50 protein-coding genes are annotated in these 54,888 nt (G+C 65.4%); 28 read left to right on the top strand and 22 right to left on the bottom strand.

Features of this window, described 5'->3' with window-relative positions:
* Nucleotides 1–462 precede the first annotated feature (462 nt).
* Nucleotides 463–1,452, top strand: coding sequence for a fumarylacetoacetate hydrolase family protein (locus tag ACQKDV_RS02800; protein ID WP_427782275.1), 990 nt, complete (start codon nt 463–465; stop codon nt 1,450–1,452).
* A 14-nt stretch (nt 1,453–1,466) separates the two neighbouring features.
* Entirely contained in the window at nt 1,467–2,135 is a 669-nt protein-coding gene (gene maiA, locus ACQKDV_RS02795) for a maleylacetoacetate isomerase (protein WP_427782274.1), read from the top strand.
* A gap of 46 nt (nt 2,136–2,181) precedes the next feature.
* Here the strand turns inward: maiA and ACQKDV_RS02790 are convergent, their stop codons facing one another.
* From ACQKDV_RS02790 to ACQKDV_RS02780, 3 genes are all read right to left on the bottom strand, one after another.
* Nucleotides 2,182–3,642, bottom strand: a complete 1,461-nt coding sequence (locus ACQKDV_RS02790) for a UdgX family uracil-DNA binding protein (protein WP_427782273.1) — start codon at nt 3,640–3,642, stop codon at nt 2,182–2,184.
* Nucleotides 3,623–4,906 (bottom strand): putative DNA modification/repair radical SAM protein, encoded by a 1,284-nt coding sequence (locus ACQKDV_RS02785; RefSeq protein ID WP_427782272.1) that lies wholly within the window; start codon nt 4,904–4,906, stop codon nt 3,623–3,625. The genes ACQKDV_RS02790 and ACQKDV_RS02785 overlap by 20 nt, the downstream gene beginning before the upstream one ends.
* A 130-nt stretch (nt 4,907–5,036) precedes the next feature.
* Nucleotides 5,037–6,167 (bottom strand): PilT/PilU family type 4a pilus ATPase, encoded by a 1,131-nt coding sequence (locus ACQKDV_RS02780; RefSeq protein ID WP_427782271.1) that lies wholly within the window; start codon nt 6,165–6,167, stop codon nt 5,037–5,039.
* Nucleotides 6,168–6,288: 121 nt separating this feature from the next.
* Between ACQKDV_RS02780 and ACQKDV_RS02775 the strand changes: the two genes are divergently transcribed.
* The 15 genes from ACQKDV_RS02775 (at nt 6,289) to ACQKDV_RS02705 (ending at nt 23,842) form a co-directional block, all read left to right on the top strand.
* Nucleotides 6,289–6,654, top strand: coding sequence for a DUF4398 domain-containing protein (locus tag ACQKDV_RS02775; protein ID WP_427782270.1), 366 nt, complete (start codon nt 6,289–6,291; stop codon nt 6,652–6,654).
* Nucleotides 6,651–7,535 (top strand): hypothetical protein, encoded by an 885-nt coding sequence (locus ACQKDV_RS02770; protein WP_427782269.1) that lies wholly within the window; start codon nt 6,651–6,653, stop codon nt 7,533–7,535. The genes ACQKDV_RS02775 and ACQKDV_RS02770 overlap by 4 nt, the downstream gene beginning before the upstream one ends.
* A gap of 324 nt (nt 7,536–7,859) precedes the next feature.
* Nucleotides 7,860–8,096, top strand: coding sequence for a YdcH family protein (locus ACQKDV_RS02765; protein ID WP_079220527.1), 237 nt, complete (start codon nt 7,860–7,862; stop codon nt 8,094–8,096).
* 375 nt (nt 8,097–8,471) lie between these two features.
* Nucleotides 8,472–9,842, top strand: a complete 1,371-nt coding sequence (locus ACQKDV_RS02760) for a pyridoxal-phosphate dependent enzyme (RefSeq protein ID WP_427782268.1) — start codon at nt 8,472–8,474, stop codon at nt 9,840–9,842.
* Between the two features lie 123 nt (nt 9,843–9,965).
* Nucleotides 9,966–11,150 carry a cystathionine gamma-synthase gene (locus ACQKDV_RS02755; RefSeq protein WP_427782267.1) on the top strand — a complete coding sequence of 395 codons (1,185 nt, stop codon included), beginning with the start codon at nt 9,966–9,968 and terminating at the stop codon, nt 11,148–11,150.
* A 23-nt stretch (nt 11,151–11,173) separates the two neighbouring features.
* The gene (locus tag ACQKDV_RS02750; protein WP_427782266.1) at nt 11,174–11,929 is read left to right on the top strand and encodes an ABC transporter permease; all 756 of its coding nucleotides are present in this window, start codon (nt 11,174–11,176) and stop codon (nt 11,927–11,929) included.
* A 7-nt stretch (nt 11,930–11,936) separates the two neighbouring features.
* Nucleotides 11,937–13,364, top strand: a complete 1,428-nt coding sequence (locus ACQKDV_RS02745) for an ABC transporter ATP-binding protein (protein WP_427782265.1) — start codon at nt 11,937–11,939, stop codon at nt 13,362–13,364.
* Entirely contained in the window at nt 13,364–15,169 is a 1,806-nt protein-coding gene (locus tag ACQKDV_RS02740) for a class I SAM-dependent methyltransferase (RefSeq protein WP_427782264.1), read from the top strand. Before ACQKDV_RS02745 ends, ACQKDV_RS02740 begins: the two co-directional genes overlap by 1 nt.
* Nucleotides 15,170–15,177: 8 nt before the next feature.
* On the top strand, nt 15,178–17,757 hold the full coding sequence (locus tag ACQKDV_RS02735; RefSeq protein WP_427782263.1) for a hypothetical protein: 2,580 nt from the start codon (nt 15,178–15,180) through the stop codon (nt 17,755–17,757).
* A complete protein-coding gene (locus ACQKDV_RS02730; protein ID WP_427782262.1) occupies nt 17,747–18,478 on the top strand; it encodes a glycosyltransferase family 2 protein in 732 nt (243 codons plus the stop codon). The genes ACQKDV_RS02735 and ACQKDV_RS02730 overlap by 11 nt, the downstream gene beginning before the upstream one ends.
* Nucleotides 18,478–19,920 carry a glycosyltransferase gene (locus tag ACQKDV_RS02725; protein ID WP_427782261.1) on the top strand — a complete coding sequence of 481 codons (1,443 nt, stop codon included), beginning with the start codon at nt 18,478–18,480 and terminating at the stop codon, nt 19,918–19,920. Before ACQKDV_RS02730 ends, ACQKDV_RS02725 begins: the two co-directional genes overlap by 1 nt.
* On the top strand, nt 19,917–20,624 hold the full coding sequence (locus ACQKDV_RS02720) for an NAD-dependent epimerase/dehydratase family protein (protein ID WP_427782260.1): 708 nt from the start codon (nt 19,917–19,919) through the stop codon (nt 20,622–20,624). The genes ACQKDV_RS02725 and ACQKDV_RS02720 overlap by 4 nt, the downstream gene beginning before the upstream one ends.
* A gap of 145 nt (nt 20,625–20,769) precedes the next feature.
* Nucleotides 20,770–21,525: a glycosyltransferase gene (locus tag ACQKDV_RS02715; protein ID WP_427782259.1), complete on the top strand. Its 756-nt coding sequence runs from the start codon at nt 20,770–20,772 to the stop codon at nt 21,523–21,525.
* Between the two features lie 139 nt (nt 21,526–21,664).
* The gene (locus ACQKDV_RS02710) at nt 21,665–23,011 is read left to right on the top strand and encodes a glycosyltransferase (protein ID WP_427782258.1); all 1,347 of its coding nucleotides are present in this window, start codon (nt 21,665–21,667) and stop codon (nt 23,009–23,011) included.
* Nucleotides 23,012–23,296: 285 nt separating this feature from the next.
* Nucleotides 23,297–23,842 carry a hypothetical protein gene (locus ACQKDV_RS02705; protein WP_427782257.1) on the top strand — a complete coding sequence of 182 codons (546 nt, stop codon included), beginning with the start codon at nt 23,297–23,299 and terminating at the stop codon, nt 23,840–23,842.
* A gap of 93 nt (nt 23,843–23,935) precedes the next feature.
* On the opposite strand, the gene ACQKDV_RS02700 is transcribed toward ACQKDV_RS02705, so the two are convergent.
* From ACQKDV_RS02700 to ACQKDV_RS02670, 7 genes are read right to left on the bottom strand one after another with little or no spacing between them, the layout of a single operon-like run.
* Nucleotides 23,936–25,432, bottom strand: coding sequence for a hypothetical protein (locus ACQKDV_RS02700; RefSeq protein WP_427782256.1), 1,497 nt, complete (start codon nt 25,430–25,432; stop codon nt 23,936–23,938).
* Nucleotides 25,429–26,565: a dTDP-4-amino-4,6-dideoxygalactose transaminase gene (gene rffA, locus ACQKDV_RS02695; protein ID WP_427782255.1), complete on the bottom strand. Its 1,137-nt coding sequence runs from the start codon at nt 26,563–26,565 to the stop codon at nt 25,429–25,431. The genes ACQKDV_RS02700 and rffA overlap by 4 nt, the downstream gene beginning before the upstream one ends.
* Nucleotides 26,566–26,602: 37 nt before the next feature.
* The gene (locus tag ACQKDV_RS02690; RefSeq protein ID WP_427782254.1) at nt 26,603–26,977 is read right to left on the bottom strand and encodes an EamA family transporter; all 375 of its coding nucleotides are present in this window, start codon (nt 26,975–26,977) and stop codon (nt 26,603–26,605) included.
* Nucleotides 26,974–27,747, bottom strand: coding sequence for a GNAT family N-acetyltransferase (locus ACQKDV_RS02685; RefSeq protein WP_427782253.1), 774 nt, complete (start codon nt 27,745–27,747; stop codon nt 26,974–26,976). The genes ACQKDV_RS02690 and ACQKDV_RS02685 overlap by 4 nt, the downstream gene beginning before the upstream one ends.
* Entirely contained in the window at nt 27,738–28,694 is a 957-nt protein-coding gene (locus ACQKDV_RS02680; protein ID WP_427782252.1) for a glycosyltransferase family 2 protein, read from the bottom strand. The genes ACQKDV_RS02685 and ACQKDV_RS02680 overlap by 10 nt, the downstream gene beginning before the upstream one ends.
* A 39-nt stretch (nt 28,695–28,733) precedes the next feature.
* Nucleotides 28,734–29,672, bottom strand: a complete 939-nt coding sequence (locus ACQKDV_RS02675; RefSeq protein WP_427782251.1) for an electron transfer flavoprotein subunit alpha/FixB family protein — start codon at nt 29,670–29,672, stop codon at nt 28,734–28,736.
* On the bottom strand, nt 29,672–30,418 hold the full coding sequence (locus ACQKDV_RS02670; RefSeq protein ID WP_427782250.1) for an electron transfer flavoprotein subunit beta/FixA family protein: 747 nt from the start codon (nt 30,416–30,418) through the stop codon (nt 29,672–29,674). Before ACQKDV_RS02670 ends, ACQKDV_RS02675 begins: the two co-directional genes overlap by 1 nt.
* A gap of 284 nt (nt 30,419–30,702) precedes the next feature.
* On the opposite strand from ACQKDV_RS02670, the gene rfbB reads away from it, so the two are divergent.
* Genes rfbB through rfbD form a run of 4 tightly spaced genes read left to right on the top strand, consistent with a single transcriptional unit; the run spans nt 30,703 to nt 34,110 of the window.
* Nucleotides 30,703–31,758: a dTDP-glucose 4,6-dehydratase gene (rfbB, locus tag ACQKDV_RS02665; RefSeq protein ID WP_427782249.1), complete on the top strand. Its 1,056-nt coding sequence runs from the start codon at nt 30,703–30,705 to the stop codon at nt 31,756–31,758.
* A gap of 14 nt (nt 31,759–31,772) precedes the next feature.
* Nucleotides 31,773–32,660 carry a glucose-1-phosphate thymidylyltransferase RfbA gene (gene rfbA / locus ACQKDV_RS02660; protein WP_427782248.1) on the top strand — a complete coding sequence of 296 codons (888 nt, stop codon included), beginning with the start codon at nt 31,773–31,775 and terminating at the stop codon, nt 32,658–32,660.
* Nucleotides 32,657–33,214 (top strand): dTDP-4-dehydrorhamnose 3,5-epimerase, encoded by a 558-nt coding sequence (gene rfbC, locus ACQKDV_RS02655; protein ID WP_427782247.1) that lies wholly within the window; start codon nt 32,657–32,659, stop codon nt 33,212–33,214. Before rfbA ends, rfbC begins: the two co-directional genes overlap by 4 nt.
* Entirely contained in the window at nt 33,211–34,110 is a 900-nt protein-coding gene (gene rfbD / locus ACQKDV_RS02650) for a dTDP-4-dehydrorhamnose reductase (RefSeq protein ID WP_427782246.1), read from the top strand. The genes rfbC and rfbD overlap by 4 nt, the downstream gene beginning before the upstream one ends.
* Nucleotides 34,111–34,257: 147 nt before the next feature.
* On the opposite strand, the gene ACQKDV_RS02645 is transcribed toward rfbD, so the two are convergent.
* The 3 genes from ACQKDV_RS02645 to ACQKDV_RS02635 form a co-directional block, all read right to left on the bottom strand.
* Nucleotides 34,258–35,661 (bottom strand): mannose-1-phosphate guanylyltransferase/mannose-6-phosphate isomerase, encoded by a 1,404-nt coding sequence (locus tag ACQKDV_RS02645; RefSeq protein WP_427782245.1) that lies wholly within the window; start codon nt 35,659–35,661, stop codon nt 34,258–34,260.
* Nucleotides 35,662–35,673: 12 nt separating this feature from the next.
* Nucleotides 35,674–37,020: a phosphomannomutase gene (locus ACQKDV_RS02640; protein WP_427782244.1), complete on the bottom strand. Its 1,347-nt coding sequence runs from the start codon at nt 37,018–37,020 to the stop codon at nt 35,674–35,676.
* 95 nt (nt 37,021–37,115) lie between these two features.
* On the bottom strand, nt 37,116–40,442 hold the full coding sequence (locus ACQKDV_RS02635) for an SNF2-related protein (protein WP_427782243.1): 3,327 nt from the start codon (nt 40,440–40,442) through the stop codon (nt 37,116–37,118).
* 147 nt (nt 40,443–40,589) lie between these two features.
* Here ACQKDV_RS02635 and ACQKDV_RS02630 point away from each other — a divergent pair, with 147 nt between their 5' ends.
* The 3 genes from ACQKDV_RS02630 to ACQKDV_RS02620 are packed head-to-tail and all read left to right on the top strand — an operon-like array spanning nt 40,590 to nt 42,593.
* Nucleotides 40,590–41,321, top strand: a complete 732-nt coding sequence (locus tag ACQKDV_RS02630; protein WP_427782242.1) for a CoA transferase subunit A — start codon at nt 40,590–40,592, stop codon at nt 41,319–41,321.
* Nucleotide 41,322: 1 nt separating this feature from the next.
* A complete protein-coding gene (locus ACQKDV_RS02625; protein ID WP_427782241.1) occupies nt 41,323–41,955 on the top strand; it encodes a CoA transferase subunit B in 633 nt (210 codons plus the stop codon).
* A 50-nt stretch (nt 41,956–42,005) separates the two neighbouring features.
* The gene (locus ACQKDV_RS02620; protein WP_427782240.1) at nt 42,006–42,593 is read left to right on the top strand and encodes an alpha-ketoglutarate-dependent dioxygenase AlkB family protein; all 588 of its coding nucleotides are present in this window, start codon (nt 42,006–42,008) and stop codon (nt 42,591–42,593) included.
* 17 nt (nt 42,594–42,610) lie between these two features.
* Here the strand turns inward: ACQKDV_RS02620 and ACQKDV_RS02615 are convergent, their stop codons facing one another.
* The 5 genes from ACQKDV_RS02615 to ACQKDV_RS02595 form a co-directional block, all read right to left on the bottom strand.
* Nucleotides 42,611–43,573 carry a glycosyltransferase family 2 protein gene (locus ACQKDV_RS02615; protein WP_427782239.1) on the bottom strand — a complete coding sequence of 321 codons (963 nt, stop codon included), beginning with the start codon at nt 43,571–43,573 and terminating at the stop codon, nt 42,611–42,613.
* A gap of 82 nt (nt 43,574–43,655) precedes the next feature.
* Nucleotides 43,656–44,297: an ABC-type transport auxiliary lipoprotein family protein gene (locus tag ACQKDV_RS02610; RefSeq protein ID WP_427782238.1), complete on the bottom strand. Its 642-nt coding sequence runs from the start codon at nt 44,295–44,297 to the stop codon at nt 43,656–43,658.
* Nucleotides 44,294–45,220: an MlaD family protein gene (locus ACQKDV_RS02605; RefSeq protein ID WP_427782237.1), complete on the bottom strand. Its 927-nt coding sequence runs from the start codon at nt 45,218–45,220 to the stop codon at nt 44,294–44,296. The genes ACQKDV_RS02610 and ACQKDV_RS02605 overlap by 4 nt, the downstream gene beginning before the upstream one ends.
* A 3-nt stretch (nt 45,221–45,223) precedes the next feature.
* Complete coding sequence (locus ACQKDV_RS02600) at nt 45,224–46,051, bottom strand: ABC transporter ATP-binding protein (protein WP_427782236.1); 828 nt, start codon at nt 46,049–46,051, stop codon at nt 45,224–45,226.
* Between the two features lies 1 nt (nt 46,052).
* The gene (locus ACQKDV_RS02595; protein WP_427782235.1) at nt 46,053–47,174 is read right to left on the bottom strand and encodes an MlaE family ABC transporter permease; all 1,122 of its coding nucleotides are present in this window, start codon (nt 47,172–47,174) and stop codon (nt 46,053–46,055) included.
* 92 nt (nt 47,175–47,266) lie between these two features.
* On the opposite strand from ACQKDV_RS02595, the gene ACQKDV_RS02590 reads away from it, so the two are divergent.
* Nucleotides 47,267–48,526: a threonine/serine ThrE exporter family protein gene (locus ACQKDV_RS02590; protein WP_427782234.1), complete on the top strand. Its 1,260-nt coding sequence runs from the start codon at nt 47,267–47,269 to the stop codon at nt 48,524–48,526.
* Nucleotides 48,527–48,619: 93 nt separating this feature from the next.
* On the opposite strand, the gene ACQKDV_RS02585 is transcribed toward ACQKDV_RS02590, so the two are convergent.
* From ACQKDV_RS02585 to ACQKDV_RS02575, 3 genes are all read right to left on the bottom strand, one after another.
* Nucleotides 48,620–49,006, bottom strand: a complete 387-nt coding sequence (locus ACQKDV_RS02585) for an H-NS family nucleoid-associated regulatory protein (protein ID WP_427782233.1) — start codon at nt 49,004–49,006, stop codon at nt 48,620–48,622.
* Nucleotides 49,007–49,229: 223 nt separating this feature from the next.
* Nucleotides 49,230–50,921, bottom strand: coding sequence for a proline--tRNA ligase (locus ACQKDV_RS02580; RefSeq protein ID WP_427782232.1), 1,692 nt, complete (start codon nt 50,919–50,921; stop codon nt 49,230–49,232).
* A gap of 560 nt (nt 50,922–51,481) precedes the next feature.
* Nucleotides 51,482–51,859 (bottom strand): DUF4124 domain-containing protein, encoded by a 378-nt coding sequence (locus ACQKDV_RS02575; RefSeq protein ID WP_427782231.1) that lies wholly within the window; start codon nt 51,857–51,859, stop codon nt 51,482–51,484.
* Nucleotides 51,860–51,939: 80 nt separating this feature from the next.
* Here ACQKDV_RS02575 and pssA point away from each other — a divergent pair, with 80 nt between their 5' ends.
* The 3 genes from pssA to rimI are packed head-to-tail and all read left to right on the top strand — an operon-like array spanning nt 51,940 to nt 53,713.
* Nucleotides 51,940–52,716, top strand: a complete 777-nt coding sequence (pssA, locus tag ACQKDV_RS02570) for a CDP-diacylglycerol--serine O-phosphatidyltransferase (protein ID WP_427782230.1) — start codon at nt 51,940–51,942, stop codon at nt 52,714–52,716.
* Nucleotides 52,713–53,219, top strand: coding sequence for a hypothetical protein (locus ACQKDV_RS02565; RefSeq protein WP_427782229.1), 507 nt, complete (start codon nt 52,713–52,715; stop codon nt 53,217–53,219). The genes pssA and ACQKDV_RS02565 overlap by 4 nt, the downstream gene beginning before the upstream one ends.
* The gene (gene rimI, locus ACQKDV_RS02560) at nt 53,216–53,713 is read left to right on the top strand and encodes a ribosomal protein S18-alanine N-acetyltransferase (protein ID WP_427782228.1); all 498 of its coding nucleotides are present in this window, start codon (nt 53,216–53,218) and stop codon (nt 53,711–53,713) included. Before ACQKDV_RS02565 ends, rimI begins: the two co-directional genes overlap by 4 nt.
* A 135-nt stretch (nt 53,714–53,848) precedes the next feature.
* On the opposite strand, the gene ACQKDV_RS02555 is transcribed toward rimI, so the two are convergent.
* A partial coding sequence (locus ACQKDV_RS02555; protein WP_427782227.1) for a class I tRNA ligase family protein occupies nt 53,849–54,888 on the bottom strand: 1,040 nt, incomplete at its 5' end.

Genomic DNA, 54,888 nt, shown 5'->3' with positions numbered 1-54,888 from the left:
TCACGCCCCTGCCACCGGACCCACCCCGCCTTCGACAGTTTCCCGCGGCTGTGGGTGCCAGCTGGTGTTGGTGGGTGCCGACCGTTGGTCGGCACGGGGTCTGACCCCAGATTCATGTCGATATCCGATAGATGTGCCGACCAACGGTCGGCACCCACCAACAGCCACCGACCAACTGTCGAAGGCGGGGCACTGTGGGTTTGCGGGGTGTGAGCGGCATGGATGCCGCGACCAAGGCTACATGGACGTACTTGCGCCGTCCCCGCAAATCCACAGTGCCCCGCCATCCCACGGAATGCCGCTCTGGCTTTTGAAGTTGAAGTTGCCTTGAGCAGGTGCAGGGCGCAGCCCTGCCGAACCCCCCACTACGGTAGGGTGGCCCGATGCCGCGCTGCAGCTTGGCTACATCGCGCATTTGATTACACTTGAAACTTGTTTGCCCACGACTCCGGACACCCACCCATGAAGCTTGGTTCTTTGAAGGAAGGCGGCCGCGACGGCACCCTCATCGTCGTCTCGCGTGACCTGCGCCACGGCGTCCGCGCCACCGGCATTGCCGCCACCCTGCAGCAGGCCCTGGAAGACTGGAGCCACATCGCCCCGCGCCTGAACGCGCTGTATGAATCGTTGAACGCCGGCGACGCCGATGGCGTGTTCGACCTCGACCCGCAGGCCTTGGCCGCGCCGATGCCGCGCGCCTATGAATTCGTCGATGGCAGCGCCTACCTGCCGCACGTCGAGCGCGTGCGCCGCGCCCGTGGTGCCGAGGTGCCGGAAAGCTTCTACACCGACCCGCTGATGTACCAGGCCACCAGCGCCGGCTTCCATGGCCCGCGCGATGCGGTCAAGGTGGTCAGTGAGGCGTACGGCATCGACCTGGAAGCCGAGATCGTGGTCATAACCGACGACGTGCCGATGGCCGCCACCCCGGAACAGGCCGCCGGCCACATCCAGCTGGTCGGCCTGGTCAACGATGTGTCGCTGCGCAACCTGATTCCCGGCGAACTGGCCAAGGGCTTCGGCTTCCTGCAGTCCAAGCCGCGCTCGGCGCTGTCGCCGGTGTTCGTCACCCCCGATGAGCTGGGCGCGGCCTGGCAGGACAGCAAGGTGCACCTGCCGCTGCTGACCCACATCAACGGGCAGTGGTTCGGCGCGCCGGAAGCGGGCGTGGACATGCAGTTCAACTTCGCCCAGCTGGTCGCCCATGCGGCCAGGACCCGTCCGTTGGGCGCAGGCACCATCGTCGGCTCGGGCACCATCGCCAACGAGGACACCAGCAAGGGCGCCTCCTGCTTCGCTGAACAGCGCACCGTGGAAACCCTGCGCGACGGCAAGCCCAGCACACCGTTCATGTCCTTTGGCGACGTGGTGCGCATCGAGATGCTCGACGCCGCAGGCAACAGCATCTTCGGTGCGATCGAGCAGCGCATCGAACAGGCGGCCCAGCCCTGAGCATGGAGGCGGCGATGGAGATCCGGGTCGACGACGGCCTCGTGCTGTACACCTACTGGCGATCCAGCGCCGCCTACCGCGTACGCATCGGGCTGGAGCTGAAGGGCCTGGTCTGGGAGGGGTGGCCGGTGCACCTGGTACGCGATGGCGGCGAGCAGCATGCCGAAGCCTATGCCGCGCTCAACCCGCAGCAGCTGGTTCCCACCCTGCTGCATGAAGGGCATGCGTTCACCCAGTCGTTGGCAATCCTCGAATACCTCGATGAGCGCTTCCCGCAGGTACCGTTGCTGCCGGTCGATGCGGTCGGTCGTGCGCGGGTACGGGCGCTGGCCCAGCTGGTGGCCTGCGACATCCACCCGATCAACAACCTGCGGGTGATGCAGTACCTCGAACGCAGCCTGCAGGTACCGGCCGATGCACGCACCCAGTGGACCCTGCACTGGATGGCCGAAGGCTTTGCGGCCATGGAGTCGATGCTCGCCGGCAGCGCCGACACCGGCAGCTTCTGCCATGGCGACCGTCCCGGCCTGGCCGACATCTGCCTGTTGCCGCAGTTGTACAACGCACACCGCTTTGGACTGGATCTGACGCCTTACCCGACCCTGCGCCGTATCGAAGCAGCGTGCCAGGCGCTGGACGCCTTCGACCGCGCCCGCCCGGAAAACCAACCCGACGCCGCCTGACCGAAAAAGGGGACGGAGGGGATTAAGTCGTTTGTGCACAAACGACTTAATCCCCTCCGTCCCCTTTTTCGTGCAGCTGGGCCAGGTCATCACGGAACAGCCGGTAAGCGTCCTCGCGCCTTGCATCGTCCGCCTGTCGCAGCACCCATGCCGGGTGCACGGTGGCGTAGCCGCGGGTGCCATCTTCCAGCGTGTGCCAGCGACCGCGGTCGTGTGACAGCTGGAAGCCCGCACCAAATACCGACGCGGCGGCAGTCGCGCCCAGGCAGACGATCACCTGTGGCCGCACCCGCGCGATCTCGCCCAGCAGCCACGGCTGGCACGCCCGCACATGGCGGCTTTCGGGACGCTTGTGCAGCCGCACCTTGCCGCGTCGCTCGTGGTGGAAGTGCTTGACCGCATTGGTCAGGTACAAGGTGGCCCGATCAATGCCCAGCTCGGCCAGTGCACGGTCCAGCAGCTGCCCGGCCGGTCCAGAGAAGGGGCGGCCGCACAGATCCTCGGTATCACCGGGCTGCTCACCGATCACCATCACCCGGGCATCGGCCGGCCCTTGGCCGAACACCACCTGGGTGGCCGGTTCCCACAATGGGCACTGGCGGCAGCCGGCCGCCTGCTGGCGCAGCGCATCCAGGCTGCCCGGCGCACGCCCGGCACCTTCGGCTGCAGGCCGTTGCGGGATCTTCCGTTGCGGTGCCTGCGCCGGCCGGTCGTGCATCTCCTGCACGCGATCGGCTGCGTCGCGCACCAGCCCCGGCAGCAGCTGCGCTTCGGGCAGGTGGCGCCAGTACCGCGCCGGCATCTCCTGCAGCATCATCCGGGTGTTCAAGCGGGCTGGATTGAAGATGCTGGCGTAGTAGGTCTGCCACAGCGACTCGCGTGCATCTTCGGCCGGGGCCTCCTCGCGGCGGCCGCCGGGTCCGAAGGCCAGGGCCTGGCCATCCCAGTGCACACTGCGGCCGGGGGTGAGGATGGCCCAGCGCATGCCGGCAAAGCGGCGCGCAAAGAACGGCGCGACCCGCTCGACAATGTGGTGGTCGGGCTCGAACCACGCGATGAAGGCATCGGTCTGGCCGGGCACTTCGCGGAAGCGCACGAACGCCTTCATCTTGTGGGCATCGCGGCGCACCGCCTGGGCCAAGGCCATCGCCCGCAGCACATCGGCGTCGGCCGGGTTGGACAGCACGCTGCGTTCGCCGTGGGCGATGCGCCACAGCAGCCGGTACAGCAGGGCCAGCCGCTGCGGCTCGCGATGGCACAGGCAGGTCGAAGCCAGTTCCATGAAATCGCGCGGGACGCTGGGAACGCTGGCGTCGGCGGGCAGAGGCGCACCCTGCACGGCCGGCGCATCCAGCAGTGAGGCGTCAGCACCTTCCTGCCAGTCCAGCTGCGCCGGTGCCACGTCGCGCAGCAGCGCCTCGCGCGCAGCGTCGCGCCAGGCCTCCAGCGACCATGGCGGGTCCACCCGCAGCGACCAGCGCTGCGCGTCAGGCTGCAGGTGGCGCATCGAACAACGAGCCCTGGCGCGGTGGCGGGGCCAGCTGCGCGCGCAACGCCGCTGGATCATCCAGCGCCTTGCGCGGATGGTGGTCGGCCAGCAGCACGAACGGCAGCAGCTTGCTCATCGGTGCCTTCAGCCGGGCCACGTCGGCCACCCGCAGGCGGCCGTGCCGGCGTGCCATCAGCACCCGCTTCACGTTGCGCACGCCCAGCCCGGGCACGCGCAGCAGCAGTTCCTTCGGCGCGCGGTTCAGATCCACCGGGAAGCGCTCGGGGTGGCGGATCGCCCAGGCCATCTTCGGGTCGATGTCCAGGTCCAGCATGCCATCCTGGGTGGTATCGGTGATTTCCTCCACGCCGTAACCGTAGAAGCGCAGCAGCCAGTCGGCCTGGTACAGGCGATGCTCGCGCTGCAGCGGGGGCGGCTGCAGCGGCAGCTGGCGGCTGGCATCGGGAATGGGGCTGAAGGCCGAGTAATACACCCGGCGCATACGGTAGTTGCCATACAGCGCGTCGGCACTGGCCAGGATCTGCTGGTCGTTGGCACCGTCGGCGCCGACGATCATCTGCGTGCTCTGCCCGGCCGGAGCGAAGCGGGGAGGGCGCGGGCGTGCACTGCGGGTGGCCAGTGGCGCGACCACGGCCGGTGCCTTGCGCGCCTCCTTGGCCTCCTCGATGCGCCAACGCAGCTCGCCCATCGCGCCGCGGATCGAATGCACGGTCTTTTCCGGTGCCAGCGCGCTCAGGCCGGCCTCGGTCGGCAGTTCCACATTGATGGACAGGCGGTCGGCATAGCGCCCGGCACTGGCCAGCAGCTCGGGCGAGGCCTCGGGAATGGTCTTGAGGTGAATGTAACCGGCGTAGCGGTGTTCCTCGCGCAGCTGCCGCGCCACTTCCACCATCTGCTCCATGGTGTAGTCGGCATTGCGGATGATGCCACTGGAAAGGAACAGACCCTCGATGTAATTGCGCTTGTAGAAATCCAGGGTCAGCGCGACCACTTCGTCCACGCTGAAGCGCGCCCGCGGCACGTTGCTGGAGACCCGGTTCACGCAGTAGGCGCAGTCGTACACACAGAAATTGGTCAGCAGGATCTTCAGCAGCGACACGCAGCGGCCATCCGGCGTGTAGCTATGGCAGATGCCCATGCCTTCGGTGCTGCCGATACCGCCGCTGGCGCGCGAGTCGCGCTTGCCCGCGCCGCTTGAAGCGCAGGAGGCATCGTACTTGGCGGCATCGGCCAGGATGGCCAGCTTGCGGATGGTTTCCATTGAGGAAACCTACGGACAGGCGGTCTCATTGGATGAGACGGCCTCTGAACCCTTCAGAAAAAAGGGGACGGAGGGGATTAAGTCGTTTGTGCACAAACGACTTAATCCCCTCCGTCCCCTTTTTTGCGGCTCAGAAGCCGTGGGTGATGCTGGGCTGGGTGGGCGAGGAGAAATCCGCGTACGGGTCGTGTTCGCCGCTGCCGCCCTCGGACAGGCGGAACTTCAGGGCCAGGCCATCACGCGAGTCGGCCGCGCGCAGCGCTTCCTCCTGCTCGATCACCCCGGCCTTGGCCAGCCGGAACAGGCACTGGTCGAAGCTTTCCATGCCTTCTTCCAGCGAGGCCTCCATGGCCGCCTTGATCTCGTGCACCTGCCCACGGCGCAGCAGGTCGCGGATCATCGGCGTGTTGATCAGCACCTCGGTGGCTGGAAGGCGACGGCCCTCCTTGTTCTTCACCAGGCGTTGGCTGATCACCGCACGCAGGTTCAGCGCCAGATTCATCAGCACGTTCTTGTGTGCGCATTCCGGGAAGAAGTTGAGGATGCGCTCGATGGTCTGGTCGGCGTTGTTGGAGTGCAGGGTGGCCAGGCACAGGTGGCCGGTCTCGGCAAAGGCGATGGCCGCCTCCATCGTTTCCGCATCCAGGATCTCGCCGATCAGGATCACGTCCGGCGCCTCACGCATCGCGTTCTTCAGCGCATTGTGGAAGGCATGGGTGTCCAGGCCGACCTCACGCTGGTTGACGATGGACATCTTGTGCTTGTGCAGGTACTCGATCGGATCCTCGATGGTGAGGATGTGACCGGTGGTGGTGCTGTTGCGGTGGTCGATCATCGACGCCAGCGAGGTGGACTTGCCCGAGCCGGTGGACCCCACCACCAGCACCAGCCCACGCGGGGTCATGATGACGTCCTTCAGCACCTGCGGCAGGTTGAGCTCTTCGATGCTCGGAATCCGGCTGCGGATGGCGCGGATGACCATGCCGACCTCTCCCCGCTGCTTGAACACGTTGACACGGAAGCGCCCGGCATCGGCCAGGGCGATGGCCATGTTGAGTTCCAGCTCGCGTTCGAACTGGGGAACCTGGCCCTCGTCCATCAGCGAATAGGCGATTTTCTTCACCATGCCCGGCGGCAGGCCGGTGTTGCCCAGCGGGTACAGCTTGCCCTCGATCTTGATGTAGACCGGCGCACCGGTGGTCAAGAACATGTCCGAAGCGTTCTTTTCGGTCATCAGCTTCAGGAAGTAGCCGATATCCATTGCGAATTTTCCCCAACGAAACTGCCGGCGCCCGTTGCAAGCACGGTGTCGGCTTGACGACAATGGCCGTGAACCGACAACCGGTACGGCCTCCCCAATGAAACGACTTAGCTTCGCACGAATGCGCCACAGCCTGTATGTGATGGCGTTTGCATTCGCACTCTCTGCCCCTGTCTGGGCGCAGGATGGCGCGATGGAACTGGCCCAGGCCCGCCAGGCGGTGGACAAGGCCACCCAGGCCGACGCCGACCAGTACGCCCCGGACCTGATCGGTCTGGCCCGCCAGGGCCTGGAGCAGGCCCAGCGCGCCGCCGGCGACCGCCGCGAGCGCAGGAACGCCCCGGCACTGGCCCTGCGTGCCGCTGCCGATGCCGACCTGGCCCGCGCCCGCAGCGAGGAAGCCACCGCCAGCGCCCAGCTGCAGCTTCGCCGCAACGAGGTCAACCAGCTGCAGCGCCAGCTGTCGACCGGGGAGGACCGCCGATGAAGTCGATCCCCGCTCTGGCCTTGGCCACCGCGCTGGCCCTGCCGGCCCTGGCCAGCGCCGCCGACAACCCGATGGTCGGCCAGCTGACCCAGCGCCTGATGAACATCCAGGCCAACCCTGATACCGCCGAGCTGGCCGCCTTCGAGCGCATGCAGGCCCAGCAGGCCATCGCCACCCTGGACAAGGCCAAGCGCCGCGACCAGGAGCTGGCCACCTATCTGGCCGAGCGCCGGGTCGAGATTGCCGAGACCAGCGTGCGCGCCGCCCTGGCCGCCCGTGAGGTGGACCGCCTGGACCGCACCCGCAGCGACCTGCTGATCGAAGCCAGCCGCCGCGATGCCGCCCGTGCCCGCCAGGAGGCCGAACAGCTGCGCATGCAGGCGCAGATGCAGGCTGAGGAGGCTGAGCGCCTGCGCCAGGCGGCCGAGGCCGAGACCCTGGCCCGGCAGGATGCCGAGAACGCCCTGACCAGCGTGGCCGGCAAGCAGCAGCAGCGCCTCAGCTCGGCGCAGCAGAACGCGGCCAAGCTGGCCCGCGAGGAAGCCGAGCTGGTGTCCGGGCAGAAGCTGCCGGGCTCGAAGTTCGACGCCCGCGGCGAGGTCTTCACCCTCGGCGGGGATGCGTTCGGTGCCGGCGCGTCCAGCCTGTCCGGTGGCGCGAAGAACCAGGCCAAGGCGCTGGCCGAGTACTTGAACATCGGCAAGAAGGGCCGTGTCCGCATCGAGGCCTATGACAGTGCCAATGGCGTCGGTCAGAAGCGCGCCGAAGCCCTGCGTGACGCCCTGGTCTCAGCCGGTGTCGCCAGCAGCCGCATCCAGGTCAGCGGAAAAAAGGCGGCGTCCACCAAGGTCCGCTCGGCCGAGGTCATCATCGCCCCGTAATTGTTTGAATTTGTTTGTTTTTCGTTGCTTTGAGCATTCAGCCTGAACCCCGCCCCGGCGGGGTTCGGTCTTTTTGACGCAGGGGTCTTGTACCGGGCCCGGAGCAGGCGTAGGGTCAATCGTCCGGGACGCAATGCCGCGGACCGGACGATGGGAGGGCCGGGCCGATGAAAGCAGGGCGCGAACCGCAGCAGACCGACGTGCGCAGGCCAGTGCCGCAGGTCGTTGTGGGCACCCATGTGGCAATCAACCGGCGCTCCTCCATGAACAACGCCCCGTGCCTTGCGGCCGGGGCGTTCGTGTATCTGCCGAAGGAGGTCCATCATGTTTGAAGATCAGCCCCAGAGCGAGATCGACGCCCGTCGCGCGCGTGATCCGGAGTTCCGGGCACTCCATGACCAGCACCGGAAGTTGAACAAGAAGTGCATGGACGCGGAGCTGGGTGTACTCCCGATCGATGATGTCACCCTGGGTCGCATGAAGCGCGAGAAGCTGCTGGCCAAGCAACGCCTTCTGCGTATGTACGAAACGCCGCTCGCTACGACGTCCCCCACGCACTGACGCCTTGGTCGCGCCGGGAACGGCGTGACCCGGCCAACGATGGCCTGCGGTGTGACCGGCAACGGCAGCCGCAACCGCGCCAAGGCACCACAGGCGGTGGTGCCTTGGCCCGCAGGCAACGGCCTGCAACATCCCTGCGTATTCCGTCCACCGATGCGGGCGGTACTGGTCTCCTCGTCGATCCGGGGCCGTCCGCATCTCCTTGGGCGCCAGCCGAGCGTGGGCTCGGCTCTACAAGGGTCACCGGGCGCTCATTGCCCTGGTGGGTGCCGACCGTTGGTCGGCACACCTCACCTCACACCGCCTGACTTTCGCGGCCATCCGACGGATAATCCACTGTCCGGCCCTGTGCGGCGCGAAGCGAAAGTCCTCCGAATGCCCATCCATTCCTCCGTCCTCGAACTCATCGGCCAGACCCCCATCGTCAAGGCCCAGCGCCTGGATACCGGCGTCTGCGAGCTGTATCTGAAGCTCGAAAGCGCCAACCCGGGCGGATCGATCAAGGACCGCATCGGTCTGTCGATGATCGAAGCAGCGGAACAGCGCGGCGACCTCAAGCCCGGCGCGACCCTGGTCGAAGGCACTGCCGGCAATACCGGCCTGGGCCTGGCACTGGTGGCGCAGCAGAAGGGCTACAAGCTGATCCTGGTCGTTCCCGACAAGATGAGCCGCGAAAAGATCTTCAACCTGAAGGCGATGGGCGCCGAAGTGCGCCTGACCCGTTCGGACGTGGCCAAGGGCCACCCGGAGTACTACCAGGACCTGGCCAAGACCATCGCCGAGCAGACCCCGGGCGCGTACTTCATCAACCAGTTCGGCAACCCGGACAACCCGGCCGCGCACGAGTTCGGCACCGGCCCGGAAATCCTCGAGCAGATGGGCGGTGACCTCGACGCCATCGTGTTCGGCTGCGGCAGCTCGGGTACCATGACCGGTCTGTCGCGCGCCTTCGCCACGCTGTCGCCGAAGACCGAGCTGGTGCTGGCTGATCCGGTCGGCTCGATCCTGGCCGAGTACATCAACGACGGCAACCTGAACGACAAGTCGGGCAGCTGGCTGGTGGAAGGCATCGGCGAGGACTTCCTGCCGTCGATCTCCGACTTCAGCCGCGTCAAGAAGGCGTATGCCATCACCGATGCCGAGAGCTTCCATACCGCCCGCGAACTGCTGGGCAAGGAAGGCGTTCTCGGCGGGTCGTCCACCGGCACCCTGCTGGCCGCCGCGCTGAAGTACTGCAAGGAACAGACCACGCCCAAGAAGGTGCTGGTGCTGGTGTGTGACACCGGCAACAAGTACCTGTCGAAGATGTATAACGACTACTGGATGCTGGACAACGGCTTCCTGGAGCGCCCGCAGCACGGCGACCTGCGCGACCTGATCCTGCGCCCGTATGGCCAGCGCGACACTGTCGTAATCGGCCCGAACGACCTGCTGACCACCGCCTACCAGCGCATGAAGCTGTACGACGTGTCGCAGCTGCCGGTGATGGACGGGGACCAGCTGGTCGGCATCGTCGATGAAAGCGACGTCCTGTTGCATGTCTATGGCGACGAGGCCCGCTTCCGCGATCCGGTGGCCACGGCCATGGTCAGCAAGCTGGACCGCTTGGACGTGAAGTCGCCGATCGAGGCCCTGCTGCCGGTGTTCGACCGCGGCCAGGTGGCCATCGTGATGGACGGCGGCACCTTCCTGGGTCTGATCACTCGCATCGATCTGCTGAACTATCTGCGACGTCGAGTGCAATAAACCGCAGATCGACACCGATCCCTGCTGAATTCCGGTTTATTCGCGTCAAAGCTCGTTAAGGCTGCGCTGATAGACTCCCGATCCTTTGACGGCGCCGTACGTCGGCGCCATTCAGGAAACGACATGTCCAACCCCACTTCGCCCGACCGCGCGCTGGCCCTGGCCACGCTGGCCATCCATGGCGGCCAGTCGCCCGACCCGAGCACCGGCGCGGTGATGCCGCCGATCTACGCCACCTCGACCTATGCGCAGTCCAGCCCGGGCGAGCACCAGGGCTTCGAGTACTCGCGCACGCACAACCCGACCCGTTTTGCCTACGAGCGCTGCGTGGCCTCGCTGGAAGGTGGCACGCGTGGTTTCGCCTTCGCCTCGGGCATGGCCGCCAGTTCCACCGTAATCGAACTGCTGGACGCCGGCAGCCACGTGGTGGCGATGGATGACATCTACGGTGGCAGCTTCAGGCTGTTCGAGCGCGTGCGTCGTCGCACCGCCGGGCTGGATTTCAGTTTCGTCGATCTGACCGACCTGTCGGCCTTCGAAGCGGCGATCACGCCGAAGACCCGCATGGTCTGGATCGAGACCCCGACCAACCCGATGCTCAAGATCGTGGACATTGCTGCGGTAGCCACCATCGCCAAGCGGCACGGCCTGATCGTGGTGGTGGACAACACCTTCGCCTCGCCGATGCTGCAGCGTCCGCTGCTGATGGGGGCCGACCTGGTGCTGCATTCGGCCACCAAGTACCTCAACGGCCACTCGGACATGGTGGGTGGCATGGTCGTGGTCGGCGATGATGCGCCGTTGGCCGAACAGATGGCGTTCCTGCAGAACTCGGTCGGTGGCGTGCAGGGGCCGTTTGACAGCTTCCTGGCCCTGCGTGGCCTGAAGACCCTGCCGCTGCGCATGAAGGCGCATTGCGCCAATGCCCTGGCCCTGGCCCAGTGGCTGGAAAAGCATCCGGCGGTGGACAAGGTGATCTATCCGGGCCTGCCTTCGCACCCGCAGCATGAACTGGCGGGCCGGCAGATGGCCGGCTACGGCGGCATCGTCTCGATCGTGCTGAAGGGCGGCTTCGAAGCGGCCAAGCGCTTCTGCGAGAAGACCGAGCTGTTCACCCTGGCCGAATCGCTGGGCGGCGTGGAGAGCCTGGTCAACCACCCGGCGGTGATGACCCATGCCTCGATCCCGCTGGCACGCCGTGAACAGCTGGGGATCAGTGATGCGCTGGTCAGGCTGAGCGTGGGTGTGGAAGACCTGGGTGACCTGCAGGTGGATCTGGAGCGGGCGCTGTCGGCCGCCACTGTATGATGGGGCGTCGCATCGAGCTGATGTTGAGCCTGGCTGGCCGCGACATCAAGACGAAGTACAAACATTCGTTGTTGGGTGCGCTTTGGGGCGTGCTCGTGCCGTTGATCATGCTGGGTATCTACACGGTGATCTTCGCCACCATATTCAGTGCCAAGTGGAAAGGCGTCGAAGTTCATAGCAAGGTCGACTACGCCGTGCTGCTGTTCATCGGCCTGATCGTCTACAATTTTTTCGCCGAATCACTGACGCGCGCACCCACGGCGGTGCTCAGCAATCCCAACCTGGTCAAGAAGGTGGTCTTCCCGCTGGAAGTGCTGCCGCCGGTGGTGGTTTTGTCATCGCTGTATAACGCGGGGGTGGCGTCGGTCGCGCTGGCGGCCTTCCTCGCCTTCAGCAGCTTCGGTCTACACTGGCAGATCGTGCTGCTGCCCATCCTGATCCTGCCGATGCTTGCCCTGACGATGGGAGTCACCTACCTGTTCGCCTCGCTCGGTGTGTTTTTCCGCGACGTGGACCAGATCGCGGGCCTGCTCGCCCGCGTCCTGCAGTACCTGACGCCGGTGCTCTACCCATCGATCATCTTTCCCGACACGATCGGCAAGTGGATGCGGTTGAGCCCGCTGGCGGTTTACGTCGAGCAGTCTCGAGCGTTGATCATCAGTGGCACGCTGCCGGACTGGCCGCTGTATGGCTGGGCCGTCGCGTGGTCGCTGGCTGTTTTCTTCATAGGTTTCTGGTGGTTCCAGCGGACCCGGAGGGCGTTTGCCGATGTCGTCTGAAGATCTCGTGATCGATATCGAGAATGTCAGCAAGGTCTTCAACATTTTCGAGAAGCCGTCCGATCGCCTGCTGCAGATGCTGCTGCCGCGGTTGGGGCGTTTCCTGCCCGTTGGCGGAGCGTGGACGTCGCGGCAGCGTGGCCGGGAATTCTGGGCACTGCGTGACGTCAGTCTGAAGGTCAAGCGTGGTGATGCCGTGGGCATCATCGGCCGCAATGGCTCCGGCAAGTCGACCCTGCTGCAGATCATTGCCGGCACCTTGGCACCCACTACCGGTACGGCTCGCGTGAATGGACGCATTGCCGCACTTCTCGAGCTGGGCAGCGGATTCAATCCAGACTTCACTGGTCGTGAGAACGTCGTGCTCAACGGCATGATCCTGGGATTGAGCGAGCGCGAGGTCATGCAGCGCTTCGATGCCATTGCCGCTTTCGCCGATATCGGCAATTTCATCGACCAGCCCGTGCGGACCTACTCAAGCGGCATGATGCTGCGCCTTGCATTCGCCGTGCAGACCCAGGTCGAGCCGGATATCCTCATTGTCGACGAAGCGTTGGCCGTGGGTGATGCGCTGTTCCAGAAGCGGTGCTTCCAGCAGATGGAGGCGTTGCGTGCCAACGGGTGCACCTTGCTGCTGGTCTCGCATGACCAGGAGTCGATCAGGACGCTGACCGACCATTCGATCCTGCTGCGCGACGGGACCGTCCGGGTGGCGGGACCCTCCTCGGACGTGGTCCTTGAGTACCGCAAGCAGCTGCATGAGGATGAGCGCGACTATTACGCCTCGGTCAGCGCGCAGCACCTGCAGTTCGCCCAGAAGATCGTGGATGCGCAGGCCGCAGCGGAAGCCGCGGAAGCCGGCCCGGCCGCAGAGGTCCATGAGGGGTCAGCGATCCTGGGCGCCCGCAGCGACAAGCTTTCCTTTGGCGACTATGACTGCGTGATCGAGCGCGTGCGCGTGTTGGACCACCGCGACGAGGATTGCGCGTACTTCCTGCCCCGGGACAAGGTGGTCATTGAAGTGACTGCGCGCCCCAAGCGCGACATGGACCGGCTCAACATCAATGTGCGGCTGCGCAACAAGGAAGGCGTGAAGCTTTACTCCTGGGGCACGTTGAACCAGGACGTGGGCGAATGGGCCGAACTCGGTCGGGATGTTCCAGGTGTATGGAACAGGACCTTTCCTGCAGACATCCCCCTTGTGGTGCGTTTCACATTCGACTGCGCCCTTGGCATGAATTTCTACGAAGTACAGGTATCTGTCTCGGAGGAAATCGAGCAGTTCGGCGGGGCGCAGCGCATGCTGCACTGGCGAGACGAGGCGGCGTTCTTCCAGGTGGGCATGAGGCAGAAGGAATACACGTTTGGCGGCGTCTGCGACCTGCGGATGCACGCGGAAGTGACTGAAATCCAGTCAATTACGGAGAGGCTGTGATGGAGATGAGCACGAGTTTTTCCCCTTCCGCACTGTCCCCCGCCGCGTTGCGCGTGGGCGTGCTGCGACTGAACGGATGGTTGCCTGCCGGCGCGGTGGCGCTGCTGGGGCGCCCGGAACCGGCACTGGCACGGGCGCTGCGCCAGTGCGGGCATGAAGTGCTTGATGGGCTTGAAGGGGCGGCGTCGGCGATCGTCGTCATCGATCATGCCGATGCCGGTGCTGCTGATGAATGCCTGCAGCCGCTGCTGGTGGATGTGCGTGTGCCCCTGTGTCTGCTGGTCTCGGGAACGGCGGCCGCAAATGTCACGCGTGCCCAATGGGAAGCTGCCGCCATGCGCCAGGAGTGGCGCAAGCATCCTCTGAACGAGCGTCTGGCGCCCTACGGTGAACTGGACCACGTCAACGGCCTGCTGTTGATGGCCTTTGAACGCGTGCCTGATGCAGCCATGGCGACCTATCCGCTCAGCGTGCTTGTGGAAGAGCGTGATCTGCACACCGACATGACGCGCGAGGCGGGACGTCGATCCGACGCGCACATGGCGCGCTATGCGCAGGCGGCACAGTTTGTGCGCCCTGGCGATCGCGTCATCGACGTGGCGTGCGGACTGGGATACGGCTCCTATCAGCTCGCTCACAGTAGCCTTGCTGCGTCGTTCGTCGGGCTGGATGCCAGCGATTACGCGGTGGACTATGCAAACACCTGCTTTGCTCCCGAGGCTCCAACGACGATGCGTTTCGTGGTCGGCGATGCACAGGAACTTTCGGGAATGGCCGATGGTTCTGCGGATTTCGCCGTTTCGGTAGAGACGCTGGAACATCTTCCCGAGCCCGATCGTCTGCTGGCGGAGCTGCATCGGGTCCTCTCGCCCGAGGGGCGTCTGTATGCGAGCGTGCCCAACGACTGGTCGGATGAAACGGGGGAGGATCCGAACCCGTTCCACTTCCATGTGTATGACTGGCCGCGCCTGGTCAGCCAGTTCCATCGCAATGGGTTCGTGATCGAGAAGGCTTGGCTGCAGGATGCTGGCGGTGGTCAGAAGCGGCATTTCTCGGTGCGTTCGATGCTTGAGATCGATCCGCATGCGGGCCCTGCCTGCGACGGAGAATGGCTGCTGGTCCTCGCCCGCAAGGCAGAGGCTGCCGCCGAAACGGTGCCTGGCCCGATGCCGTCATTCCGGGCGTTGTTGGCAGACGGGCAGCACGAGGCCGCAGTGCGTCAGCTCGAGGCCAGCTTCGAAGCTGAAAATCCGCTCGTTCGGGCCCGCGCACGTGCAGCGGCGGCTGCCCTTGCCACCACCGCCGGAAAGCTGGAGCCTGCCGCCTCGCATTGGGTGCAGTGCAGGATCGAAGCCCGTGACGCATTGACTGAATCTTCCAGCGAGGCAGAGGTCGAGGCCGCCGGCCTCCTGCAGCTTGCGGCAGAGCAGTTGACGCTGCCAGCGCAGGTGCGCTTCGCACGACTGAAGCAGCTGGGCCAAGGTGCGTCGGCGATCATCAGCGATCTGCTCGGCTCGCAGTCCGTGCTGCTCGGCGACAGCAACGACCGCGCCGTCATCGCAGGTATCGGAAGCGGTAATGGCCAGGCGAACCTGAGCACCGGTGATGTGCAGCAACTCATGGAGGCCAAGCAGTGGCTTGATGGCAAGTACAACGAGCAGCAGAAGCGCATTGCCGAGTTGGAGCAGTACAATGTAGAACTTGAAGCTGCCCGCAGATGGCTGGACGCGCAGTACCACTCACTGACAGCAGAGGTAAAGCGCCTCGGACAGTTGTCCGCTGCAGCATCCGGCGACAGCAGGTAACAACCGCCATGACCGCGACAGATGCATCACTATCCCCCGCGCAGCCGGCGACGGATCTGCTGCCCGACGGGCTGGCGGAGTTCTGTCTGGCGATCTGCGGGCCAGGGCGGGTCGTCCTGCTCGGTGCTGGCCTGTCGATCCTGATCGCACCGCTGCGCCAGGCCGGTTGCGAGGTCCGCATGGCGCAGCAGGAGGAAGCTGGCGAGCGGCCTGAATGGATGGTGGCCTGGGCACAGGCAGATGCATCGCGCTCCGAGGCACTCGATTCGGATGTCGCTACCCTCGTGCTGGTCGGTAACGCTGACGCGGACCTGCCCGCTTGGCGGGAGCAGGCCCACGAGCGCGGCTGGCAGTTCCACCCTGCAGTCTTCACCATGCCGGGCTCGCTCGGCAGGGTTGCCCTGCTGGTGCTTGCCCGGGTCGGGGTCAGGGCGACGTCGCCTGAGACGATGACGAACGCCAGTTACCATGGCCTGGCGGCCGCGCTGGTCCGTCCTGGCGATGCCGTGATGGCCGCAGACGCCGCCGCAGATGGGGTGTGGCGGGTCGTGCAGCAGCAATCGCGTTGCCGTTGGCTAGGCGTACTCGCATCGCTTCCGCCTGCCCCATCGCAGCCTGGCTTGGAATGGACCGATCCAGAGCGCTGGTCGGAATTCACCGAATCGCTGGACGTGGTGATCACGCAGATGGCCTGCGATACCGCAGACTGGCCCCGGCTGCTGCGCCACGCCCATGCACCTTTGCGCCGCAGTGGGCGGCTGGTCCTGCGTATTCCGCTGGCGCATGGTCTCGATCCACTGTTGCCCCTCGTGACCTGCCTGGAACAGCTCGAACTGGTGGTGGACCGGGCGTGGCACCAGCATGCTGCGGGTCGTGTCGGTGTTGAGCAGTTCCACGAGATTGATCGCGATTCGGCGCTCGCATTGGCGCACGATCCTGACGCCGAGGCGCTGGTGCTGCTGGCCGTGAAGACCGGTGGACATGGGGTAGCCCAGGACCTGTCCGCGCAGGTTCCCAACATCATTGCGTTTCAACGGGACTACCTGGACGCCAGCGTGGTACGGTTGATCGTCTCCATCGGGGAACGGATCGAATCGCCTGTGCTGCGCCGGCAGTTGGCGCGGCAGGTGTTCGACACCACGCCGCCGTTTTCCGCCGACCATGGGGCCGCCTTGTGCGTACTGCTGTATGACGGGGACGTCGTCGCTGGTCACGAGCGCCAGGAATTGCTCGCCGCCGTCTGGCACTACATCGCCGTGCCGGCTAGCAATCCCACCGTGCTGCGTTGGCAGGTTTCGCTGGCGTTCGCGGCCGCGATGCTCTACCAGGCAGATGGCAGGCTGGATGAAGCGACCGAGCTTTACCAGCGCGTCCTGACCTTCGATGTATTGGGCTTCAGCCCGCTGCTGGGTACCAAGACCACGGCTGCTGCGGCGAGGTTGGGCTGGATCTTGTTTGCCCAAGGCAACGTCGATGCCGCGCGCACTGCATGGTCGCGTGGCCTTGATGAAGCACGCCGACTCTCTGCCGAATCGGACTGGTCTGAAGTCGTGGCCGACCCCGACGCGCCGGAGACCTTCTCGATGCGAGAGTTTGCGGCGGTCATGGACGAGGCCGGCGGGCTGGCCACGGCATTGAGGGTGACCGCCGAGTCTCCATTGCGTCCGGGTATGGCCTGGCAGTGGGGTAATCGATCCTGGAAGGGACAACTGCAGGAGGCGCGTGCTGAATTGCGCCGCCAGCAGCAGTGGACCGAGCAGTTGCAGGTCGCAAAGGACTGGCTGGACGGTCAGTACGGCCATCTCAATGCCGAACTTGAGCGGCGGGTGGTCGCCGAGCGGGAGCTCGAATCACAGCTGCTCGTGCTTGCCGAGGGGCTGGATGAGCTGCGCGCGGATCTGCAGGGCCACCTGACAGAGAGTGAGAAGCTGCAGGAAGGAAAGGCATGGCTGGACGGTCACTGCGCACGCCTCACCGCCGAACTGCAGCGCATCACCGTGCAGCATGCGGAGCTGGCGTCCGCGAAACACTGGCTGGAAGATCAGTACCACCACCTGACCCTGGAACTCGGGCAGCGTCGAGAGTGGCAGCAGCACCTGCAGGAAGGCAAGGACTGGCTGGAGCAGCAGTATTACCGTTTGCAGATGGAACTTGCCCAACGGAGCGATGAACTGGATGCATCCCATGCCGAGAGCGAAGCGCGGGCGACGGAGATCACCGGCCTGCGGGCTGCGTACCGGTTCGCGCACTTGCACGCTGCGGCTGAATGGGTCGCACTGCAGGAAGATCTAAAGCGCAACCGCGAAGCGCTGGACCAGCTGAATGATGCACATCAGCGCCAGTCCGCTGTATTGGATGACAGGGTCGCAGCCTACCGGGAGCTCGAGGACGCCGCGCGCGACCTTGCCACAGCGACCGGAGTGATGATCGGCAGCCCGCCACCGCAACGGCTTCCCGCCGAGGCCATTGCCGAGGAGATGAAGGTGCTTGCGTCAGCACTCCAGCGGATGCCCTTGAAATCGCTGGTTCGCATGGTACTGCACGTGCTCGCCACGCGGCTTGGCTGGAGAAAGCGCGATGGCGGCTGAGCTTTCCGTGGTGGTGACCTTCCACCGCGAGGGCGTGTTCGCCCATGCTGCGCTGCGCAGCTACCTGCAGTCGCGCCAGCAGGCGCGCGCGGCAGGATCACGGGTGCAATTCGTGCTGGTGCTGGACAACGCAGACGAGCAGACCACGGTGATCGTGCGGGGCCATCCTGACCTGACGGGCGACGAGCTGATCCTGGCTACGTCCTTCGGAGACCCGGCGATGGCTCGCAACATGGGAATCGAACGGGCCGATGGCACGTTTGTCTGCATCTTGGACGGCGATGATCTGATCAGCCGCGATTACCTGCAGCGTCACTTGGATGCCGCCGCCAATGCGCCTGCGCGGTCGGTATTGCATGCCGAAGTCGTTGCAAGCTTTGGCAAATGGGACGGATTCGGTACCCAGATCGACCAGCGCAGCATGTCGTTTTCACCGGACATGCTGCTCAACGCCAACCCTTGGATCAGTGCAGTGTTCGCACGACGCGAAGTCTTCAGCGAAGTGCCCTACGTTGCCTGCCGACCGGACCAGACCGGTTATGGCTATGAAGACTGGCACTGGAGCTGCCAGACGGTAGCGGCGGGATTTGAGCACCTGACCGTGCCGCACACGGCCTACTTCTACAGGATCAAGCAGGCCGGTTCTGTCAATGCGAACAGCACCGCCGTGCAGGCCGTGATGCCGCCGAGCGACCTGTTCGGTCGCTGGGGGCAGCCTTGATGTGGCGCCTGCTCGCCTTGGCGCGTCGGGTCGACGTGCACCAACTGCGGCGCAATCCGCGAATGGAGTTGGGACGCATCTTGGCCTGGATAGGCCGGCGCATCGAGTCAGTGGGGCGGATGGCCAGCAGCGGACGCAGTGCCATGCCGGCCTGGCTGCACGAGGAAATGGTCGCGCTCGCGGCCATCGAGCCCGGGCTGCTGCGGGACCGGGATGAGCCGAGGCACTTCCGTCATGCGCCGATTGCACTCACCTGCCGTCCGGGAGAGCGCTATCGCAAGCTGGTGGCCGCTGTGGGCATCCAGCCAGCCAGTCACGTTCTCATCGTGCCGTGGCTGGTGCGCGGCGGAGCTGATCGGGGGGCATTGCACCACCTCCGGGTATGGGCGGAGTCGCTGCCCAGTGGCGACGCGTTGCTGGTGCTGACCGAGGACGTCGAGTCCCCTTGGCTCGAACGGGTTCCGCCCGGGATCCGGGTCCTCCGTTTCGGCCAGATCGTGGGCGGGATGGATCTGCCTGGCCGCACCCAGCTTCTGACCCGGCTGTTGCTGCAGATGCAACCGGCGGTGATCCACACCATCAACTCGCGGGTCGCTTGGCAGGCGTACGCACTGCATGGGCTGGCACTGCGCCAGGCGTCAGGGCTCTTTGCTTCGCTGTTCTGCGATGACCGTGATGAAGAGGGCATCCCAACTGGCTTCGCCCGCAGTCATCTGCGCGATAGTCATGCAAACCTGGTCACAGTTTTTTGCGACAATAGTGTCTTTCCTGACATCTGGTCTAAGGAACTTGGCGTTCCTCGCGAGCTGTTCAGCGTATTGCGTTTCCCTTATGACTTGGAGGTCGTGCGAAAGGAACGCCCCTACGTGATCGAGGGACCTGCCCGCGTGCTGTGGGCGGGGCGATTTGATCGCCAGAAGCGGCTTGACATCCTGCTACAGATTGCAAGGTCCATGCCATCAGTGGAATTCGACGTACATGGGGTATCTGAATTGGGGCATCCGCATCCTGCCGTCAAGGAGATCGGTGCATTGGCCAATGTAAACATGAATGGTTCATTCGAGCGTTTCGACGCCATCGTAAGCCCCAGCCATGCCGCACTGCTCTTCACCACGTCCTGGGAAGGGCTGCCGACGCTGCTGCTTGATGCCGCTGCGGCGGGCCTGCCGATCGTGGCACCTGCCGTCGGGGGAATCGGCGACCTGCTTGATGTTGACTGGCTGGTCGAACATCCCGATGACGTAGCTGGATTCATGGCGAGGCTGAGGGAACTCGTCAACGACCAGGCCCTCCGTGAGCGGCGCCGGCGCGGACAATACGATTCACTTTCCAATGGGCGGGACTGGACGACGTTCGTCCGGACACTGCACGACACGCCGCACTACCTGCCGGGCCGATCAGCAGCGCCTGACAGCCCCATCGAACAAGGAAGAACACAGTGATCATTGGACGAGGCCTGGTCGCAAAGGCCTTCGCCAGCAAGTGGAAGCAGGACCGGGCGACGGTGATCGTTGCCGCAGGGGTGTCCAATTCCGACGAGCGTGGGCAGGCCGCATTTGATCGTGAGCAGCATTTGCTGGATGGGGTGTTCAGCCATCCCCACGTGCGCCGGGTCGTGTACTTCGGAAGCTGTGCCGTGGGCAATCCGGATGAGCCAAAGACCCCCTACCTGCTGCACAAGACCCGGATGGAGGCGAGGGTTCTGGCGGACGAGCGCGGGACGGTGTTCCGGCTTCCCCAGGTGGTCGGGGAAGGGGGCAACCCCCACACTTTGACGAATTTCCTGCGCCAGCGCATTCAGTCTGGTGAGCATTTTGAAGTGTGGGCGCGTTCGGAGCGCAATCTGATCGATGTCGAGGACGTGGCCACCCTGGTGACCCATGTACTGCATCATCCGGACCGGTTCCCGCGTATGATGCCGCTTGCCGATGTCCGTTCGACCAACATGCTTGCCATCGTCCACAGCATGGAGGACGCGCTCGCTAGACGCGGGCGCTACAGCATTCTCGAGCGGGGTGCGTCGTTCCCCATCGACACCACCGACTGCCTGAGGGCCGCCGATGCGTGCGGCATCGCCTTTGGTCCTGGTTACCTGGGACAGCTTGTACAGAAGTATTACGGGACTGTCCGGCATGCAGGTTTCTAGGACGCGCAGTGCCGTTCGCGTCATGACATGTCGGCTAGTATCATTACACCCGTTAAATCCGCTTAGAATTCCGTAGATTGGGGCGCAGAATGAATGCGATGAGGAAGCGACGGGCACCAGCGCCGTCGAGCCGCAGGAGCGGCAAATGACCCGGCCAGATTTGAGCGCCATCGTCACGTTCCATGGAGAAGGGATTCTTGCGCACACCTCGCTGCGCTCGTACGCGTTGTCCCGTAGCGTGGCCCGGCAGAACTCGGTCGAGGTGCAGCTGGTCCTGGTGCTCGACAACGCAGACCCCCAGACCCGCATGTTCGTGACCGAACACCCTGACCTGGATGGGACTGAAGTGCTCGTCGAGACCCGGCTGGGCGATGCGGCGCTTGCGCGTAATGCGGGCGTTGCGGCGTGCCGGGCGGACTATGTGTGCACCCTGGATGGTGATGACCTCATTTCCACCGGCTATTTCCTGGTACACATGAAGGAGGCGGCCCGCCAGCAGGGACGTTTCATCCTGCATCCAGAAATGGTCCTGAGTTTTGGCATGTACAGCGCATTCAACTGGCAGGTGGACCAGGACGGAAGCTACTACGACGAGAACGCGCTGCTCACCGTCAACCCGTGGATCAGCGCCGCGTTCTCGACCCGCGAACTGTTTGAGAGCATCCCCTACGTCGCTTGCTATCCGAAGCGGACGGGCTTCGGATACGAGGACTGGTACTGGAATGCAGAGACGATCGCACAGGGTGTGGTCCATAGGCTCGCCTGGGGCTCAGCGTATTTCTACCGGCGTAAATGGCACGGCTCGCTCAACGAAGCCAGCCATGCACTGAGAACCGTCATTCCGCGTACCTCGCTGTTTGCCCTAGGGCGCAAGCGCGGCGAAGGACAAGGCCATGTTTGATCAATTGACCCGGAATCGCTGGGTTCGAAACCGATACACCCGTCGCGTGGCTCACTGGGTGCGTCGTATCCTTGCCCTGTTGTCGGCACGGTCGGCAGCACCTGGTGCGACCTCGCAGGGGGCTCCATCAGCCCCGACGATGCCTGTCTGGCTGCAGGATGAGATGCGCGCCCTTGCCGCGATCGAGCCTGAGCTGCTGCCGCCAGGGTCCGGCATCGAGCGCTACGCCTTCTACTCCGTGCCCATGGATACCCGGCAGGGGGCGGTCTACGCCACATTGTCCGATGCCATCGGCGAGGCGACGTACACCCACATCCTGCTGGTGCCGTGGCTGAAGCCAGGCGGGGCCGACCGCGGAATTCTTTACCACGCAAGTGCCATTGCGGAGAGCGATCCGGCAGCACGGATCCTCGTTCTGACGACCGAGCCTGCCTCCTCGCCCTGGGCCTCCAGGCTGCCGACGCAGGCGCATCTGGTGGACTTCGGCAACACCGCAGCCTCGCTTGATTTCAACCAGCAGGTGAACGTGATGGTGCGCGTGCTGCTGCAGCTGCGCGCACCGACGATCCACCTTGTGAACTCCCGCGTTGGCTGGGATGCGATCCTGCGCCATGGTCTGGCCTTGACCCAGCACTCTCGGTTGTTTGCTTCACTGTTCTGCGATGACTACGACCAGCAGATGAATCCGGTTGGCTATGCGCGTGACTATCTGCGCTCCTGCTACCCGCACCTGTCGACGATCATCTCCGACAACTCGCGCTATCCGCGGATATGGTCGCGCGAGCTGGGTGTTCCGCACGCATCGTTCACCTTCATCCCGTTTCCTTATGACGGTCGGGTGACGGAAGGGGCTGGTCGGGCGATCTCAACCCAAGGTGCCAGGCGCGTGTTGTGGGCTGGCCGCCTAGACCGGCAGAAGCGACCCGACATCCTGGCCTTGATCGCAGCGCAGATGCCCGACGTGCACTTCGATGTGTACGGTGCACAGGTCATGTCCGGAGCAGCGGTGCAGGACCTTTCCGGACTGCGCTCGCTGACCAACGTCACCCTGCACGGTGAGTTCCAGCGGCTTGAGGAAGTGGCCACTCCCGAACACTTCGCTTACCTGCATACCACCGCCTGGGAAGGCACCCCGACCATTCTGTTCGATGTCGCTGCGGCAAAATTGCCGATCTGTGCCCCGCAGGTCGGGGGCATCGTTGACTTCCTCGCAGAGCAGGACATGGTGGAACGCCATGACGATGTGGCTGCCTTCGTGTCCCAGCTGAAATTGTTGCAGTCTTCTGCGCAGCTTCGGGACGAACGCGTCCAGCGGCAGCTGGCATCGCTGCGCCAGAATCGCCGTTGGGAAGACTTCACGGCGTCGCTGGAGTGCCTGGAGGGCTACCTGCCGGTCCACTCCCGAACCCCGGCATCCCGGACCGGGGCGGTGTTGGCCGCGGCTGGTAGTGAAGACGGCGCGCTGAGGCGGGCTCGCCAAGGCTGAGGAAGCACACCCATCGGCCATGCCTCCACATGCCGCGCTGCCGGGAGTCCCGCAGCGCAACGCGGCGGTAGGTTGGAGCTCGGATTCCCCTCCCACACACGTCGCTTTTTACTTGACCCCGAGATCGTGCGATAGAATCTGCCGCCGCGGGCTCAGCGCGGGGCCATGCACCTGTTGCAGCCACGGCTGAGCGCGTTTCCTGGACGTCTCCAGACGGCACGGAAAACCTGTACCGCTGTTGTTTCAAGCTCCTACCCATCCATCCCCATTCCAGGAAATTAAGTCATGAAGCCCTTCGTACGTTCCTCGTCGATGCCGTTGCTGGGTGTCGCTGCCCTCTTGCTGGCCGCGTGCTCTGGCAACAACGATCAGGCGGTCGATAGCCCGACCAAGGCTGATGAGGCCCCGGCTGCCGCCGCTGCGCCGGAGCAGCCGGCCTCGCCGTGGAACGGCACCGCGAACATCACGCCGGTCTACCCGGACCAGGCGGCGTCGAAAGAGATGAAGCTCGACTATGAGTCTTTCCAGTTCGAAGAAAACGGCCTCAGCGTTGCGCCGCTTCCCCCGTTCTTCGGGCGTACGGTGGATGTCGAGCTGAAGGACTCTGCCAGCAAGTACACGCTGACCGCCGGTCGTGCCGGATGTGCCTACAAGGTGAAGGTCATCGTAGGTTCCGGCGAGCCCAAGCTGCTTGATCCCAAGCAGGGCGAGAAGCTCGAAATCGACAGCGCTGCCTTCGCGGGCGCCCAGACCGTGACGCTTCACGTGGCGCTGGAAGACGGTGCGGAACAGAACTGGTCCTGCAACCTGCATATCGCAGCGCATAGCTGATTGCTGCGCGGGATTGCATCAAACCTGGCTTCCCGATCACCGGCTGAAGCCGCGAAAAAACAACGCCCCGCAAGGGGCGTTGTTTGTATCGGGTCAAAGGCAGACGACGATCTCGTCCGCAGTTTCGATGGTGGACTCGGGAGAGGGAAAGACGGGCTTGCCAGCGCAGGTTTCCGCCAACTCCGGTGCTGAACGAACGGTCAGGTCGGTACCGGTGGCCTCGTCGAAGAGGGGGTCGATAGCCCAGCCAACTGACAGTGCCGACAGGTTCATGTCACCCTGCGCAGCCTGGGGTGCCACGGCGTAACTCCACTTGCCCCCCACAATTGCCAGCTTCGCATGCTTCCGCGGGAAGCGTTCGGCCACCCGGCTTGCAATGTCCTGGGCCTGCGCGATATCCCAGCGGTTCACCCGCTGTTGGTTGATCAGGATGGCATTGCTGTGCGCGCAGAACAGAACGGCCGCAGCGAGCGACAATCCCGCGGACACGCGGAGCTGCAACTGGCCGGCATGGCTGCACAGCACCAGGACACCGGCAAAGACCATGGGGACGGCCACAAGGGTACGCGGAACCGGCCACCATGTGCCCGAAACAACATGCGGCAGCAAGGCGATGCCCCACGCCGTCGCAGCGAACAGCAGCACCAGCAACCTGCCACGTACGTGCGCGCGACCAAACGGCAGAAGTGCCAACAACACACTCAGCAGCAGCAGCACCTTCGCAGGTGTTGCGGCGATGGGCTCGGCCTTGATGAGTAGCGTGGGCATGAGCTCCATCAGCTGCGCTGCGCGCTCAGGCAACTGACCTGCCGACACCAGGGTGGCGCGGCCATCGGTGCCGACATGACCCACCATCCTGCCGATCATCGCTGCCACCAAGTTGCCAGCGCTCAGGACGAACCCGCAGGCGGCTGTCAGGCTGATGGCCTTCGCGGCCTGGGGCAGCAGGGGGGCAGCAGAACCTTCCCGCAGGTCTGCCACGGGCGCGGCCAGGTGCATATAGAGCACCGCGATGGCCGCATAGCAGAGTGCGAGCTGGTTGGCGCCCATTGCGATCACGCCGGCAGCGGCCGCCACGGCCAGCCGAACGGCACGCCTGTCAGCGGTGAACATGGCAATTCGATACTGGCTTGCCGCGACCCACAGCATGGCGAACATCACCGACATCGGCAGGGCCGATTGCCGGAAGGTGATGTACTCCGTGTAGTAAGAATGGGCGCCAAGCAGCGCAGCCGCTGCGGCAATGATGCTGGGCTGCTGGCGGCTGTCAGGCTTGAAGACGGCAAGGTAGAACAGCGTGCTGAAGATCAGGGTTGCGATGAACGCAATGACCGAGAAACTGGTCATGTTCAGGTCGCTGGCGCGCAGGATGGTGTCCAGAACGGCATTGGTGTACCGACCCTGGCTCAGGAAGAAGCCAGCCAGTCCCTCCGGCGATGTGTGGCTGACGGCGTAGTCATCCAAGGCGTAGCCGGTCGAAAGTCCAAGGTACTTGGAGCAGAGGAAGGCCGATGCATAGGCCAGCGCGAACAGCGCCGGCCTGCTGGGACCGGCGACTTTGCTGCCGATGCCGGCCGTTGCGTCGATCACGCAAATGCCTCCTGCAGGGCTTCGTCGGCGCTGCGAAGTACGTGATCCATCGATTCTTCAAGGCCGAGCCAGAGCGGCATGCGGATCAGGCGTTCGGACACGTCGTTGGTCACCGGAAGCTCGCCCTCGGACCGACCGCAGGACTGGCCGGCGGGGGACGAGTGCAGCGGGATGTAGTGGAACACCGCCTGCACACCGCGCGCCTTGAGGGCCTCGATGAAGCGAGTGCGATGCTCGAGGCTGGGCAGCAGCATGTAGTACATGTGCGCGTTGTGCGTGCAGTGCTCGGGAACCACCGGGCGGCGGACGTGTCCGGACTGCTCGTGCTGCAGCGCCCACGCGTGGTACTGATCCCAGATGGCGAGGCGGCGACGCGTGATCTCGTCGGCATCCTGCATCTGCGCGGCCAGGAATGCGGCGGTGATTTCACCGGGCAGGTAGGAGGAGCCCACGTCGACCCAGGTGTACTTGTCCACCTGGCCGCGGAAGAACCGGCTGCGGTTGGTGCCCTTTTCGCGGATGATCTCGGCGGCTTCACCATACTCCTCGTCCCGGCACAGCAGGGCACCGCCTTCGCCGGAGATGATGTTCTTGGTCTCGTGGAAGCTGAAGGCGCCCAGGTCGCCAATGGTGCCCAAGGGGCGGCCGCGGTAGCTGGACATGATGCCTTGGGCTGCGTCTTCGACGACCCGAAGCCCGTGGCGTTCGGCGATGGCCATGATGGCGTCCATTTCGCACGCCACGCCAGCGTAGTGGACCACGCAGATGGCCTTGGTCCGGGAGGTGATGGCCCCCTCGATCAGCGCCTCATCGATGTTCAGAGTATCCGCTCGGATGTCCACGAATACCGGAACGGCACCTCGCAGGGCAAAGGCACTGGCGGTTGACACGAAGGTGAACGACGGCATGATGACTTCGTCGCCGGGCTGCAGCCGCAGCAGCAGTGCCGCCATTTCCAGTGCGGCCGTGCATGAATGAGTGAGCAGTGCCGTAGTGGCGCTGGTGTTCTTCCGCAGCCACGCGTGGCATTCCTTGGTGAAGGGACCATCACCTGACAGGTGGCCGTTGCGGTGGGCCTGCTCGATCAGGGGCAATTCCTTGCCGGTCATGAACGGACGATTGAAGCGGATCATGTGTGCGCCTTTGGGAATGACGAAGCTGCGTAAGCGTTCAGCCTTGGCTGAGGATGACCAGGCCCACCACCACGGTGGCCAGGCCGAGGCCTTTGGCGAGGTTGAAGGGTTCACCGAACACCGGTACCGCCACGATGCAGACCAGCAGGAAGTTCAGCGCCATGAAAGGATAGGCCTTGCTCAGTTCCAGCCGGGAAATCGCCAGCATCCAGCACAGCGACGCGGCAAATGCCGCGACGAACGCGGAGATGACCCACGGTTGCAGCAACAGCTGGAACACGGCGGGCAGGCGCCCGATCAAGCCTTCGGAGCCCGGTTTGAACGTATTGGCCTGCCACTTGATCACCAGCTGGCCGTAGCTGGTCAGGACGATGGTCGATGCCACCATCAGCCAAGGGAAGATAGCGTTCATCGCCCGCCCGATGACGGCGTCAAGCGCCGATCCATGTGGTAGGTGTCAAAGGCCCGCTGCAGCTGCAGACCGTTACGCCCCCACTGGCGCTGGACGGTGAAGTTCCAGATCTGGGTGGAAATCAGCAGTTTTTTCAGCGACTGGTGTGCATAGTGGTGCTGGATGTGACGCAGCAGCATTCCGTAGAGGCCGCGTCGTTCGAAATCGGGGTGGACCGCGTTGAGGATGATCTCGACCGAGTCGCCGCTGATATCGCAGGTGGCGAAACCTGCCACCGTGCCTTCCTCGATGACCACCCACGTGGCTTCGTTGGCACGATCCTGGCTGAGCCGACTCAGTGCCCACTCCACGTATCCTGATAGCACCAAATCACGGCTCAGCAGCGGATTGGCTGCGTAGTGCGCGCGGTAGTTGCAGAAGCTGCGATCTGCGATGACCGCCAGTGCGGCACGATGGGCATCGGTGGCTCGCTGGACTTTCGCTTCGGCAGGCGGTGCCGCGCTGCGGTCCAGGTCCATTCCGTAGTAGACCAGAGTGTCGGCGTGGATGACCACGCTGCCCCGGCGTTGCAGGCCGGTCGGCACGGCCGTGCAGCCGGCGGGCACGCGGAAGATAACCAGGTCGGCGTCGCTTGCCTCGATCTCCTCGATGACCTCGGCAGTGTCCGCCGCAGCGTCGATCGTACCGCGAAGCACAGTGATGCCAAAACGGCGTGAATCCAGTGGCGCGGCTGAAAGGTGCCGGGTGGGGCTCGTTGATTTCACTTCCATGTGTCCTGCCAGACCAGATAGCGAGGGCGTCGCTTGACCTCGCCGTGCACTTTGCCCAGGTACAGGCCCAGCACGCCTATGCATGCCATGACGATACTGCCCACCAGCCAGATTGACGCGATGATGCTGGTAAAGCCCGCAACACGTATATCGCCGGAACTATAGCGATAGACGCTGAACACGGCAATTGCCGCTGCCATCAGCGCGATCATGAGGGCTGCCGTCATGACCAGCCGCAGCGGCTTGTCCGAGAAGGACAGTGCAATGCGGCCGGCCATCTGCAGCAGCTTTCCCAGGCTGTAGCCGCTCTTGCCCTCGGTCCTCAAGCCGTGCGACACGGGAACCTTGGCCGTATTGAAGCCGGTCCAGCGGACCAGCAGGGGGAGGAAACGGTCGGATTCGTCCATTCCGTTCAAAGCATCGACCACCTTGCGGCTGTATGCACCGAAGTTGGCCGTCGTGTGGTCATAGCGGGTGTCGGTCAACCACCCCAGAGCCCGGTAGAACAGCATCGAGCCCGTGCGCTTGGCCCAGCTGTCCTGCCGGTCAACGCGCTGGCCGAGCACCACTTCGACATCCCCTGTCATCGCGGCCAGAAGCGTGGGAATCTCTTCAGGCACATCCTGCAGGTCGCAATCCATCACCACCACCGTCTCGCCCCGGCTATGGGCGAGGCCGGCGGTGATGGCGGCATGCTGGCCGAAATTGCGTGAAAGGCGCAGGCCCCGGACAGCCTCATGTCGATCCGACAGCTCGTTGATCCTGGTCCAGGACTGATCCGGGCTGTTGTCGTCCACCAGCACAATTTCATACGACCGCGACGCCGCCTGCAGGACCCGGCCGACACGGTCGACCAGGTCTTCAAGGCAGTTTCGGCAGCCATACACGGGAACCACGACGGAAACGTCCAGAACCGGGGCTGGAGGTTCGTTGATGCCATCGATCATGACGGGCGACTTACTCATGGGAACGATAGGGGAAAATAGTCAGAGCACCTGCTCCAGTTCCGCCAGGATCGTGAACAGATCCCCCACCAGGCCGATATCGGCAATCTCGAAGATTGGCGCATCGCCGTCCTTGTTGATCGCCACGATGGTGCCGGCGTCCTTGATGCCGGTCAGGTGCTGGATGGCACCACTGATACCCACGGCCACGTACAGTTCCGGCGCAATGATCTTGCCGGTCTGGCCGACCTGCAGGTCGCTGGGCACGTAGCCGGCATCGACGGCGGCGCGCGAGGCACCGACGGCGGCGCCGAGCTTGTCGGCCAGCTGGAAGATCACCTTGAAGTTCTCTTCCGAACCGACGCCGCGGCCACCGGAGACCACGCGCTTGGCGCTCTGCAGGTCCGGGCGGTCGCTGGCACCGGCGGCCAGGCCGATGAAGCGGGTGTGGGTCGGCAGAGCGGCATCGACGCTGGCCGCTTCAATGGCAGCATTGCCGCCCTGGGCGGCTTCCGGCCACGACGCGGCGCGCACGGTGGCGACCACGATCTGGTCGGCCGGGACTTCCACAGTGATGATCGCGTTGCCGGCGTAGATCGGACGCTTGAAGGTGTGGCTGCCTTCAACCGTCATCAGGTCGGAGACCTGGTTGACGCCGAGCAGGGCGGCCACGCACGGCATCAGGTCCTTGCCGAAGGTGGTGGAGGGGCCGAACACGTGGCTGTAGCCCTTGGCCAGCTGCGCGATCTGCGGCGCCAGCACCTGGGCGATGGCCTGCGCGTTGGCGGCGTTGGCCACGGTCAGGACCTTGGCCACGCCGGCGATCTTCGCCGCTTCTGCAGCGACGGCGGCCGGATCGGCGGCCAGCACCACCACGTCGATGCTGGCACCGCTGATGGCGGCGGCGGCGCTGACGGTCTTGGCGGTGGCGGCGTTGAGCTTGCCGTCGTGGTGCTCGGCGATGACGAGAATCTTGCTCATTACAGCAACCCCTTCTGCTTGAGTGCGGCTACCAGTTCGGCCGCGTCCTTGACCATCACGCCCTTGCTGCGCTTGGACGGCGCGGCGTACTGGGCGGTCTTGAAGGTATCGGCGGCTTCAACGCCGAGGTCGGCCAGCTGCAGGCTCTCCAGCGGCTTGGCCTTGGCCTTCATGATGTCCGGCAGCTTGATGAAGCGCGGCTCGTTCAAGCGCAGGTCGGTGGTGACCACGGCCGGCAGATCCACTTCCAGCGTTTCCAGGCCGGCGTCGACTTCGCGGGTCACCGTGGCCTTGCCGTCGGCAATGTCCAGCCTGCTGGCGAAGGTCGCCTGCGGGCGGCCCCACAGCGTGGCCAGCATCTGGCCGGTCTGGTTGGCATCGTCGTCGATGGCCTGCTTGCCGAGGATCACCAGATCCGGCTGTTCCTTCTCGACCAGCTTGAGCAGGGTGCGGGCGGCGGTCAGCGGCTGGATGGCCTGGTCGGTGACGACGTGAATGGCACGGTTTGCACCCATGGCCAGGCCATTGCGCAGGTGCGCCTGGGCGTCGGCCGGGGCGATGGTGGCGACCACGACTTCGGTGGCGATGCCCTTGTCGCGCAGGCGCAGGGCTTCTTCCAGGGCGATTTCATCGAAGGGGTTGGGCGACAGCTTGACGCCGTCGGTGACCACGCCGGAGCCGTCCGGCTTGACCTGAATGCGGACGTTGTAGTCCACCACGCGCTTGTACGCGACGAGGATTTTCATCTGGTACGGGGTCCTTGTAGTACCGGCCACCGGCCGGCTTACATCTGCTGGGAGAATATCCGGTCCTGCAACAGAAACCGGTTCGGGGGTGGTTTACGATTCTAGCGGGTGGCGGGGTACCATGCGAATACGTATGGAGCTCCCTGCATGCTGCGATGCAGCAGTGAAAAGCCGGTGGTTCACCTGTGTGATCGCCTCATGCAGCAATGCCGTTGTATCCTTTCAAGTTGCATTGTCGGGGCCATGAAGGCCCCGTCCCACGAATTCCAACAGGAGAACAGGCAGTGCCCACTTGGCTTGTCACCGGCGGCGCCGGTTTCATTGGCGGTAACTTCGTTCTCGAAGCCGTCGCCCGCGGCGTCAAGGTCGTCAATCTTGACGTGCTGACCTACGCCGGCAACCTGAAGACCCTGTCCAGCCTGGACGGCAACCCGGACCACGTGTTCGTGCAGGGTGACATCGGCGACAGCGCCCTGGTGGCCCGCCTGCTGGCCGAGCACCAGCCCGATGCGGTGCTGAACTTCGCTGCCGAAAGCCATGTGGACCGTTCCATCGATGGTCCGGGCGCCTTCATCCAGACCAACGTGGTCGGTACGCTGGGCCTGCTGGAAGCGGTGCGTGATTACTGGAAGGCGCTGCCGGCCGAGCAGGGCGCGGCGTTCCGGTTCCTGCACGTGTCCACCGACGAGGTGTACGGCACCCTGGGCGAGACCGGCAAGTTCAGCGAGACCACCCCGTATGCGCCCAATTCGCCGTACTCGGCGTCCAAGGCCGCGTCGGACCACCTGGTGCGTGCGTTTCACCACACCTACGGGCTGCCGGTGTTGACCACCAACTGTTCCAACAACTATGGCCCGTACCACTTCCCGGAAAAGCTCATTCCGCTGGTGATCGCCAAGGCGCTGGCCGGCGAACCGCTGCCGGTGTACGGCGATGGCAGGCTGGTGCGCGACTGGCTGTTCGTCACCGACCACTGCGAAGCGATCCGCACGGTGCTGGCCAAGGGCCAGGTCGGCGAGACCTACAACGTCGGCGGCAACTCGGAAAAGCAGAACATCGAAGTGGTGCAGGCGATCTGCGCGCTGCTCGATGCGCGCCGCCCGCGTGAGGATGGCCAGCCGCGCAGCAGCCAGATCACCTACGTGGCCGATCGCCCCGGCCATGACCGCCGCTACGCCATCGATGCGTCCAAGCTGAAGAACGACCTGGGCTGGGAGCCGGCGTACACCTTCGAACAGGGCATCGCCTTCACCGTTGACTGGTATCTGGAAAACCAGGCATGGGTCAACGGCGTGCTGGATGGCAGCTACCGCCTGCAGCGCATCGGCACCGCCGCCTGAACCCCGGAGAAAACATGACGCAGCGTAAAGGCATCATCCTGGCCGGCGGCTCCGGCACCCGGCTGTATCCGATCACCAAGGGCGTCAGCAAGCAGCTGCTGCCGGTGTACGACAAACCGATGATCTACTACCCGCTCAGCGTGCTGATGCTGGCGGGCATCCGTGAAGTGCTCATCATCAATACGCCACACGAGCAGGCGCTGTTCCAGCAGCTGCTGGGTGACGGTTCGCAGTGGGGCATGGACATCCAGTACGCGGTGCAGCCCAGCCCGGACGGCCTGGCCCAGGCCTATCTGATCGGCCGCGAGTTCCTTGATGGCAAGCCGAGCTGCCTGGTGCTGGGCGACAACATCTTCCACGGCACCGGTCTTCGCGATGTGCTCAAGCGAGCCGACCAGCGCGAGCAGGGTGCGACCGTATTCGGTTATTGGGTCAACGATCCGGAGCGCTACGGCGTGGCCGAGTTCGACGCACAGGGCAAGGTGGTCGGGCTGGTGGAAAAGCCGACGCAGCCGCGATCGAACTACGCAGTTACCGGCCTGTACTTCTACGACAGCAAAGCCAGTGAATACGCCGCTGAACTGAAGCCCTCGCCGCGTGGCGAACTGGAGATCACGGATCTGAACCAGCGTTACCTCGATGAGGGCATGCTGCAGCTGGAGCCGCTTGGGCGTGGGTATGCCTGGCTGGATACCGGCACCCATCAGTCACTGCTGGAAGCGTCGAACTTCATCGAGACGATCCAGACGCGGCAAGGGCTGCAGGTCTGTTGCCCGGAGGAGATCGCGTTCGGGCAGGGCTGGATCGATGCGTCACAGCTTGCCGCGCTGGCCGCACCTCTGAGCAAGAATGGCTATGGCCAGTACCTGACCAAGCTGTTGCAGCGTGGAGTGGTGCCTTGAAGGTAATCGAGACAAGCCTTCCCGGTTGCAGAATCATCGAGCCTGCTGTGTTCGGTGATGACCGCGGGTTTTTCTTTGAAACATGGAATGCCGACCGGTACGCGGACGTGGGCCTGGTCAGCAGCTTCGTACAAAGCAATATTTCTTCTTCGAGCAAAGGCGTCCTGCGAGGCATCCATTACCAGTGGCCGCGTCCGCAGGGCAAGCTGATCTCGGTGCTGCAGGGTGAGGTCTACGACGTGGCGGTGGATATCCGCCGCGGTTCGCCAACGTTTGGTCTTTGGGAAGCGGTGATTCTTAGTGCTGAGAACCGGCGGCAGTTCTGGATTCCGGAAGGGTTTGCGCATGGCTTCGTCGTACTGTCCGAAACCGCGCTGTTCAACTATCTCTGCACCGATGTGTATGTGAAAGAGGCTGACGCAGGAATTCGCTGGAACGATGCCGACATCGCGATCGATTGGCCGGTCAGTAGCGTGCAGCTTTCGGCCAAGGACAAAGCCGCCCCCTTCCTGAAGGACATCGCCGAGGACCGCCTGCCGGTCTACGTGCCATGACCGTGCTGGTGTTCGGCGGGAACGGCCAGGTCGGCCAGGAGCTGCTGCGCGCGCTGGCCCCGCTGGGGCCGGTGCTGGCGACCACCCGCAGTGGTGTGCTGGCTGACGGCACGCCCTGCGAAACGGCGGATTTTGGCCAGCCCGACAGCCTGCCGGCCCTGCTGGACCGGCTGCAGCCGTCGCTGGTGGTCAATGCCGCCGCCTACACCGCCGTCGACCGTGCCGAGCAGGAAGTGGAGGCCGCGTACGCGGCCAATGCACAGGCGCCGGGCGTGATCGCGCGCTGGTGCGCGATTCACGGCGTGCCGTTCGTGCATTACTCCACTGATTACGTGTTCGATGGCCAGGGCACCGCGCCCTATGCCGAAGATGAGTCGACCGCGCCGCTGGGTGTGTATGGCACCAGCAAGCGTGATGGCGAAGACGCCGTGCGCGCAGCCGGCGGCCGCCACCTGATCTTCCGCACGGCATGGGTGTACGCCTCGCACGGTGCCAATTTCCTGCGCACGATGCTGCGGGTGGGCGCCGAGCGTGACCAGCTGCGGGTGGTGGCCGACCAGATCGGCACGCCGACCCCGGCCGCGCTGATCGCCGATGTCACCGCGCAGGCAGTGCAGCACCCCGGGCAGCTGTCGGGTACCTGGCACCTCACCGCCAACGGCCAGACCAGCTGGCATGGCTTTGCCGAGGCGATTTTCGCCGAGGCATTGGCCACTGGCGTGTTGGCCAAGGTGCCGGAGGTGGTCGCCATTCCCAGTTCCGAATATCCCACCCCAGCCAAACGCCCGGCGTGGTCGGTGCTGGACAACCATAAGCTGCAGCAGGACTTCGGCATTGCACTGCCGACCTGGCAGGAGGGCCTGACGCGCGTCATGGCCGAGCTGGGCCGAGCCTGACGGTCGCCGGGCCCTCGGCCCGGCGACCGGTAGATCCACGCCATGCGTGGATGAGACCCGGATCGGAATCGAAAAGCATCCACGCATGGCGTGGATCTACCCGTCAACCAGCGGTCGCCGGGCCGTGGGCCCGGCGACCACACAATCTCAACTGCGCCCGTAGGTGTCCTCGAAGCGCACGATGTCATCTTCGCCGAGGTAACTGCCCGACTGCACTTCGATCAGTTCCAGCGGCAGCTTGCCCGGGTTGCGCAGGCGGTGGGTCACGCCCAGCGGGATGTAGGTGCTCTGGTTCTCGCTCAGCAGGATGACCTCGTCGCCACGGGTAACCTCGGCGGTGCCGCTGACCACGATCCAGTGCTCGGCACGATGGTGGTGCATCTGCAGGCTCAGCGTACCGCCGGGCTTGACCGTGATGCGCTTGACCTGGAAGCGCTCGCCGTTGTCGATCGAATCGTAGGCCCCCCACGGACGGTAGACCTTGCGGTGCCACGTCGCTTCGCTGCGACCGTCGGCCTTCAGCTGCGCCACCACGGTCTTGACCTCCTGCATGCGGTCGGCGTTCCCGACCAGCACCGCGTCGTCGGTCTCGACCACGATCACATCGTCCAGGCCGACCAGCGCCACCAGGCGCTGCGCGTAGGCGTAGGTATTGCGGCAGTCGATGGCGATCACATCACCCTGGTGGGCGTTGCCGTCGCCGTCCTGCTGCGAGACATCGCGCAGTGCCGTCCACGAGCCGACATCGTTCCAGCCCGCGTCCAGCGGAATCACCACGGCGTCGTCGGTCTTTTCCATCACCGCGTAGTCGATGGAGTCCGAAGGCACGGCAGCGAAGGCGTCCTTGTCCAGACGGGTGAAGTCCACGTCGCGACGGGCCTGCTGCCAAGCCTGGCGGCAACCGGCCAGCATCGCCGGCTGGAAGCGTTCCAGTTCCTGCAGGTAACGCGAGGCCTTGAACAGGAACATGCCGCTGTTCCAGTAGTACTGGCCGCTGGCCACATAGCCGGTGGCGGTGTCCAGGTCCGGCTTTTCGACGAAACGCTCGACTGCGCGCAGACCCTGGCCATCAGCGGCCTTGATGTAGCCATAGCCGGTTTCCGGGCCGGTCGGCACGATGCCGAAGGTGACCAGCTTGCCGGCTTCAGCGGCGCTGGCCGCAGCCAGCACAACCGCGCGGAACCCGGCTTCTTCAGTGATCACATGGTCCGAGGGCAGCACCAGCAGCAGCGCATCAGCGCCATCACGGGTGGCCTCCAGTGCCGCCACCGCGATGGCGGGTGCTGTATTGCGGCCCACCGGTTCAAGGATGATCGCGGCCGGTTCGGCACCCACCTGCTGCAGCTGCTCGGCAGCGACGAACCGGTGTTCCTCATTGGCGATCACCAGCGGGCCATGCGCCGCCAGCGGCGCGACGCGTTGCCAGGTCGCCTGCAGCATGGTCAGCTCGCCGGCCAGTGGCAGGAACTGCTTGGGGTAAGCCTCGCGCGACAGCGGCCACAGACGGGTCCCGGAACCACCGGAGAGGATGACGGGCTGGATGTTGCTCATGATCTTCCTTGATTACTGCTGGATAAGGCGGGAAATTTCGTCAGTACGTGCCTGCATCAGCGATGCATCGCCGCGCGCTTCGACGTTCAGGCGCAGCAGGGGTTCGGTGTTGGAACTGCGCAGGTTGAAGCGCCAGTCGCCGAAGTCGGCGCTGACACCATCGGTATGGTCCAATGCCGGCGACTGCGCGGCGAAGTGATCCATCACGCGGGCGACGGCGGCCTTGGCATCGGCCACCTTGAAATTGATCTCGCCACTGCAGGGGAAGGCTGCCATGCGGTCTTCCACCCAGTCGGCCAGCGAACGGCCGCTTTCGGAAACCAGCTGGGCGATCAGCAGCCATGGGATCATGCCGGAGTCGGCGTAGGCGAACTCGCGGAAGTAGTGGTGGGCGCTCATCTCGCCGCCGTACACGGCATCCTCGGCACGCATCTTTTCCTTGATGAAGGCATGGCCGCTCTTGCACAGCACCGGCACGCCGCCGGCGGCTTCGACCATTTCCACCGTGTTCCAGACCAGGCGCGGGTCGTGCACGACCTTGCCGCCCGGTTGGCGGGCGAGGATGGCCTTGGCCAGCAGGCCGACCAGGTAGTAGCCCTCGATGAAGCGGCCGGTGTGGTCGAAGAAGAAGCAGCGGTCGAAGTCACCGTCCCAGGCGATGCCGAAGTCGGCACCGTGTTCGCGTACGGCTTCGGCAGTGGCGGCGCGGTTCTCCGGCAGCAGCGGGTTGGGGATGCCGTTGGGGAAGTTGCCATCGGGTTCATGGCAGATGCGGATGAATTCCAGCGGCAGGTGCGGCGCCAGCAGGTCGACGATGGCACCGGCACCGCCGTTGCCGGCGTTGACGACCAGCTTCAGAGGCTTGAGCGTGCTGGCGTCCACGTAACTGAGCAGGTGATCGATGTAGGCGTGCTTGTCGTGGCGCGTGGTCTGCGCTGCGCTCGGCGGCTGCGCGCCGCCGGTATCGGCGGCCACGGCGTCGGAGATCGCGAACAGGCCGGTGTCCGAACTGATCGGCCGTGCGTTTTCCTTGACCAGCTTCATGCCGTTGTAGTCCATCGGGTTGTGGCTGGCGGTCACCATCACGCCGCCCGCAGCGCCCAGATGGTCGGTCTGGAAATAGACTTCTTCGGTGCCGCACAGGCCGATGTCGATCACTTGGCGGCCGACGCCGCGCAGGCCGGAAGCGAGCGCGGCCTGCAGGGCTGGGCTGGTCAGGCGGACGTCATGTCCCAGGACCACCGGGCCGGGCGCGAGCTGAGCGGCCAGTGCCACGCCGATACGGCGGGCGAGGTCTTCATTCAGTTCTTCCGGCACGCGGCCGCGGATGTCATAGGCCTTGAAGGCGGGCAGGGGCATCGATCAGATCCATTGTGAGCACAGACACTGATTGTACCGCCAGCCCTGTATGGGAATCGTTTCCATGCTGCAACGCCACGTGATCGCCCGGCGCGTCAGGTCCGCGCCGGCCGCCCCCGCTTGGCTTTCGGTGCCACTCCCGGCAGGGGGGCCAGCAGCGCTTCCAGGTCCTGGTCATTGAAGCGCGGGCCACTCGTGCCGGTCCCCTCCAGGATGGTCTCGGCCAGCGCCGCTTTGCGCTGCTGCAGCTCAGCGATGCGTTCCTCGATGCTGCCGGCGGCGATCAGCCGGTAGACGAACACCGGCTGCTGCTGGCCGATGCGGTGCGCGCGGTCGGTCGCCTGCCGTTCCGCCGCCGGGTTCCACCAGGGATCGAAGTGGATGACGGTGTCGGCCGCGGTCAGGTTCAGCCCCACGCCGCCCGCCTTCAGGCTGATCAGGAAGATCGGCACCTCGCCCTGCATGAAGCGCTGCACCGGCGTGGCCCGGTCCTGGGTGTCGCCGGTCAGCTGCACATAGGCCAGGCCCAGCTCGTCCAGCGTCTGCGCGATCAGCGCCAGCATGCTGGTGAACTGCGAGAACAGCAGGATGCGCCGGCCCTCTTCCACCATGTCCGGCAGCATGTCGCGCAGCAGGTCCAGTTTGGCCGAAGAGGCGCCACGTTTTGCGGTTTCGCCGGGCAGCAGGCGCGGGTCGCAGCAGACCTGGCGCAGCTTCAGCAGGGCGTCGAGCACGACGATGTGGCTGCGCCCCAGCCCTTGGCTGGCCACGGCCTCACGTACCTTGGCTTCCATCGACGCGCGCACGGTTTCGTACAGATCGCGCTGGGCGCCTTCCAGCACCACCGTGCGGGTGATCTCGGTCTTGGGCGGCAGCTCCGCGGCCACCTGATCCTTGCGCCGGCGCAGCATGAAAGGACGCAGGCGCTGGGCGAGCAGGTGCGCGCGCTGTGGGTCGCTGCCACGCTCGATCGGCTGGCGCCAATGCTGGTTGAACTGCTTTTCGCTGCCCAGTAGGCCCGGCAGCAGGAAGTCGAACTGGGTCCACAGCTCGCCCAGATGGTTTTCCAATGGCGTACCGGTCAGGCACAGGCGGTGCCGTGCGTGCAGCGTGCGCAGGGTGATGGCGGCCTTGGATTTCGCATTCTTCACCTGCTGCGCTTCATCGAGGATCAGCAGGTGATAGTCATGAGCCTGCAGTGCTTCCTCATCGCGCCACACCAGCGGGTAGGTGGTCAGCACCAGGTCGTGTTCGCCGATCCGGGCGAAGTTGGTCGCACGCTGGTTGCCATGCAGCACCAGGACGCGCAGGCCCGGGGTGAAGCGGGCGGCCTCGCTCTGCCAGTTGTGCAGCAGCGAGGTGGGCACCACCACCAGTGCCGGCTTCTCCAACCGGCCCGATTCCTTTTCCAGAAGGATGTGCGAAAGGGTCTGCAGGGTCTTGCCCAGACCCATGTCATCGGCCAGCACGCCGCCCAGCTCCTGCTGCCGCAGATACTGCAGCCACGCCAGTCCTTCGCGCTGGTAAGGGCGCAGGGTCGCATCCAGGCCCGCAGGGGGAGTGACCTCGGCCGGCGCCGGGGTCTGGATCAGCCGCTGCACCAGTGCACGGGTATCCTGGTTGCCCTTGAACTGCAGGCGTGCATCGTCCTGCAGGGCGCGCAGGCGGCCACGGTCACGCGCCGACACCCGCAGGGGCGCGTCGCGCTGGGTGAACAGATCGGCCAGCAACGCGATGACCGGTTTCAGGCGGGCGGCGCGGATGGCCAGGTGGGTGTTGTCGCCGGGCGACAGCATCACGTTCTCATCGTCGCCGATGGCGTCGATCTGCCCGCGCAGCCAGCGCGGATCGGTCTGCAGCACCTTGTGCAGCAGCGGGGCCAGCGGCACGGTGCGGCCATCGACCTGGATGTCCAGCGCCAGATCGAACCATCCTTCTTCGGATGTACTGGGCTGGATGTCCAGATCGATGTCTTCGACCAGGGTGATGCGGTGGCGGAAATCGTCATCGACCTCCACCTTCCAGCCCAGCGCTTCCAGCTGCGGCACGTCCTGCAGCAGCAGGCGGGTCCAGTCGCGGCTGCGCAGAATGAACTGTGGCCCCGCATCGAGCAGCGCGGCCTCCGGTGCCGTGTCGCGATGAAGATGGAAGCGGTGCAGTTCGCGCTCGCGCCGCGCTTCCTCCGCCGGGTCGCGCGGCAGCAGGGCCAGATCGCCGTTGCTGTCGTGGACGAACACGCTGGGGTTGTCCAGGAAGCGCACGTGTTCGTCATACTCGAAGGCGACCGTGGCCACATCCGCCCACTGCGAGGGAGCGCGGCGATTGAGCCAGCCCGGCCGGAACTCGACGCTGTGCAGGCGCAGCACCGGAGTCATGGCACTGATCTGCAGTGTTTGCAGCCCATCGGGCGCGCTCGGGCGCGGCAGGGCAGGATCCATCTGCTGCAGCACCTGCGCCACCACCGGGGCCTCGCTGGGCAGCAGGTGGGGCAGGGTCAGGAAGACATCGGCATCTTCCGTACTGACATCCAGCAGCAGCGGACCGACCTCCCCGGTGACGGGGTCCAGATAACCGGCGGCGCTGCCCATGACCAGGCCTTCAGCATCGCCTTCCACCTGCAGCGATGGGAAGGACAGCGGCGTGTCGTTCACGTCGTCGATCCGCCAGGACAGCGTTCCGCGACGTGCTGCGCCGGGACGGGCGGGCACGCGTTGGTGATGCTGGCCGGAGACCCAGCCGTGGCCGCTGTCGACGATGAGCTGCAGGGTCGCGTTGATGTCGATCCGCGGTCCCTGCGTCGTCGCGTGGCGCTCGGCCCACAGCTGGGCGATCACCGAGATGTCGGACGGGGTGAGGTAGCCGGGCGGATTGAGCAGCATTTCGGCGGTGATCTCCATCCACTTGCCGAACTCGACGGTACCATTGGGGCGGTAGTTCACCTTGCGCATCACCACGTAGGGGCGGTGGTTGGAGGTGGACAGATCGAAAACGACCCCGTTCCGGCGTGGCCTGGCCGGCTGGCTGCGCTTGTTCTGCCAGCGCGACAGCTCGGCCAGCAGCTCCGGGCGCGGCGGGCCGTCCAGCACGGATGCAATGTCGTCGTCCTCCTCCCCCGGGATCTCGGTATCGTCCTCGTCAGCGCCATCCAGCAGGTAGACCACCAGGGCGGCGGCGACATGCTTGCAGTTGTGACCCACCGGGCAGGTGCATTCACCGTGCAATCGGCTACGCGCCGTGCGGGTGCTCGCCGCCAGATCGATTTCCACGCTGTAGGGGCGCCGGGCCGTGCCCTGCACATCGGCAATGAGCAGATCGCCGTGGCGTTGCAGGTTTTCGACGCCACCAATGCACTGCTCGCTGCGGCCCAGTGTGCCTTCATCAAACCAGCGGATCAGGTCTTCGTCGTCGTAGGGGAGGGACATCACTATTCGGGACCGGCGCCCTTGCAACGGGCAATCCTCCATTCTAGCCAGAACCTCCGCCCAGGCAGGTCAATGCTGCGGCGCATCCAGGCCGTTGGCAGCCCTGCGGCTAGAATGCGCATATCCTTCCCCTGTAGGGCTGTAGAGATGCAACACGCAACTTCCAGCGGCAAGCGCAGCAAGCGCTTCGCTTCGGCAGCGGAGGCCCTGCAGGGCGTCGTTGCCGATGGCCAGACCCTGGCCGTGGGTGGCTTCGGTCTGTGCGGCATTCCCGAGGCGCTGATCGCCGCGCTGCGCGACAGCGGCGCCAAGGGCCTGACGGTGATCTCAAACAATGCCGGCGTCGATGGTTTCGGCCTGGGCCAGCTGCTGGAAACGCGGCAGATCAGCAAGATGATTTCGTCCTACGTGGGCGAAAACAAGGAATTCGAACGGCAGTTCCTGGCCGGTGAGCTGGAACTGGAATTCAACCCGCAGGGCACCCTGGCCGAGCGCCTGCGCGCCGGCGGTGCAGGCATTCCGGCGTTCTTCACCGCCACCGGCTACGGCACGGTGGTGGCCGAGGGCAAGGAAACCCGGGAGTTCGACGGCAAGCACTACGTGATGGAAACGGCGCTGCGCGCCGACGTCGCCCTGGTCAAGGCCTGGAAGGCAGACGAAGCCGGCAACCTGGTGTTCCGCAAGACCGCGCGCAACTTCAACCCGGCCTGTGCGATGGCCGGCAAGGTCTGCATCGTGGAAGTGGAAGAGGTGGTACCGGTGGGTGCGATCGATCCGGACCAGGTTCACCTGCCGGGCATCTACGTGCACCGCATCGTGCACAACGCGCATCCTGAGAAGCGCATCGAACAGCGCACCATCCGCGCGGAGGGCAACTGACATGGCGTGGACCCGTGGCGAGATGGCGGCGCGCGCTGCCCAGGAACTGACCGACGGTGCCTATGTGAACCTGGGCATCGGCCTGCCGACCCTGGTCGCCAACCACATCCCCGAGGGCGTGGACGTGTGGTTGCAGTCGGAAAACGGCCTGCTGGGCATCGGCCCGTTCCCGACCGACGCCGAGGTGGACGCCGACCTGATCAACGCTGGCAAGCAGACCGTGACCGCACGTGCCGGTGCCAGCTATTTCGGTAGCCATGACAGCTTCGCGATGATCCGTGGCGGCCACGTCAACCTGGCCATCCTCGGTGCGATGCAGGTGACCGACAAGGGTGACCTGGCCAACTGGATGGTGCCCGGCAAGATGGTCAAGGGCATGGGCGGGGCGATGGATCTGGTGGCTGGCGTGCAGCGCGTGGTGGTGCTGATGGAGCACACTGCCAGGAACGGTGAACACAAGATCCTGGGCGAATGCTCGCTGCCGCTGACCGGGGTGGGCGTGGTCGACCGCATCATCACCGACCTGGCCGTGTTCGATGTCAGCGGCGACGGCCTGGTGCTGGTGGAAGCGGCGCCTGGCGTGGGCGATGACGAGCTGAAGGAAAAGACCGGCGTACCGTTCCGGCGTGCCTGAGTGACCGTGCGCGGGGCGCCTCTGCCGCCCCGCGCATGAGGACGACCACGATGCTGTTCCCCCACGACCTGCCTGATGCCGATGTCCAGCACCTGCCGGGCTGGTTGCCTGCGGGTGCCGCCGACGCGCTGCTGCGGGCGCTGCAGGTGGAGTTGCCGTGGGAGGTGCATCGCATCCGCATGTTTGGCCGCTGGGTGGATTCGCCACGGTTGAGCTGCTGGATCGGCGACCCGCAGGCACGCTACCGCTATTCCGGTGCGGAATTCGTGCCGCAGCCCTGGCCATCGCAGCTGCAGACGCTGCGAGAGGCGTTGCAGGGCCAAAGCATCGGTGCCTTCAACAGCGTGCTGGTCAATCGCTACCGCAACGGTGGCCACTACATGGGCTGGCACAGTGATGACGAACCGGAGCTGGGGCCGGCCCCGCTCATTGCATCGCTCAGTCTGGGCGCGGCGCGCCGGTTCCTGCTGCGGCGGCGTGATGATCACGCGCGCAAGGCCGAATTCCTGCTGGGCCACGGCGATCTGCTGCTGATGGCCGGCGGCACCCAGCGCTTCTACCAGCACGCGCTGCCGAAGATGGCGCCGGTGCAGGGCGAGCGCATCAACCTGACATTCCGCTGGATCCAGCCCGGCTGATCCTGTGAAGGTTGGCCTCAGCCGCGGACCAGATCAATCCCGGCGGAGAGGGCGCCACGCCCAAACTGCCTGTAATTGCCGTCCAGCAGCTCCCGCAGCACCCGTGGAACCCGCCGTAGGCGCGACGCCGGCAGGTCGGCCCGCACGCTGACATGATGGTGCTTGCGCTCAATCAACGCGATCATCTGCGAAGGCAGGTCCCGAGGGCGCGTGCGCTGCAGCAGCGTGTCGCACTGCTCTTTCTCGGCCTGCAGCTGGCGCTGGCGGCGCACCGAGCGCGATGCCGTGTCATTGCCACCGAGCCCCAGCTGATTGCTGTCGTGCAGGCGATACCCGATAAGCGCATCGGGCAGGCTGTCGATCTCACCGCGCATGGCCGCCAACGTGCCGATCCAGGCGTCATGCACCCAACCGGTTGCCGGCAGCGGCAAGGCATCGGCCAGGACCTGGCGGCGGAAGGCCATGGCCGCGCCGGTCATCAGATTACGCTTCAGCATCAGGCGAAATCCGTCGCCGGCGTGCATGCGGGCGCGTTCGGCGGCGGTGTAGTGCAGGGCGTCGAACAGCGCACCGGGCAGCGGCTGCCCGGCTGCGTCGATCAGCTGTGCATCGCAGTGCAGCGCCAACAGCGTTGGCCGCGTGGCAAACTCGTCGCAGAACCGCTGCAGTTTGTCGGCATGCCAGACATCGTCCTGGTCGCACAGGAAGATGACCTCGCCGGTGCAGGCGCGCAGTGCGCCATCGAAGTTGCGCCGGTAGCCGACATTCTGCGCGTTCACCTGCAGGTCCACTGCGATGCCTGCAGCCTCTGCACGCGGTACGAAGGCCTGCAGCAGTGCTAACGTGCCGTCGGAGGAAACATCGTCGCGGATCACGATCTGCTGCGGACGGCGGGTCTGCGCCAGCAGGCTGTCGAGCTGCGGCTGCAGGAAGCGCTCACCGTTGTAGGTGCAGACGGCGATGGAGACGGAGTCGGGCATCAGCGTGGGAATGGGTCGTGGCGTCTGATTATCGCACGCACCCGCCAGGGTCCCGCCGGGCATCGCCCGGCGCTACCCGCACTCAGTGCGTTACCGTCGCCGCGTCGTTCTGCCCATTCACCAGCGTCCAGCCCACCACGTCCTGCGCCAGCTGCTGCAGGCCGCGTTCGAAGGCGGCCGCCACGGCTGGTAACTCGATGCTGCCCACTGGCTGCGCCTGGCGGAAGGTGCGGTCGGCCACCACGCGCTGGTCGGTGGTGTGGATCAGTTTGGCGTTCACTTCAATCACCACCGTCGGCGTGGCCTGGCCCTGGTAGTCCGATTCGAAGCGGCGCACATCGGTGGCCAGCTTGTAGTCGGCGCGGATGCCGGCAGCGGTGCGGGCCACGCCGCGCAGGCGGCCGGAATCCTCGAAGCCGCGCAGCAGGGTGTCCTCGATCATGTCGGTGGCCGGCTGTGCCCAGCTGGCGCCCTTGTAGATCTCCAGTTCCGAAGGCGTTGGCCGCACGTTGATGCGTGGGCTGTCGACCATGCGCGCAGCGCTGGGCTTGGAAACGACCAGCTGCCAGTCAGCCTGCGGCCAGGCCGGGTCCACCTTCACCTGCACGGCAGGCGAGTACAGGGTGACCGGGCTCTTGTCGCTGCTGCCGAGGATCGAGCAACCACCCAGCAGGGCGACGGCCGAGGCGGCCAGCAGCAGGCGCGGAAGGGTCATCGGGCTCATTTGGGGTCGAACTCCTTCGGTGCGTCGCGGCCCAGCAGGTAGCGCGCGGGGTTGTTCTCAAGGCGGTCGCTGACCCGCCGCAGGTCACGGATCAGGCCGCGCAGTTCGTTCAACGTCGGGCCGAGCTGGCCCAGGCCATCGTTGGCGAAGCTGTTGATGGCCGCGCGGTTCTCGCCGAGGATCGAATCGGCATTGCCGGCGGCCGAATCCAGTTTGCCCAGGGTCGCGTCGAGCTTGTCGATGATGCCGGGCAACTGCTGCACCAGGTTCTTGTCCAGGCGCTCGATGGTGCCGTTGGTGGTCTTCAGCGTGGTGTCCAGGCTGCGCGCGGCATCGCGTGCGCTCAGCAGCAGTGCCTGGGTGCCCTGGTCACGGTCGGCCAGGCCGCCGCTGATGGTTTCCAGGTTGGCCAGGGTGGCGTTGATGGCTGCCACGTTGCGGTCGCTGAGTACCTGGTCCATGCGCTCGACGATGCGGTTGGCCACGTCGGTGATGTTCTGCAGCGCAGACGGTGTGGTGGGGATGATCGGCGCCGGATCCTTGTTGACCGTGGTCAGGGTGGGCGCCTGCGGCGTGCCGCCGCTGAGCTGGATGATCGACGGGCCGGTCAGGCTGGTGATGGCCAGCTTGGCGCGGGTATCGGTCTTGACCGGCGTGTTGGAGTTCAGGCGGATGCGCGCGACCACCTGGCGCGGGTCGTCCGGTACCAGGTTCAGTTCGGTGATCGAGCCCACCGCGATGCCGTTGTACTGCACCGGGCTGCCGACCGACAGGCCGGTGACTGCCTCGCGGAACACCACGCGGTACTCCTGCCAGGTACGGTCGGAGGAGTACTTGGCCGCCCACAGACCGAAGGCAAGCAGGGCCAGGCCGGTGATCAGGGTGAACGCGCCGATCAGCACGTAGTTGGCTTTGGTTTCCATGGCTCAGGCACTCTTGATCTGTTCGCCCCGTGCAGCACGTGCACGGGGTCCGTGGAAATACTCCTGGATCCACGGATGGTCCAGTGTCTCGATCTCCGCAAGCGGCGCGTTGGCCACCACTTTGCGGTCGGCGATCACCGCCACCCGGTCGCAGATCGCATACAGCGTGTCCAGATCGTGGGTGATCAGGAACACGGTCAGCCCCAGTGCTTCCTGCAGGGTCTTGATGAGGCGGTCGAAGGCAGCCGCACCGATCGGGTCCAGGCCGGCGGTGGGTTCGTCCAGGAACAGCAGCGGCGGGTCCAGCGCCAGCGCACGGGCCAGGCCGGCGCGCTTGCGCATGCCCCCGGACAACTGCGAGGGCAGCTTGTTGATCGCATCGGCGGGCAGGCCGGCCAGCTTCACCTTCAGCAGGGCCAGTTCGTAGTGCCAGCGCTCGGGCAGTTCGCGGTGGTGTTCCTTCAGCGGCACCTGCACGTTCTCGCCCACGGTCAGCGATGAGAACAGCGCGCCATCCTGGAACAGCACGCCGGTGTTGCGCTCGATGTGCAGGCGGCTTTCGGCATCGTCGGCGCGCGCGTCGCGGCCAAGCACCTCGATCTGCCCTTCGTCCGGAACGCGCAGGCCGAGGATCGAGCGCATCAGGACCGACTTGCCGGTGCCCGAACCGCCGACCACGCCGAGGATCTCGCCGCGGCGCACGTCCAGATCCAGGCCCTCGTGCACGGTCTGGCTGCCGAAGCGATTGACCAGCCCGCGTACACGGATCGCCAGGTCGTGGCCCTGATCGTCGTGCATCGCGGTGTCGGTGAGGCTGTCGTGTTGGCTCATGTCACCAGTCCATGTGCATGAACCACAACGCCGCAAAGGCGTCGATGATGATGACCAGCGAAATGGTCTGCACCACGCTGGAGGTCGTGCGTTCACCCACCGACTGCGCAGTGCCTTCCACCTTCAGGCCCTCCAGGCAGCCGATCAAACCGATGACCAGGGCGAATACCGGCGCCTTGGACAGGCCGACCAGCAGGTGGCGCACTTCCATGGTTTCGTGCATGCGCGCGATGTACATCTGCGGCGGGATGTCCAGGTCGAACGCGCCCACGGTGATGCCGCCGGCCAGGCCGGCGATCATCGCAATGAAGGTCAGCAGCGGCAGGGTCACCAGCAGCGCCAGCAGGCGCGGCAGCACCAGCAGGTCGACCGGGTCCAGGCCGAGCGTGCGCATGGCATCGATTTCCTCGCGCGCCTTCATCGCGCCGATCTGTGCGGTGAACGCACTGGCGGTGCGGCCGGCCAGCACGATGGCGGTGAGCAGCACGGCGAACTCGCGCAGGAAGGCGATGTTGACCAGTTCGACCACGTAGATCTCCGCGCCGAAGTCGCGCAGGATGGTCGAGCCAAGGAAGGCGATGACCGCGCCGACCAGATAGGACAGCAGCGCCACCAGCGGCACCGCATCCAGGCCCACCTGTTCCATCTGGTGCACGGTGGCGGTCAGGCGGAAACGTCGCGGTTCCTTCACCAGCCGTGCTGCCTTTACCAGGTTCTCACCGAGGAAGCTGCACAACGCCTTGATGTTGTGGCCGGTGGCATGGACGCTGACGCCCAGGCGCTCCAGCGCGGCCAGCACGCCGAAATCCCGCTTGGGCCTGGGCCGGTCGTCGGCCACTTCCTCGATGGTGCACACCAGCGCCTGATGGTCCGGACGGAACTGCAGGGCCTGTTCGCCGAGGTCGGCACGGTGGGCCACGCGCAGCAGCTGCAGCACGCCGGCCGAGTCGAGCACTTCGATGCCGGTGGCATCGATGCCGGTCAATGTGTCGGGAACCGCGCGCAGGACATCGGCCGCGTCGAGCGCGGTCTTCAAGGTCCAGTGTCCGGACAGGTGGATCAGCCCGGGATCGTGGGCGTCCTGTTCAAGCCGGGGGGCATGGTTCGGGGTCATGGGGGCCATTCGGGTCGCAGCATAACCGTTTCGCCCCGCGCACCGCGTCGAACCGGGATGAATTTCTCCTGCCGGGGCCCGTGTAGGTAATACTACGGCGCATGTCCGCAGACGCTCACACGATCCCCACGCCCCAGGCCACCTACGCACAGCGCGTGGCCTTTGTTTCCGAGATCGCCGGGCGCCTGCACAGCTACGGCACCACCGCCCAGCGCCTGGAAACGGCCGTGGTGGCGCTGGCACGCCAGCTTGACCTGGATTGTGAACCGTGGTCCAACCCCACGGGCATCATCCTCAGCTTCAGCGACCCCGCGCAGGCCATCGGCTCCAGCGACATCACCCGGGTGATCCGGCTGGCGCCGGGCGAGAACGACCTGCACAAGCTGAGCGTGGCCGACCACATCGCCGAGGAAGTGTCCAACGGCCGCATGAGCATTGCCCAGGGGCATACCGCGCTGCGCCAGCTGGACAAGGATCCCGGCCGGGGCGGCAAGCTGCGCACCATCCTGTCCTTCAGCCTGGGCGCGGCCGGCGTGGCAGGCATGTGGAAACTGCCGTGGCTGGACATCGCCACCGCAGGCGTCATCGGCCTGATGATCGGCCTGCTCGGGATGGTCACCGACCGTCGCCCGGCGACCCGCGAGGCGGCAGAAGCGCTCGCTGCGCTGCTGGCCGGCATGGTTGCCACCCTGGTGGCCGCTTTTGTCGGTGCGCTCAATCTCAATACCGTCATCATCGCCTCGCTGGTGGTGCTGCTGCCGGGCATGTCACTCACCAATGCGGTCAATGAACTGGCCAGCCAGCACTGGGTATCGGGAACCGCGCGCTTCGCCGGCGCACTGACCACCATCATGAAACTCAGCGTCGGCGCGATGATCGCGGTGACGCTGGCCGATGTGCTTGGCCTGGAGCCGGTGATCCGTGCGACGCGGCCGCAGGGGCCGTGGGTGGAATGGGGGTCGCTGCTGACCGCAGCGTTCGCCTTCGCCATGCTGTTCAAGGCCCACCGCCGCGATTATCCGTGGGTGATGGCGGCGTCGGTGGCCGGGTATGCCATTTCCAAATTCGGTGGCCATGCGTGGGGCGCACCGGCAGGCATTTTCCTGTCCGCGATGCTGCTGACGGCCGCTGGCAACCTGTTCGGTCGCCTGGTCGGGCGCCCCGGGGCGATCATACGCCTGCCGGGCATCATCATGATGGTGCCCGGCAGCACCAGCCTGCGCGGCGTGCTGACCCTGGTGCAGCAACAGGATGTCGGCGCCGGGCAGAGCGTGTTCCTCACCGTGCTCAATGTGGTGATGGCGCTGGTGGCCGGCCTGCTGTTCGGCAACCTGCTGATACCGGCGCGCAAGACGCTGTGATGCTATCGGTAGGTGTGGACCGTTGGTCCACACACGGGGAACAAAAAACGCCGGCGTTCGCCGGCGTCTTTCATTGCAACCTGATATCCGGCCTCAGGCCTTCTTGATCAGGAAATCTTCCGGCTTCTTGCCACCCTTGGCGGTCAGTTCCGCCATCCAGCGCGGCTGCTTGCCACGACCGGTCCAGGTGTCTTTCGGGTTGGCCGGATTACGGTATTTCGGGGCAACCTTGCCGAGCTTGCGGCCGGCGGTCCTGGCCGGTGCCTTGGTGGCCTTGGCAGCCTTGCGCGCGCGCGGGGCGGCCGGGGCATCACCGAACAGCTCTTCGATGGTGTAACCCTCGGCCTTGGCCAGCTTGCTCAGCTGCGCACGTACCTTGGTGATCGGGCGGCGCTTGGCGACGATGGTCTGCTGCTTCTTGGCGGTGCGGATCAGGGCGCCCAGCTCACGTGCCGACAGGCCGGTCAGGTCGATGCTCATCTACGATTACTCCGGAAACTAATTAAGGGACAGGGACGAGCCGGTCCGTGGCGTCGCGGGACAGAATAATGACGAATTAATCCCAGCACAAACATCGGCAGTCGCGACATGGCGGCCAGATGGCGACACGGCGTCCTTTTTTGGCCGGATTATATCTGCCGGTATTTTGCTGGCGTGCACAAAAAAGATAAAAAAAGACCGGGGCGGGCCCCGGTCTCTGCGATCAGCCCTGCAGGCGCTGCAGCAGGGTAGTCCTGTCCAGGCTCTCGGCCTCGCTGGCACGGCGAGAACGGTATTCGAAGGTGCCAGCGGCCAGGCCGCGTTCGCTGACCACCACCCGGTGCGGGACGCCGATCAGTTCCATGTCGGCAAACATCGCGCCCGGGCGCAGGCCGCGGTCGTCCAGCGCCGCATCCAGGCCGGCATCACGCAGTTCCTGCAGCAGGCCGGCGGCGGCATCGGCCACGCCGGCGTCGCCCTTCGGGTTGATCACGCACACCACCACCTGCCACGGCGCCATCGCGTCGGGCCAGATGATGCCGGCGTCATCGTGGTTCTGTTCGATCGCAGCAGCCACCACGCGCGAGATGCCGATGCCATAGCAGCCCATCGCCATTACCGCGGCCTTGCCGTTCTCGTCGAGCAAGGTGGCATCCAGCGCTTCGGCGTACTTGCGGCCGAGCTGGAACACGTGGCCGACTTCGATTCCACGGGCGATCCTCAGCTCGCCACCATCCAGCGCACGGTCACCGGCACGCACGTTGCGGATGTCGGCCACTTCCGGCTCCGGCAGATCGCGGCCCCAGTTGACGCCGGCCAGGTGGAAGCCGGCCTCGTTGGCGCCCACAACGAAGTCGGCCATGGCCGCCACTTCGCGATCGGCGACCACGCGGATGGCCTTGGCCGGTGCGACCGGGCCGAGGAAGCCCGGTACGCTGCCCAGGTGCTCGGCGATTTCCGCCTCGCTGGCCAAGCGCTGGTCTTCCAGGCCGGCGACCTTGGCCAGCTTGATCTCGTTGACGTCGTGGTCACCGCGCACCAGGGCCAGCACGAAGCTGCCTTCGGTCATCAGCGCCACCGACTTCACCGTGCGCTGCAGGTCGATGCCAAGCAGGGCAGCGACGTCCTCGCAGGTCTTCTGGGTGGGGGTATCAACCTTGCGCATTGCTTCAGCCGCCGCTGCGCGCGGTGCCGGTTCCGCGGCCACGGCCGCTTCCATGTTGGCCGCATAGTCCGAACTGGTGGAGAACACCAGGGCGTCCTCGCCCGAGTCGGCGATCACGTGGAATTCCTGCGAGGCATCGCCGCCGATGGCGCCGGAATCGGCCTGCACCATTCGGAAATCCAGGCCCAGGCGGGTGAAGATGCGGCTGTAGGCGGCCTTCATGTTTTCGTATTCGCGCACCAGGCAGTCATCGTGCAGATGGAACGAGTACGCATCCTTCATCAGGAATTCGCGCGCGCGCATCACGCCAAAACGCGGACGGATCTCGTCGCGGAACTTGGTCTGGATCTGGTAGAAATTGACCGGCAACTGCTTGTAGCTGGACAGCTCGCTGCGTGCGAAATCGCAGGCCGCTTCTTCGGCGGTGGGGCTGTAGCAGAAGGTCTGTTCCTTGCGGTCCTTGATCTTCAGCAGCTGCGGGCCGAACTTTTCCCAGCGGCCGGTCTGTTCCCACAGTTCTTTCGGCTGGATGGTGGGGATCTGGAATTCCACGGCACCGGCGCGGTCCATTTCCTCGCGCACGATGCGCTCGACCTTGCGCAGCACGCGCAGGCCCAGCGGCGACCAGGTGTACAGGCCCGATGCCAGCTTGCGGATCATGCCTGCCCGCAGCATCAGCCGGTGGCTGGTCAGCTCGGCGTCGCTGGGGGTTTCCTTGGTGGTGTGCAGGTGGAACTGGGAGAGGCGCATCGGCGGCTTCGGATAACGGCAGAGACGCCTATTCTGCCAGCCCGGCCGGGGGTTTGTACTGGCAGGGCTTGCAGCCCTGCACCCGCTGCAGATCAACGGCAACGGCAAAAGCGGGCATTCCGTGGGATGGCGGGGTGGGTCCGGTCGAGGGGGACGGCGTGAATCCGTCCATGGAGCCTCGGTCGCGCCATCCATGGCGCTCACGCCCCCTCAACCGGATCCACCCCGCCTTCGACAGTTTTCCGCGGTCTGTCGGAACGGCATACGGCCTTGGTGGGTGCCGACCGTTGGTCGGCACGGATGAATTCATTCGATATCCGAAAGATGTGCCGACCAACGGTCGGCACCCACCATCTGCCGCAGGAATCTGTCAGAGGTGGGGTGGTGTCGGATTGCGGGGTGTCAGCGGCATGGATGCCGCTGCCAAGCCTACATGGACGTACTTGCGGCGTCCCCGCAATCCGACACCGCCCCGCCATCCCACGGAATGCCCGCTCTGGCTTTGGCCGTTGCCGTTGCATTGCAGCAGGTGCAGGGCTGCAAGCCCTGCAGCCTCTCCCTCAACCGGCCGGCGGGCAGTACGCCTTGATGGCCGCTTCGGCCAATCCCCTCTGCGCGCTGCGCTGCTCCGGCGTCAACGCGGTATCGGCCTTGCCGTCACCGTCCGTGTCCTGCATCACCGGGCCGCTGCCTTCCAGCAGGGTCACATTGGCGCGGGCGGTACTGCATTGTTCGGGCACCGGCTTGGCCTCTGCCGCCTCAGGGGCAGCGCCCTGGCTCTCGCGGGCCTGTGCCCGGGTTTCGTATTTCACTCCCGCCGGCGGCGTTTCAGAATACTGGGTCACGCCCTTGGCATCCTTCCATTTGTAGACGGGCCCGGCCAGCGCGTTGGCGCTGGTCAACAGCAGCAGGCATCCCAGGCAGGACAAGGCACGCATGGCAAACTCCAGGGAATGGGCGTAGAACGCCGATTGCAGCATTGCCGCCGACCGCTGGCAAGTCGATTAAACTGGATTCCATGGACCCGATCACACCGCCGCCGCGCTCGCGCACGATTTACCTGCTGCCCAACCTGTTCACCACCGCAGGCCTGTTCTCCGGCTTCTACGCGATCATCGCGGCAGCCAACGGCGATTTCGTCAACGCCAGCATCGCCGTGTTCGTGGCCGCGGTCATGGACGGCCTGGATGGCCGCGTGGCGCGACTGACCGGCACCAGCAGTGAATTCGGCGTGCAGTACGACTCGCTGGCCGACCTGGTCAGCTTCGGCATGGCCCCGGCGCTGGTGATGTACCACTGGTCGCTGTCGGAGCTGAAGTACGACGGCGAACTGCTCGGCCGCCTTGGCTGGGCGGTGGCTTTCCTGTATGCCGCCTGCGCGGCGCTGCGCCTGGCCCGCTTCAACACCCAGGTGGCGGTGGTCGACAAGCGCTGGTTCGTCGGCCTGGCCAGCCCGGCTGCGGCCGGCCTGATGATGTCCTTTGTCTGGGCCTTCGCCGATGGCAACCTGGGCTGGGATGGCAATGAACTGCGGTTCGTCGCGCTGGCCGTCACCCTGGTCGCGGCCCTGCTGATGGTCAGCCGCCTCCGCTTCTGGAGCTTCAAGGGCGGGGCCGCCAAGGGCACCCGCTCTGACCGTGTGCCGTTCCTCGTGCTGGCCCTGGTACCCATCGCCATTGCCATCGCGGTCATCGACCTGCCGCGCGTGCTGTTGGTGGTGGGTGTCCTGTACGCCCTGTCCGGCCCGGTGATGTGGGCCACGCAGCGCCTGCGCAAGAAGCCCGAGGCCGCGTGAGCGAGGACCTGCCCGTGTTGTGGTCCCCGGCCCAGCAGGCCTGGCTGCAGGCCATGGGCTATACCGTCTACCACGACGGCCAGCTGGCCGCAGAGCTGGACGCGGCCCTGCAGCTGAGCGTGGCCGAGGCTGAAGCCGCCGCCGCACCGGTACGCAATGAGGCACCGCGGCAGCCGCAGCGCCCGGCGGAAGCATCGTCCGCATATGCGCCGGTCCAGCACCAACGCGTGGTGCCGCCGGCACGGACCACCCCTGTCGCGGCTCCGGATACGGCCCCGGCCGCATCGCGACCGCTGCCCAGCGGCAATGCGCGGCAGCCGTCGGTGCGCTTGCCTGATCGCCTGCAGATCGCGCTGCTGCGCGCATCGGGCTGCAACCCGAACGACCCGGCCACGCAGGCGCTGATGGACAGCTGGCCGCTGGAACAGTTGCGCCGTGATCCCAAGGCCAAGCGTGCGCTGTGGCCGCAGCTGCGCGCGTTGCGCAAGCGGGGCGCGCCATGAGTGTGGTCGCCCGGCCGGGCCCGGTGTCGATGCGCGCGCTGCGCGAAAGCGACCTCGCCGCGGTGATGGCCATCGAAGTGCGGGGCTACCCGTACCCGTGGACGCGCGGCATCTTCCTGGATTGCCTGCGCGCGGGCTATCCCGGCCTGGCGATGGAGCGTGACGGCGTGCTGATCGGCTATGGCATGCTGAGCATCGCCGCCGACGAAGCCCATGTGCTGAACATCTGCATCGATCCGCTGGAACAGTCGCATGGCCTGGGCCGGCAGCTGATGCGCGCACTGGTGCGCCTGGCCGGTGACCGTGGCGCGCAGCGCGTGTTCCTGGAAGTGCGCCCATCCAATGCGCCGGCCCTGGCGCTGTATCACAGCGAAGGCTTCAACGAGATCGGCCGCCGCCCGCGCTATTACCCGGCCGCACATGGCCGCGAGGATGCGCTGGTGATGGCGATCGAACTGGTGAACGACGACCTGCAGACGATGCCGCCGTTGTAAAGGAGACGGGTTGCCGGCCAGCGGCCGGCACTACCCTCCTTGCCAGCACGCCGCCAACGGAAACGCCGGGCAATGCCCGGCGTTTCCGATTCCGCGTTGGTAGATGCCAACCTGGTTGGCACCAACCCGCAGGTGTTACAGCTTCGCGCGCTGTTCCTGCAGCCCGGCCAGCTGGGTGTTCCAGTCGACCAGACGCACGCGCTCCTGCTCGACCACGGCCGGCGGCACCTTGTCGGTGAACTTCGCCAGCTTGGCCTCGCTCTTTTCCTTCTCGCTTTCCACGCGCTTGATCTCCTTGTCCAGGCGCGCACGCTCGGCGTCGAGATCGACCAGGCCTTCCAGCGGCACCAGCAGCTTCAGCTCACCCACGATCGCAGCGGCGGCCGGCGGTGCGCTTTCGCCCTCACCCAGCCATTGGATGCTGTCCAGCTTCAGCAGGAACGACAGCGAGGCGCTGAAGCGCTCGATGCGCACGCGGTCCAGTTCCAGGCCGGCCTGCAGGCGCAGCGGCACCAGCCTGGACGGGGCCACGTTCAGTTCACTTCGCACGCGGCGCACGGCACTGATCACCGCCTTCAGCCATTCGACGTCGGCCTCGGCCTGGGCGAAATCTTCGGCGAATTCGTCGGCAGTCGGGTACGGGCGCAGCGACAGCGTGGTTTCGGCCAGGCCCAGGCGCGGGGCCAGCTGCTGCCACAGCTGTTCGGTGATGAACGGGGTGAGCGGGTGCAGCAGGCGCAGCAGCGCTTCCAGCACGTACAGCAGGGTGTGGCGGGTGCTGTCAGCATCGGCCGCATCGCCGCCGTTCAGCGCCGGCTTGCTCAGTTCCAGGAACCAGTCGCAGAACGCGTTCCAGGCGAACTCATACAGGCACTGCGCCAGCAGGTCGAAGCGGTAGTTGGCGTAATGGCCTTGCGCCTCGGCGGACACCGCGGCCAAGCGCGCCAGGATCCAGCGCTCGGCATCGGTGCGCGGCGTCGGCACGCCGTTGAACGCGGCACCCTCGGTGTTCATCAGGGTGAAGCGGCTGGCATTCCACAGCTTGTTGCAGAAGTTCTTGTAGCCCTCGGCGCGGTTCATGTCGAACTTGATGTCGCGGCCGTGGGTGGCCAGCGCGGCGATGGTGAAACGCAGCGCGTCGGCACCGTGGGCGGCGATGCCGTCCGGGAACTCCT

It is taken from the genome of Stenotrophomonas sp. NPDC077659 (assembly GCF_050268705.1).
Lineage (GTDB): Bacteria > Pseudomonadota > Gammaproteobacteria > Xanthomonadales > Xanthomonadaceae > Stenotrophomonas.
This window is presented reverse-complemented; position numbering and strand designations above follow the sequence as displayed.

Bases quoted from the DNA above. Each gene is read 5' to 3' on its own strand.
- ACQKDV_RS02800 (WP_427782275.1), top strand. From the start codon at position 463: ATGAAGCTTGGTTCTTTGAAGGAAGGCGGCCGCGACGGCACCCTCATC.
- maiA (WP_427782274.1), top strand. From the start codon at position 1,467: ATGGAGATCCGGGTCGACGACGGCCTCGTGCTGTACACCTACTGGCGA.
- ACQKDV_RS02790 (WP_427782273.1), bottom strand. From the start codon at position 3,642: ATGCGCCACCTGCAGCCTGACGCGCAGCGCTGGTCGCTGCGGGTGGAC.
- ACQKDV_RS02785 (WP_427782272.1), bottom strand. From the start codon at position 4,906: ATGGAAACCATCCGCAAGCTGGCCATCCTGGCCGATGCCGCCAAGTAC.
- ACQKDV_RS02780 (WP_427782271.1), bottom strand. From the start codon at position 6,167: ATGGATATCGGCTACTTCCTGAAGCTGATGACCGAAAAGAACGCTTCG.
- ACQKDV_RS02775 (WP_427782270.1), top strand. From the start codon at position 6,289: ATGCGCCACAGCCTGTATGTGATGGCGTTTGCATTCGCACTCTCTGCC.
- ACQKDV_RS02770 (WP_427782269.1), top strand. From the start codon at position 6,651: ATGAAGTCGATCCCCGCTCTGGCCTTGGCCACCGCGCTGGCCCTGCCG.
- ACQKDV_RS02765 (WP_079220527.1), top strand. From the start codon at position 7,860: ATGTTTGAAGATCAGCCCCAGAGCGAGATCGACGCCCGTCGCGCGCGT.
- ACQKDV_RS02760 (WP_427782268.1), top strand. From the start codon at position 8,472: ATGCCCATCCATTCCTCCGTCCTCGAACTCATCGGCCAGACCCCCATC.
- ACQKDV_RS02755 (WP_427782267.1), top strand. From the start codon at position 9,966: ATGTCCAACCCCACTTCGCCCGACCGCGCGCTGGCCCTGGCCACGCTG.
- ACQKDV_RS02740 (WP_427782264.1), top strand. From the start codon at position 13,364: ATGGAGATGAGCACGAGTTTTTCCCCTTCCGCACTGTCCCCCGCCGCG.
- ACQKDV_RS02735 (WP_427782263.1), top strand. From the start codon at position 15,178: ATGACCGCGACAGATGCATCACTATCCCCCGCGCAGCCGGCGACGGAT.
- ACQKDV_RS02730 (WP_427782262.1), top strand. From the start codon at position 17,747: ATGGCGGCTGAGCTTTCCGTGGTGGTGACCTTCCACCGCGAGGGCGTG.
- ACQKDV_RS02725 (WP_427782261.1), top strand. From the start codon at position 18,478: ATGTGGCGCCTGCTCGCCTTGGCGCGTCGGGTCGACGTGCACCAACTG.
- ACQKDV_RS02715 (WP_427782259.1), top strand. From the start codon at position 20,770: ATGACCCGGCCAGATTTGAGCGCCATCGTCACGTTCCATGGAGAAGGG.
- ACQKDV_RS02710 (WP_427782258.1), top strand. From the start codon at position 21,665: ATGCCTGTCTGGCTGCAGGATGAGATGCGCGCCCTTGCCGCGATCGAG.
- ACQKDV_RS02705 (WP_427782257.1), top strand. From the start codon at position 23,297: ATGAAGCCCTTCGTACGTTCCTCGTCGATGCCGTTGCTGGGTGTCGCT.
- rffA (WP_427782255.1), bottom strand. From the start codon at position 26,565: ATGATCCGCTTCAATCGTCCGTTCATGACCGGCAAGGAATTGCCCCTG.
- ACQKDV_RS02690 (WP_427782254.1), bottom strand. From the start codon at position 26,977: ATGAACGCTATCTTCCCTTGGCTGATGGTGGCATCGACCATCGTCCTG.
- ACQKDV_RS02685 (WP_427782253.1), bottom strand. From the start codon at position 27,747: ATGGAAGTGAAATCAACGAGCCCCACCCGGCACCTTTCAGCCGCGCCA.
- ACQKDV_RS02680 (WP_427782252.1), bottom strand. From the start codon at position 28,694: ATGATCGATGGCATCAACGAACCTCCAGCCCCGGTTCTGGACGTTTCC.
- ACQKDV_RS02675 (WP_427782251.1), bottom strand. From the start codon at position 29,672: ATGAGCAAGATTCTCGTCATCGCCGAGCACCACGACGGCAAGCTCAAC.
- ACQKDV_RS02670 (WP_427782250.1), bottom strand. From the start codon at position 30,418: ATGAAAATCCTCGTCGCGTACAAGCGCGTGGTGGACTACAACGTCCGC.
- rfbA (WP_427782248.1), top strand. From the start codon at position 31,773: ATGACGCAGCGTAAAGGCATCATCCTGGCCGGCGGCTCCGGCACCCGG.
- rfbD (WP_427782246.1), top strand. From the start codon at position 33,211: ATGACCGTGCTGGTGTTCGGCGGGAACGGCCAGGTCGGCCAGGAGCTG.
- ACQKDV_RS02645 (WP_427782245.1), bottom strand. From the start codon at position 35,661: ATGAGCAACATCCAGCCCGTCATCCTCTCCGGTGGTTCCGGGACCCGT.
- ACQKDV_RS02640 (WP_427782244.1), bottom strand. From the start codon at position 37,020: ATGCCCCTGCCCGCCTTCAAGGCCTATGACATCCGCGGCCGCGTGCCG.
- ACQKDV_RS02635 (WP_427782243.1), bottom strand. From the start codon at position 40,442: ATGTCCCTCCCCTACGACGACGAAGACCTGATCCGCTGGTTTGATGAA.
- ACQKDV_RS02630 (WP_427782242.1), top strand. From the start codon at position 40,590: ATGCAACACGCAACTTCCAGCGGCAAGCGCAGCAAGCGCTTCGCTTCG.
- ACQKDV_RS02625 (WP_427782241.1), top strand. From the start codon at position 41,323: ATGGCGTGGACCCGTGGCGAGATGGCGGCGCGCGCTGCCCAGGAACTG.
- ACQKDV_RS02620 (WP_427782240.1), top strand. From the start codon at position 42,006: ATGCTGTTCCCCCACGACCTGCCTGATGCCGATGTCCAGCACCTGCCG.
- ACQKDV_RS02615 (WP_427782239.1), bottom strand. From the start codon at position 43,573: ATGCCCGACTCCGTCTCCATCGCCGTCTGCACCTACAACGGTGAGCGC.
- ACQKDV_RS02610 (WP_427782238.1), bottom strand. From the start codon at position 44,297: ATGAGCCCGATGACCCTTCCGCGCCTGCTGCTGGCCGCCTCGGCCGTC.
- ACQKDV_RS02605 (WP_427782237.1), bottom strand. From the start codon at position 45,220: ATGGAAACCAAAGCCAACTACGTGCTGATCGGCGCGTTCACCCTGATC.
- ACQKDV_RS02600 (WP_427782236.1), bottom strand. From the start codon at position 46,051: ATGAGCCAACACGACAGCCTCACCGACACCGCGATGCACGACGATCAG.
- ACQKDV_RS02595 (WP_427782235.1), bottom strand. From the start codon at position 47,174: ATGGCCCCCATGACCCCGAACCATGCCCCCCGGCTTGAACAGGACGCC.
- ACQKDV_RS02590 (WP_427782234.1), top strand. From the start codon at position 47,267: ATGTCCGCAGACGCTCACACGATCCCCACGCCCCAGGCCACCTACGCA.
- ACQKDV_RS02585 (WP_427782233.1), bottom strand. From the start codon at position 49,006: ATGAGCATCGACCTGACCGGCCTGTCGGCACGTGAGCTGGGCGCCCTG.
- ACQKDV_RS02580 (WP_427782232.1), bottom strand. From the start codon at position 50,921: ATGCGCCTCTCCCAGTTCCACCTGCACACCACCAAGGAAACCCCCAGC.
- ACQKDV_RS02575 (WP_427782231.1), bottom strand. From the start codon at position 51,859: ATGCGTGCCTTGTCCTGCCTGGGATGCCTGCTGCTGTTGACCAGCGCC.
- pssA (WP_427782230.1), top strand. From the start codon at position 51,940: ATGGACCCGATCACACCGCCGCCGCGCTCGCGCACGATTTACCTGCTG.
- rimI (WP_427782228.1), top strand. From the start codon at position 53,216: ATGAGTGTGGTCGCCCGGCCGGGCCCGGTGTCGATGCGCGCGCTGCGC.